Annotated in this window: 33 protein-coding genes and 1 tRNA gene; 30 read left to right on the top strand and 4 right to left on the bottom strand. The window is 64.8% G+C overall.

From position 1 onward, the window contains the following. From G486_RS0120840 to G486_RS0120730, 23 genes are all read left to right on the top strand, one after another. A partial coding sequence (locus tag G486_RS0120840) for a hypothetical protein (RefSeq protein WP_027017268.1) occupies nucleotides 1–231 on the top strand: 231 nt, incomplete at its 5' end. A gap of 68 nt (nucleotides 232–299) precedes the next feature. Next, nucleotides 300–827: an OmpA family protein gene (locus G486_RS0120835; protein WP_051303714.1), complete on the top strand. Its 528-nt coding sequence runs from the start codon at nucleotides 300–302 to the stop codon at nucleotides 825–827. Between the two features lie 56 nt (nucleotides 828–883). Then, nucleotides 884–3,775, top strand: a complete 2,892-nt coding sequence (locus G486_RS23015) for a UDP-N-acetylmuramoyl-tripeptide--D-alanyl-D-alanine ligase (protein WP_051303713.1) — start codon at nucleotides 884–886, stop codon at nucleotides 3,773–3,775. A 120-nt stretch (nucleotides 3,776–3,895) separates the two neighbouring features. Beyond that, nucleotides 3,896–5,725: a peptidase domain-containing ABC transporter gene (locus G486_RS23010; RefSeq protein WP_034388678.1), complete on the top strand. Its 1,830-nt coding sequence runs from the start codon at nucleotides 3,896–3,898 to the stop codon at nucleotides 5,723–5,725. Further along, nucleotides 5,722–7,062 (top strand): HlyD family type I secretion periplasmic adaptor subunit, encoded by a 1,341-nt coding sequence (locus G486_RS0120820; RefSeq protein WP_027017266.1) that lies wholly within the window; start codon nucleotides 5,722–5,724, stop codon nucleotides 7,060–7,062. Before G486_RS23010 ends, G486_RS0120820 begins: the two co-directional genes overlap by 4 nt. Next, nucleotides 7,062–8,579, top strand: a complete 1,518-nt coding sequence (locus G486_RS23005; protein ID WP_245587384.1) for a TolC family protein — start codon at nucleotides 7,062–7,064, stop codon at nucleotides 8,577–8,579. Before G486_RS0120820 ends, G486_RS23005 begins: the two co-directional genes overlap by 1 nt. 91 nt (nucleotides 8,580–8,670) lie before the next feature. Next, entirely contained in the window at nucleotides 8,671–8,862 is a 192-nt protein-coding gene (locus G486_RS0120810; RefSeq protein ID WP_027017265.1) for a Flp family type IVb pilin, read from the top strand. Between the two features lie 4 nt (nucleotides 8,863–8,866). Then, complete coding sequence (locus G486_RS0120805; protein WP_084455480.1) at nucleotides 8,867–9,460, top strand: A24 family peptidase; 594 nt, start codon at nucleotides 8,867–8,869, stop codon at nucleotides 9,458–9,460. Nucleotides 9,461–9,638: 178 nt separating this feature from the next. Further along, on the top strand, nucleotides 9,639–10,658 hold the full coding sequence (cpaB, locus tag G486_RS0120800) for a Flp pilus assembly protein CpaB (RefSeq protein WP_027017263.1): 1,020 nt from the start codon (nucleotides 9,639–9,641) through the stop codon (nucleotides 10,656–10,658). 132 nt (nucleotides 10,659–10,790) lie between these two features. Continuing rightward, a complete protein-coding gene (locus G486_RS0120795) occupies nucleotides 10,791–12,167 on the top strand; it encodes a type II and III secretion system protein family protein (RefSeq protein WP_027017262.1) in 1,377 nt (458 codons plus the stop codon). Between the two features lie 4 nt (nucleotides 12,168–12,171). Further along, entirely contained in the window at nucleotides 12,172–13,692 is a 1,521-nt protein-coding gene (locus G486_RS0120790; RefSeq protein WP_027017261.1) for a P-loop NTPase family protein, read from the top strand. 7 nt (nucleotides 13,693–13,699) lie between these two features. Further along, the gene (locus G486_RS0120785) at nucleotides 13,700–15,019 is read left to right on the top strand and encodes a CpaF family protein (RefSeq protein WP_034388675.1); all 1,320 of its coding nucleotides are present in this window, start codon (nucleotides 13,700–13,702) and stop codon (nucleotides 15,017–15,019) included. Beyond that, a complete protein-coding gene (locus G486_RS0120780) occupies nucleotides 15,016–15,963 on the top strand; it encodes a type II secretion system F family protein (protein ID WP_027017259.1) in 948 nt (315 codons plus the stop codon). Before G486_RS0120785 ends, G486_RS0120780 begins: the two co-directional genes overlap by 4 nt. A gap of 84 nt (nucleotides 15,964–16,047) precedes the next feature. Beyond that, entirely contained in the window at nucleotides 16,048–17,076 is a 1,029-nt protein-coding gene (locus G486_RS0120775; RefSeq protein WP_027017258.1) for a type II secretion system F family protein, read from the top strand. A 2-nt stretch (nucleotides 17,077–17,078) separates the two neighbouring features. After that, nucleotides 17,079–18,044 carry a tetratricopeptide repeat protein gene (locus tag G486_RS23000; protein ID WP_051303712.1) on the top strand — a complete coding sequence of 322 codons (966 nt, stop codon included), beginning with the start codon at nucleotides 17,079–17,081 and terminating at the stop codon, nucleotides 18,042–18,044. 10 nt (nucleotides 18,045–18,054) lie between these two features. Beyond that, entirely contained in the window at nucleotides 18,055–18,504 is a 450-nt protein-coding gene (locus G486_RS23220; RefSeq protein ID WP_051303711.1) for a DUF3613 domain-containing protein, read from the top strand. Between the two features lie 9 nt (nucleotides 18,505–18,513). Next, the gene (locus G486_RS0120760; protein WP_027017257.1) at nucleotides 18,514–19,038 is read left to right on the top strand and encodes a TadE/TadG family type IV pilus assembly protein; all 525 of its coding nucleotides are present in this window, start codon (nucleotides 18,514–18,516) and stop codon (nucleotides 19,036–19,038) included. Nucleotides 19,039–19,143: 105 nt separating this feature from the next. After that, entirely contained in the window at nucleotides 19,144–19,626 is a 483-nt protein-coding gene (locus G486_RS23215; RefSeq protein WP_027017256.1) for a TadE/TadG family type IV pilus assembly protein, read from the top strand. A 15-nt stretch (nucleotides 19,627–19,641) separates the two neighbouring features. Beyond that, nucleotides 19,642–21,951, top strand: coding sequence for a TadE/TadG family type IV pilus assembly protein (locus G486_RS0120750; protein ID WP_051303710.1), 2,310 nt, complete (start codon nucleotides 19,642–19,644; stop codon nucleotides 21,949–21,951). Nucleotides 21,952–21,993: 42 nt separating this feature from the next. Then, nucleotides 21,994–23,388 carry a sigma 54-interacting transcriptional regulator gene (locus tag G486_RS0120745; RefSeq protein ID WP_027017254.1) on the top strand — a complete coding sequence of 465 codons (1,395 nt, stop codon included), beginning with the start codon at nucleotides 21,994–21,996 and terminating at the stop codon, nucleotides 23,386–23,388. A 26-nt stretch (nucleotides 23,389–23,414) separates the two neighbouring features. Continuing rightward, nucleotides 23,415–24,683 carry a glycosyltransferase gene (locus G486_RS0120740; protein WP_034388671.1) on the top strand — a complete coding sequence of 423 codons (1,269 nt, stop codon included), beginning with the start codon at nucleotides 23,415–23,417 and terminating at the stop codon, nucleotides 24,681–24,683. A 94-nt stretch (nucleotides 24,684–24,777) separates the two neighbouring features. Next, nucleotides 24,778–25,530, top strand: coding sequence for a response regulator (locus G486_RS0120735; RefSeq protein WP_027017252.1), 753 nt, complete (start codon nucleotides 24,778–24,780; stop codon nucleotides 25,528–25,530). Then, nucleotides 25,527–26,909 (top strand): ATP-binding protein, encoded by a 1,383-nt coding sequence (locus tag G486_RS0120730; RefSeq protein ID WP_051303709.1) that lies wholly within the window; start codon nucleotides 25,527–25,529, stop codon nucleotides 26,907–26,909. The genes G486_RS0120735 and G486_RS0120730 overlap by 4 nt, the downstream gene beginning before the upstream one ends. A gap of 55 nt (nucleotides 26,910–26,964) precedes the next feature. Here G486_RS0120730 and G486_RS0120725 read toward each other — a convergent pair whose 3' ends face one another. Both G486_RS0120725 and G486_RS0120720 read right to left on the bottom strand, forming a co-directional pair. After that, nucleotides 26,965–27,645, bottom strand: coding sequence for a Fe2+-dependent dioxygenase (locus tag G486_RS0120725; protein WP_027017250.1), 681 nt, complete (start codon nucleotides 27,643–27,645; stop codon nucleotides 26,965–26,967). A gap of 101 nt (nucleotides 27,646–27,746) precedes the next feature. Beyond that, nucleotides 27,747–29,987 (bottom strand): TonB-dependent receptor, encoded by a 2,241-nt coding sequence (locus G486_RS0120720; protein WP_034388668.1) that lies wholly within the window; start codon nucleotides 29,985–29,987, stop codon nucleotides 27,747–27,749. Between the two features lie 231 nt (nucleotides 29,988–30,218). Here G486_RS0120720 and G486_RS0120715 point away from each other — a divergent pair, with 231 nt between their 5' ends. Beyond that, complete coding sequence (locus tag G486_RS0120715; RefSeq protein WP_027017248.1) at nucleotides 30,219–30,602, top strand: transcriptional repressor; 384 nt, start codon at nucleotides 30,219–30,221, stop codon at nucleotides 30,600–30,602. A 39-nt stretch (nucleotides 30,603–30,641) separates the two neighbouring features. On the opposite strand, the gene ychF is transcribed toward G486_RS0120715, so the two are convergent. Continuing rightward, the gene (gene ychF, locus G486_RS0120710) at nucleotides 30,642–31,736 is read right to left on the bottom strand and encodes a redox-regulated ATPase YchF (RefSeq protein WP_027017247.1); all 1,095 of its coding nucleotides are present in this window, start codon (nucleotides 31,734–31,736) and stop codon (nucleotides 30,642–30,644) included. Nucleotides 31,737–31,981: 245 nt separating this feature from the next. Next, a complete protein-coding gene (locus G486_RS0120705; RefSeq protein WP_027017246.1) occupies nucleotides 31,982–32,863 on the bottom strand; it encodes an MOSC domain-containing protein in 882 nt (293 codons plus the stop codon). Nucleotides 32,864–33,152: 289 nt separating this feature from the next. Here G486_RS0120705 and G486_RS0120695 point away from each other — a divergent pair, with 289 nt between their 5' ends. From G486_RS0120695 to G486_RS0120670, 6 genes are all read left to right on the top strand, one after another. Next, nucleotides 33,153–34,268: an FAD-dependent monooxygenase gene (locus G486_RS0120695; protein ID WP_027017245.1), complete on the top strand. Its 1,116-nt coding sequence runs from the start codon at nucleotides 33,153–33,155 to the stop codon at nucleotides 34,266–34,268. Between the two features lie 117 nt (nucleotides 34,269–34,385). Further along, nucleotides 34,386–35,102, top strand: coding sequence for a DsbC family protein (locus tag G486_RS0120690; protein WP_027017244.1), 717 nt, complete (start codon nucleotides 34,386–34,388; stop codon nucleotides 35,100–35,102). A 121-nt stretch (nucleotides 35,103–35,223) separates the two neighbouring features. Then, nucleotides 35,224–37,119 (top strand): M61 family metallopeptidase, encoded by a 1,896-nt coding sequence (locus tag G486_RS0120685; RefSeq protein WP_027017243.1) that lies wholly within the window; start codon nucleotides 35,224–35,226, stop codon nucleotides 37,117–37,119. A gap of 141 nt (nucleotides 37,120–37,260) precedes the next feature. Further along, nucleotides 37,261–38,040 (top strand): enoyl-CoA hydratase, encoded by a 780-nt coding sequence (locus G486_RS0120680; protein WP_027017242.1) that lies wholly within the window; start codon nucleotides 37,261–37,263, stop codon nucleotides 38,038–38,040. A 27-nt stretch (nucleotides 38,041–38,067) separates the two neighbouring features. Continuing rightward, nucleotides 38,068–38,144: transfer RNA gene (locus tag G486_RS0120675), tRNA-Met, on the top strand. Between the two features lie 500 nt (nucleotides 38,145–38,644). Beyond that, nucleotides 38,645–40,705 carry a ligand-gated channel protein gene (locus tag G486_RS0120670; RefSeq protein WP_051303708.1) on the top strand — a complete coding sequence of 687 codons (2,061 nt, stop codon included), beginning with the start codon at nucleotides 38,645–38,647 and terminating at the stop codon, nucleotides 40,703–40,705. Nucleotides 40,706–40,827 lie beyond the last annotated feature (122 nt).

The following is a 40,827-nucleotide window of genomic DNA, read 5'->3' as shown; positions in this document are numbered from 1 at the left end:
GTGCTGGGTGACAAGGGCCTGCTGGGCGGCCTGCTTGGAGGCAATGGCGGCCTGCTCGGTGGCCTGCTGGGCGGCAAGCCCACAGCCGCAGCTCTTGCGAGCGGCGACTTCGCCAGCGCAGACCTGCAACCCGTGGCCATGGCCATCAGCAGCCAGGAGCATGGTCTCGGCCATGAAATGGGCGCCAGCCTGTCCCTGGCCCAGCAACTGCAGCACAGCCAGTTGCTGTGATGCCCGGCGGCCAGGCCGCCTGTTATTGCCGGCACCACCGGAAAGTGGTGCCGGTTCTAGGAGACCCCATGTTCAACCTGTTCCCACTGTCCACGGCGCTTGTGGTCGTCACCTGCCTGACCACGGGGCTGGCGGCCTGCAGCACCGCCCCCGCCACCACGTCCAAGCGCGCAGAGCACAACTACGCCTTTGGCAAGCCGGCTGGCACCAGCTCGCAGATCACACCCGTGGTCGCCCAAAGCCCGGCCGAAGGAAGCGGCCCCGCGCACACGGCCCACATCGTCTATTTCGACTATGACTCCTATACCGTTCGTAGCGCGGATCGCGGCACGCTCGAAAGCCATGCCAAGTGGTTGCGCAACAACCCCCAGCAGACGCTGAGCCTGCAAGGCCATACCGACAGCCGTGGCGGCATTGAATACAACCTGGCCCTGGGCCAGAAGCGTGCCGAAGCCGTTCGCAAGAGCCTTCAGTTGCTCGGCGCTTCGCCGACCCGCGTCGAGGCCGTGAGCTACGGCAAGGAGCGGCTGGCCGACAACGCCAGCAGCGAGACTGCGCACCAGCGCAATCGCCGCGTCGAGTTCAAGTACCGCTGAGACCGGTCCCGTCCCCGCAGTCCCCGCTGCTTTCGCACTCTGATAAAGAAACCAACATGCTGTCGCAGCAACTGGCAAAAAGCCTGGAGTACCTGGAGAGGCACTTGCTGCTCCTGCCCTCCCCCTATCCGGGCTGCGTGATGTTTTTCACGGTCTCGGCAGCGGATCAGGAAGTCTCCGTGTTTCACGTACGCGCCAGCACTCTCGATGCGGCCTGGAACGAAGGCGCGACCCGGCTCAGGCAATGGGCCTGGGCACGCAAGCAAAATGCGGTGACGCTGCGCATAGACTGGGTGCACCAGATCTCGGATCTGAACGAGGATTACGAGCCCAGATCCGAAGGCGGCATCCTGCCCCTCGCCGTAGCCGACAGCAAGCTCGAACGGATAGACCTGCTGCCCTCATCCTGGCTGCCTGAGGGTCCGGGCCTTTCTCGCCGCCTCCATACCGGTGCCCAGGCACCCCGGGGAGATCAGGAGCCGACCCTGCTGCTGCATCTGCGCAGCATCTACATAGAGGAGTCAGGGCCTGTCACAGCCCTGGTCCAGACCCTGGACCCCGCCCCCAGCCCCAGGCCGCAGCGCATGCCTCCCATGCGCACCACGCTGTCCCTGCTGCTGCAGCAACAGCGCAGCAATGGCAGTTGGCAGGAGCAGCCCTCTTTGTCCACTCATCTGGGCATGACCTACGCGCTGGTTCATGCCCAGCGCCAGATACACGACGACCGCCTGCCCTATGCGATAGAGCGCGCCATGGCCTACCTGGAGCTGCTGCCCCTGCCTGCACCGGGTGCCCTGATCGACTGCGCAATGGCACTCGTGGTGCGTTCCCGTTACCTGGGCAGTTCGGCACTTGCCAGGGCTCCAGGCGCGCCGGGCTCTGCCAGACGTCTGCCGCAAATGGATTTGCTGGCCACGACCCTGATGGCCAACCTGCACTCGGCCCGGGAATGGGATCTGCTGTGGCTGCTGCTGGCCTTGCAGGCCTATGGCGAGATGCGTCCCGAAGAGCCGCCATCGGCCCTGCTGCAGGCCACACGCCTAGCCCTGAGCCAGCGGCCTCTGCGCCAGCAGGCCTTGACGCTGCTGCAGTCCTCGCAGCCGCTGTCCAGCCAGCCCTGGCTGGGCATGGTGCTGGCCGAATGCGTGCTGCTGCCAGCCGACAGCAAGGCGCCGGACACCGAAACCCTGAGCCAGTGTTCGGCCCTGTTGCACGAGCATCTGTACCGGCTCAACCAGCACACGCTGCTGCCCGAGCATGCGCTGCACCTGCCTCCGGCCAAGCGACTGCATGCGGCCATGCTGACCCCGGATGCAAGACGCCTGCTGACCACACCCAGCACCTCGGCCCAGTTGCTCACCACCTTGCTGGCCGGGCGCGAGCTGCTGGACCTGCTAGCCTCCTATGGCACCAGAGCCCAGGATCTTCTGGGACTGCATCGCAGGAGCGAGCCCTCGCCATTCCAGGCGCCGACCAAAAGCCAGGAAAATTCCGTCCAGCCCCTGGACCAGCCCCTGATCTGGGATGCGGCCACGCTGGCCTGCGTCATGCAGGGGCGCTGGCTCAATGCGCCTACCGATCCGCAGGCGCTCACCTGCGCAGGCCTGGATGTAAGCCGGCAAAGCCATCTGCCGGGAGCAGCCGTGCTCGTGCGCCAGAACGACCAGCCTCTGGGCGTGCCCGCAGCCCTGCTGCCGACCCTGAATCCAGCGGCGCTGATCAGCGCCAGCCCCGGTCCTCTGCTGACCCACGGCTACCCCGTGCTGCATGTCGCAGATCTGGAAGCCGGCCTGCGCCGCCTGGCCTGCGCCACGCGCAGCCGCATCAACCGGCCCGTGATCGCCGTCACCGGCTGCACGGGCAAGAGCTCCACGCTGAGCATGCTGCGCCACTGCCAGGATGAGGAGCCGAGCCCGCGCACGCAGGCCCTGCAAACCCAGAGCACGGCCCTGCAGATGATCAACTGGAGCCAGACCTCTGCCTGCGCCCATGTGGAGCTGGCCCTGAGCGATCTGCAGCAGGACCTGCCCATGGTCCTGCCCGATGTACTGGTCATCACCAACCTCGAAGCCGAGCACGCAAGCAGCCCCGAGCAAGGCGCCATGAGCGGCCTGCTGCTGCAGACCGTGAGACGCGCGCTGCGCGCGCTGCGCCCCGGAACCACGCTGATCATGCCCCAGCACCTGAGCCTGCGGCTCGTGGCATCCGGCATGGCCCGCAAAAACGGCCTGCGCCTGATCACCTTCGGGCCCCAGCCCGGGGCATCGCTGCGCGAGCTCATCGTCCATTACGACAGCCTGCAACTGCGCGCCCCGGATCTGGAACTCAAGCTGCGCCTGAGCGCCGACGGCCTGCACATGGCCCGCAACGCCCAGGCCACGCTGGCCACGCTGCAGGCCCTGGGCCGCTGCCTGAACATGGCCAGCACACGTCTGGCCCGATGGCTGCCCATGAGCGGCCTGGGCCAGCCCCAGCACCTGCCCGGTGGCATCTGCCTGCTGGACCACAGCCGGGCCAGGCATCTGCTTTCCATGCAGGCGGCGTTTGCGCAATTGATCAAGCACTCGCCCCTGGGATTGCAGAGCGTGATCGCCATCGCGGGCATAGATGACTTTGGCCACGCATCGGACGAAGCCGCCCAGCTCACCCTGCAGCCGCTGATACGTGCCAGCCGTGCCAAGAGCGTACTGCTCTACGGCCCTGCGCTGCGCGCCCTGGCCGTGTCCCTCGCGGATCTCGCCCAGGTCCAGTGGTTCAACGACCTCAACCAACTGATCCGCAGCCTGCTGCATGTAAGCAGCCCCGGCGACACCGTGCTGCTCGCGGGCCGCAGTTCCGCCAACTTCGCCATTGCGGCCGATGCCCTGCGCGAATACGCCTGTACCGCAAGCAAGGTCAACTACCACATACAAGAAAAAGATGGAAGCTCTTTTATCAAAACTAATTAAGTTAAGCAGTTGATTAATTAATTTTCTTGATGCAAATCACCAAAACTCAATCTGTGATGCATCATCGTAACAATTGTTTTCATTTGTCAGACGATGAAAAAACACCTCTAACAAGCATAAATGCTCGGATATCTGCACCCCTTTCCCACGACAGCTGCCGCCTCGGCATCCCCTCCCGGGGATACGCAGGACTCGCCCGCCTCGGCCATCGCCCATGCGTTTGCCAAGGCCAGACAGCAGCTGCACAAGGCAGCCTGGCTTTCACTGCCCATAGGCCTGCTGGGGTTGCTGCCGTCGATCTTTCTGCTCCAGGTCTACAACCGGGTCATCGCCCATGGCGGCACGGCCACGCTCACGGCCATGGTGGCCGGCGCCCTGTGCTTTCTGGGTCTTGAATGGTGGCTGCGCCGCCAGCGCGCGCGAGCCTTGCGCGAAGCCGGGGCCATGATCGATCGCGATGTCTCCCAGGCCTTGATGCACTCCATGCTGCGCCGCCCGCTGGCTGCACTCGAGCAGCGCCCTGCGAGCCAGTGGCTGCAGCTGTTCCGCGATGTGGGCACCATGCGCTCCGGGCTTTCGGGCGGACTGGCCTCGGCCATGCTCGACCTGCCCATGGCGGCGCTGGCCCTGATCGTGGTCGGCATCATTGCCTGGCCCGTACTGCCTGTGCTGCTGGTCGCCATGCTGATCCTCGGCCTGCTGGCCTGGTGGTGGTCGGACGAGGTGCGCAGCGGTCGCGTCGAGGAGATTGCACGCTCGCGCCTGCTCGATCGCGGCACGGCCGAGATCTGCAATGCACGCGTCACGCTCAAGGTGCTCGGCTATGACGCAGCCGCGCTCCAGACCTGGCAGGCAGGCTACGACCGCTGGCTAGCGGAGAGTTTTTCCCGCAACGGCGAGCTGGAGAACGCCAGGGAGTCCAGCACCGTGCTGCTGACCCTGTTTTCCATCGCCGTGATCACTGTGGGCGCCATCGCCATCAATGCCCAATGGATGAGCATTGGCGCACTCATGGCCGTGAACCTGCTTTCGGGCAAGGCCCTGGCGCCCGTGGCCCAGCTCGCGGGCGGCTGGCGTTCCATGGCCCAGGCCAACGAGGCCGCGCAGCGCCTGCAATCCGCACTGCAGGAGCCGCAGCAGATCGCAGCCCAGGAACTGGAGCTGCCGCGCCCCAAGGGCCGGCTGGTGCTCGACCAGGTCAGCTACCAGTACCCGGGCGGACACCTCGCGCTGGAGCAGGTGAGCCTGGACATAGGCCCGGGCGGCCTGCATGTGATCGTGGGCCGCAACGGCGCCGGCAAGTCCACGCTGGCCAAGCTGATTGCCGGCCTGTACCAGCCCGACCAGGGCCGCATCTTCATAGACGAATACGACATGGCCCAGTTCTCGCGCGAGGACCTGGGCCGGTGGATAGGCTGTCTGGCCCAGCAGGTGTACTGGTTCAGCGGCCCCATCATCGAGGCGCTGCGCATGGCTGCTGCCGATGCGGACGACAGGCAGATCCTCACTGCCTGCCAGCTCACTGGAGCGCATGACTTCATCAGCCGCCTGCCCCATGGCTACCAGACCCCGCTGGGCGAAGCCGGCGCAGGTCTGTCGGCCGGTGAGCTGCGCAAGCTGGCCCTGGCCCAGTTGTTCCTGCGCAATCCTTCGGTGCTGGTGCTGGACGAGCCCAGCAGCGATCTGGACTTCGAGAGCGAAACCGCCCTGCTGCAGACCTTGCTGCGCATCGCTGCCCAGCACACGGTGATCATCGTCACCCACTCCCCGCGCGTGGCCTCGCTGGCCCGCCGCATCTATCACGTGCGTGGCGACGGCAGCGTGGAGCAGGGCACGCCGGCCGAGCTCATGCCTTCGCTGTTCGGCATTCCTGCGGCCCAGACCGCCAGCCAGGCCTCGGCGTCCCAGACAAATGCCGCCCAGGCTCCGGCCGAGGAGCTCACGCCATGACACGCGACACCGGCCGCGACCTGCCCCTGGCACTCAAGCAAGCCCAGGGCCGCACCGCCGCACCGCGGCCCCTGCCTGCTGGCAGGCGCCGCCCGGGCCGGCGCGAGCTGATCATGGGGGCGGCCGCCGTGCTGGTGCTCATCGGCCTGTTCTATCCCGTGGAAAACGTGGTCGTCGCCAGCGGCCAGGTGATTCCCTCGGACCGCGTGCAAACCGTACAGCATCTTGAGGGCGGCATCGTCACGGCCGTACATGTGCGCGAAGGCCAGGCCGTGGCCCAGGGCCAGCCGCTGCTGGAGATCGATCTGGGCGGCGCCAGCCTCAACCTTGAGCAGTTGAGCGCACGCCATGCCACGGCACGTGGCGTGAAGACACGCCTCACGGCCGAGAGCCTGGGCAAGCCCTTGCAGGCCGGCGATTTCGCAGCCGAGCTCGAAGCGCATATCGTCCAGGCCGAGCTCGGCGCCTTTGCCTCGCGCGCACTGGAGCACCGGGGCAGCATGGCCTCGGCCCAGGCCCAGCTCGCCCAGGCCCATGGGGAGGTCGCGCAAATCCAGGCACGCATTCAGGGTCTGGAGACCAATTTCAGGCTGCACCAGGAGGAGGCGGCGATTGCAGGCCAGCTCGTGGCCGAGCAGCTCATAGGCCAGCTCGAAGTCATAGACAAGCAGCGCGCACTCGAACAGGTGCGGGCCGAGCTGGCCACCGCGCGCCAGACCCTGGTCAGCAACCAGGCCAAGATCGCCCAGGCCCAGGCCAGACTCGTCGAGACCCAGGGCAGCTTTCAGCGCCGCGCCTCGGAAGAGCTGGCCCAGGTCGAGCGCGAGCTGCTGAGTCTGAGTGAAGACCTCGCGCGTGCCCGCAGCCAGCGCACGCGCACGGCCGTTCTGGCGCCTACGGACGGCGTGGTCAAGGGTTTGCGCAGCGCTGGCGCGGGCTGGGTCATCAAGCCTGGCGAGCCGATTTTGGAAGTCGTGCCCGACAAGGATGAGATCCTCGTCGAAGCCCGCCTCAACCCTGCGGATCGCGGCTATGTGCGCGTAGGCCAGGCCACCAAGGCCAAGATCACGGCCTATGACTTTCTGCGCTACGGCTTCGTGCCCGGCGAGGTCACCCTGGTTGCCCCCGACGCCGACCGCGACCCCAACCAGCCCCAGGCAGGCTCGTATTTCCGCATCCAGGCCAACCTCAGACAGCCCTGGGTAGGCCGCACGGACAACCGCATCACCACGGGCATGCAGGCCGAGCTCGACCTGCTGCTCGGCCATGAGCCTTTCATCTGGTATTTGCTGCGCCCCATGCTGCGCATCCAGAGCGAGGCTTTCCGGGAGCCATGATGCAAGCCGTCCACCGCCTTCGCCGCCCATGCTGCACAGGCCTGCTGTGCGCGCTCTGGCTCGGCTGTGCCGTTCAGGCCCAGGCCGCACCGGCACGGCTCAAGCTGGAGCAGCGCTTTGCACCGGCCTCGCTCGCAGGCCAGCAGGGCGAGCAGCGCCTGAGCGCCGCGCTGCTGAGCATGCTCATCGAACACCCCGACGTGCTCAAGGCCCAGGCCGCACTGGAGTCCGCAGGCCACGACCTGAGTTCGGCGCGCGGTGCACGCTGGCCCAGCTTCAAGATCGGCACCTCGGGCGGCAATGCCCAGTTGCGCCAGACCCGGGAGTCCTACTCCACCGTCAATGCCGAAGTGCGCATGAACCTGCTCGATGGCGGGGCCATAGGCGCCGGCATACGCTCGGCCGAATCGCTGCAGGCGGCCCAGACCAGCGTGCTCTACGGCGCGCGCCAGAACGTGCTGCTGGAAGCGCTGACCGCCTTGCTCGAATGGCACCGCTTTGACAGCAAGGCGCGCATCGCGGCCGAGTCGGCGCGCATCATCGGCCAGTTGGCCCGCATCGAGGAGCGCCGCGCCGAGCTCGGCGCCGTGGGCCGCAACGACCTGCGCCAGGCGGCCTCGCGCCGTGCAGGAGCGCTGGGCCAGCAGCATGCACTCGAAGCCCAGCGCATGGATGCACTCGCACGCTTTACGCGCTACTTCAACTTCAGGCCCGAAAATGGCTGGCTGCCCGCCTTGCAAGTGCCTGCGCAATGGATGCCGGCCAGCGAAAACGCAGCCCTGCAGGCCTCCGAAGCCCACAGCCCCGAGCTCAGGGAGATGGAGCAGCAGATCGCCAAGGCCGAGGCCGAGGTCGAGCGCAGCAAGGCCCAGCGCTTTCCGACGCTGGCCGCCGTGGTCGCGCACACCCGCGACCCCAAGGGCGTGCTCTATGCTGACGGCACGCGCTATGGCGTGGAGCTCAACTGGAACTTCGGCAACGGCTTCGAGCTGCGCGACCGCATTCTCAAGGCCATCAACGAGCTGCAGGCCCAGCAGGCCCAACAGGAAGCCGTGCGCCGCCAGGTGCGCGAAACCGCCTCCGCCGCCTGGGGCCGAACCCAGGCCGGGCACGAACGCGAAACCCAGCTTGCCGATGCCGTGCGCGAAGCCCGTGCCACCTTTGAAGGACGCAGGCGCCTGCTCGAAGTCGGCCGAGGCAGCCTGGCCCAGGTGCTCGACGCCCAGCTCGACATGCAGCGCCTGATGCTCGACGAAGCCGATGCCATCTACGACCAGCGCATCAACGAGCTGCGCCTGGTGCGCACCACGGGCCAGTTGCTGCCGCCCACCCTGCCCGAGCACTGGCTGGACAAGCTGTTCGCGGCCCCGCCGCCCAGCCCCGCCGCCCCGGCCAGCCGACACGCCCAGCGCCAGCAGCCAGCCCCCAGGCCGCAGCTACGCCTGGCTTCCAGCTTGAATACGCGGCGGTTGCCGCCCTATGACAGACCCCCGATCAGCGCCAGCGCAAGCTGGTGAAGCCAACGTTTTCGTCACAGTGACCGGTGTTCGCCCATCGCCAGCCACTGCTTTTATCCATGGGCCTTGTTTAGTAGATGGAGACCAAGCCATGAACCAAATCATCAAGAACTTCTGGAAGGACGAAGAAGGCGCAACCGCCATCGAGTACGGCCTGATTGCCGGGCTGATTGCCGTGGCACTCATCGGAGTCATGACCACACTTGGTACTGATCTGGGCGATCTTTTCAAGCGAGTCAGCACAGGCCTCAAGGCTGCCGTAACGTCCGCGGACAAGAAGTAAATTCATGGGCGCCACCCCATCCATCCTGCTTCTGCTATGGCTGACTGCCATAGCCGTCATGGACCTGCGCATGCGCAAGGTGCGCAACTGGATGGTGCTGCTGGGCCTGGCAACAGGTCTGGTGGCGCTGTTCAGCGGCGTACAGCCGTTCTGGGTCGAACCCTGGGATGGCGTGATCGGCATGCTGGCCGCGTTTGCGGCCCTGCTGCCGTTCTATGCGCTGCGCTGGATGGGAGCCGGGGATGTGAAGTTTGCCGCCGTCATGGGGCTGTGGTTCGGGTTCTCGCCCTCGCTGCTGCTCATCTGGCTGGGCGGCAGCCTGCTCGCAGGCCTGCATGGCCTGCTGGTGCTCGCATGGCGAGCGTTCAGCCCAAGTCCGTATGCGAGCTGGCTGCAGGCCAGGCTGCCGCTGCGTCTGGGCTCCGCCCTCTCGGGCCTCGCGGCCCCGGCGCCAGGTCATGGTGCGCCACAGCCGGCCCTGCCGGCTGCCGGCGCGCCCCGGCGGGTCATACAGCGCAGCATTCCCTACGCAGGCTATATGGCCCTGACCGCCATCTGGCTGGTGCTAGAAAACGGCCCACCGCTGAGCAGCTCATGAATATTCAGCCCATATGCATGCACCCAGCCTTCTCTGCCAGGCAGCCACGGCCACTGGATGCTTTGCTGTCGCAGCTTGCTGCAGGCACGACAGCAAAGCCGCTGATTGCCGCACGCGCATGCCATGCGCGGGAATTTCTCCAAACACCTATAGACACCCTTGAGCAGGAACACAAGCCATGAACCTCACCAAGATTCTTGCCGGGCTGCTGGTCGTGCTGGCCATTGGCCTGGCCTTTGTTGCCTGGATGCTGGGCCGCGAGCCCCAGCGTCCCGTGGCACCGATTGCAGCCGCCAGTGGCGAGGCGGCGGCCAAAGCCGAGCCGGCCCAGATGCATGACGTGGTCCTGATCGCCAGGCCCGTGGCGGCCGGCCAGCGTCTGACGGCCGAGGACCTCAAGCTCGGCCAGATGCCCACGCCCATCGTGAACAGCTTTGCCAAGACCGAAGCCGTGCTGGGCCGCACGACCCTGATTGCGCTGCCCGCCGAAGCACCGCTGTTCGAGCAGCATCTGCTGCACGGCCTGGCCCTGCAGATCGAGCCCGGCCAGCGCGCGCTGTCGATTGCGATCAAGGAGCAGATGGCCGCCGGCCACCATGTGCGCCCCGGCGACTTCGTGGATGTCTTTGTGACCCTGGAAGACAAAAGCGGCCAGACCGCAGCCGATACCCATGCGCGCCTGCTGCTGGCCCGCAGCCGCGTTCTGGCCTATGGCCAGGCCAGCGTGGAGAACCCACCGCCCACCGCAGCCCAGGCCGCCCAGGAGGAAGAAAGCAGCCAGCGCCGGGGCAGCAGCCGCGAGCGCGAATACCAGGCCTCACGCCCTGAAAACGCCAACACCGCCGTGCTGGCCGTGCCTCTGGAAGACGTGCAGCGCCTGGCCCTGGCCGAGAAATACGGCCAGCTCACCCTGGCCTTGCGCCACCCCGACGACACAGCCCTGCCCAACCCCGAGCTGTTCGCCGCCCTGCCTTCAGCGCTGCGCCCGCTGCCAGGACGCCTGCCCAAGGGAGAGCAGATGCAGGCTGCGGACAAGGCCTTTGCCGGTCTGCGCTTCAAGGACCTGGCAGCAACCGGTACTGGCGCCGCACCGCGCCAGACGGGCAGCGCCGTACGCACCCAGGCGAGCCCCAGGCCCGAGCGCCAGCAAAGCGTGGAGCTCCATCAGGGCGCAGCCGTGCAAAGAGTCAGCTACTAAAGCGCCCAGGATCTGCACAAAAAATGAATAAAACCACCGCAAACCCCCATGGAAAAAGCGCTAGCAGCTATCTTTCAAATAGCAAGTCTTCGAATACCGGGGCCCGTCCCCAGCTCTGGTGAGGGAGCGACCATGACAACCGCAATGATTTCGCCACACCACTTCGCAGCCTGTGCGGCCCTGCTGGCCCTGGCCTTGCCGACTGCTGCTTTTTCCTCCGAAGAGCAGCAGACTTCGGACCAGGACACCGAGCTCACCAGCCTGGAAGCCGAAGACCCGGCGCTGCAGTTGTCCGTGGGACGTCAGCATCTGCTGCAGCCCGCAACGACGCTGAGCCGGATTGCCGTGGGCGACCCGAACGTGCTCGACGTCAAGATCCTGCGCTCGGCCAGCGGCGGCACGGCGGCCGAGCTGCTGCTCACGCCCAAGGCCCCGGGCCGGACCACGCTGACCCTGTGGCCACCCAAGGGTCTGCCCGAGACCCGGGAGGTCCAGGTCAGCGGCCAGCGCCTGGTCCTCGCCAAGCGTCTGTCCTCGGTGATCGCACACGACCAGGCGCTGAGCGAGCTGCGCCAGGGCGCGCCCGAGAACACGCCTGTCGTCGACCGCTCGGAGATCAGCACCCGCAGCAATACCGTGCAGGTCGAAGTGCAGGTGGTGGAGTTCAAGAAATCGGCTCTCAAGCGCGCAGGCATCAACCTGCTCAGCAATGGCGCCAACAGCCACGGCTTCAGCTTCGGCATGTATACGCCGGGCTCGGGCGGCAGCGGTGGCTCGTCGGGGGGCTCGGGTGACGGCGGGGGCTCGGCCATCTCCAGCGCCATGAACCTGGTGATGGGCTTTGGCAAGGCCTTTGGCGGCAGCGGCCTCAGCGCCCAGCTCAACCTCATGGAGGGCAACGGCCTGGCGCGCGTGCTGGCCAAGCCCACCCTGGTGGCGCACACGGGCCAGAACGCAAGCTTTCTGGCCGGTGGAGAAATCCCCATTCCCGTGCCCAGCCGTGACGGCAACGTGGCCATCCGCTACAAGGAGTTCGGCGTCAAGCTGCAGCTCACACCCACGATCCTCTCGAACGAGCGCATTGCCCTCAAGGTCGCGCCTGAGGCCAGCGATCTGGACTTCACGGGCGGCGTGACGATCAGCGGCGTGTCCGTGCCTGCCGTGCGCATGCGCCGTGCCGACACCATGGTCGAACTCGCCGACGGCGAGAGCTTTGTCATCGGTGGCCTGGTGAGCCGCAACACCACCTCCAGCGTCAACAAGGTGCCTCTGCTCGGCGACCTGCCCGTGCTGGGCAGCTTCTTCAAGAACCTCAACTACTCACAGGAGGACAGCGAGCTGGTCATCATCGTCACCCCGCATCTGGTCAAGCCCCTGCCCCCGCACTCGGATCTGCAGGCCCTGCTGCCAGGCGAGCGCGCCGAACAGCGCAACGCAGGCCGCGTCTGGGCACCGTTTGTTGCAGGTCCTGTGGACCGCTCCATGGCCTTGCCAGGCTTCTCGCGCTAAGGCCATGAGCACCCTGCCCTTTCCCTCGCAGCGGCCCGTGGAGCCCGGGGCCTGCGCTGCGCCGCCACCGGCATCATCTCCAGCAGAGTCGCCAACCACCCTGGAAGCCTTGCTCTCGCTGGACCGGGCCCCCGCAGCGGCTGCCCAGGCCGAGCCCGGGCGGCTGCATGCCCCCGGGCTTTCGCCCGCCGACTCTGCATCCGCTCAGAAGCCCCCTCTCGCTGCGCAGCGTGTGCGGCCCTTGGCCATGCCCGCTGACACCGCAGCCGCCGAAGAGGCCAGCATTGCACCCCATACCCAGCTGCTGCTGATCCACTCGGGCGGCCCGGACGGGGCCATGGTCCAGGCCTGGATGCAAAGCATGCTCATGGGCGCCAAGCTGCACCTGGCCCACTTTGACGATCTGGCCATACGCCATCAGTTGCAACACCAGCCCCAGCTCGTGTTCATCCACTTCACACCGGCCACCATGGAGGCCGCCACGGCCCTGGCCGGCGAGCTGCAGGCCCTGCACCCCAGGATGCCGCGCGTGGCCGTGGGCCACACCAAGACGCCGGACTGCATGCTTGCCGCCCTGCGCGCAGGCGTGCAGGATTTTCTCGATGTGGATGCGCCCACCCATGCAGTCCTGCAGACCGTGCAGGCCCTTTTGAGCCGCTCCCCCGTGCATGCCGCGCCCAGGCCTGGTTGCGCCCTCACGGCCCTCGTCTCGGCTCGCGCCGGCATGGGCACCAGTCTTCTGGCTTCTCACCTGGCCCTGCATGTGCAGCACATGCTGCAGCAGTCTGCCACCGGGAATGAACCGGCTGCCGATGCGCTTCAAAGTCTGCTCATCGACCTGGGCAGCCCGAGCAGCGATTGCGGCCTGTACCTCAATACCGCGGGCGAGTTCGACTTCGTCGAGGCCGTCAGCCATCTGCGCCGCTTCGACCGGCGCCTGGCCCACAGCGCCCTGGCACGCCACGCCAGCGGCCTGCATCTGCTGGGCCTGCCGCGCCAGCCCGAGGCCTGCGAGCACCTGGCCTCGTCCGATGTGGACGGCCTGCTGCTCAATCTGCGTCAGTACTTCCAGCATGTGTTTGCCGACCTCGGTGCCGTGGCCGTGCCCCGGCTGGCCAGCCGCCTGGCCCTCAAGGCCAGCGAGATCTGGGTGGTCTGCGACCAAAGCGTGGCCAGCGTGGTCTCGACCACGGAGCTGCTGCTGAGGCTCGACGCACAGCAGGTGGACCGCAAGCGCATGGGCCTGATCGTCAATCGCCATGACAGGCAGCTCGAACTCGATGCCCAGCAGATAGCGCAGCAGTTGCAACTGCCCCTGCTGGGCGTGATTCCCGAGCGCCGCCGCGAGCTGGTCCAGGCCGTGAATCAGGGCCGGCTGCTGACCGAGCAACCCCAGGTCGACCCCTACATGCAGGCCGTGCAAAGACTTGCCGCGCCCCTGCTCTCCAGACATCACCCCCGGACTGCGGCTGCCCCTGCAACTGGTGTCCTGAGCCGATTCCTGCAACACATCAGAAGAAGCTGAACCCATCATGACGACCACGGCTTATCCCGCGCCCACGGAAATTTCGGCCAGCGAATTCGAGCACAGCCCCCTGTTCGCCGACCTGAAGAACCGTACGCACGAGCACCTGCTCAGCCGCATAGAAGAGCTGGGGGCCGAGTTCGGCCGCTGGTCGCAAGCGGCCATAGCCCAGTTCGTGCTGCTCGAGCTCGACAGCTTCATACGCCTGCACTCCGTACCCGTGAACGAGCAGGAAGCCCTGCTCGTGGCCCGGGCCCTCACACGCGAGCTCACGGGCCTGGGCCCGCTGCAGGAGCTGCTCGAAGACGCGCGCGTGGAAGACATTTTGATCAACGGCTACGACAACATCTTTGTCTCACGCGGCGGCATGCTGAAGCGCGAGAGCCTGCACTTCAAGGACAACGAACATGTGCTGCGCATCGTGCGGCGCATTCTTGCGCCGCTGGGCCGGCGTCTGGACGAGTCCAGCCCCATGGTCGATGCACGCCTGCCCGACGGCGGACGCATCAACGTCGTCATCGAGCCCCTGTCCATAGACGGCCCCTCGGTCTCCATACGCAAGTTCCGCAAGGATCCGCTGACCCCGGCCGAGCTGGTGCAGTTGGGCACCTTCAACCAGGATATCTGCCGCATTCTGGAGATGGCCGTGCAGTCGCGCTGCAACATCCTGGTCAGCGGCGGCACCAGCTCGGGCAAGACCTCGCTGCTCAACGCCCTGGCCAGCTTCATCCCGGGCAGCGAACGCATCGTGAGCATAGAAGACACGGCCGAGCTGTCCCTCAACCACAACCATGTGGTGAGGCTGGAAAGCCGCCCCGGCAGCTTTGACGGCACGGGCCTGATCAGCATTCGCGACCTGCTGCGCAACAGCCTGCGCATGCGCCCCGACCGCATCATCGTGGGCGAGGTGCGCAGCGGCGAGGTGCTGGATTTGCTGCAGGCCATGAACACCGGCCACGACGGCTCCATGGGCACGATCCATGCAAGCTCTCCGCGCGAATGCCTTTACCGCGCCGAGATGCTGGCCGGCTTTGCGGGCTTTCAGGGCAGCGAAATCAGCCTGCGCCGCCAGATCGCGAATGCCGTGGACTTCATCGTGCAGATAGGCCGACTGTCCAACGGACGCCGGCGTCTGCTGTCGCTGACCGAGGTCACGGGCATGACGGACAACATGATCTCCATGCAGGAGCTCTACCGCTACGAGCCCCAGGTCGGGCCCGATGGCCAGGAGCATGACCAGTGGGTCTCGCTGGGCATTTCCCCGCATTCGCCCAAGCTGCTCAACTGGTGGCGCCTGCAGCAGGCTGCACAAGGAGGCCGTGGATGACGAGCCTGTCCCCAGCAACCCTGGTCCTGGCGGCCCTGGCCTGCCTGTTTCTGGCCCTGGCCCTGGGTCTTTTGCTGCGCGCGCAGCATCGGCAGCAGCAGCAATCCACACGGCAGCACCTGCAGCGTCGCCTGGACCTGCAGCTCGATCAGTTGCACAAGGCCGAGGCCGGAGCCTCCCCATCCATGGGCCGGACACAGGCATCGGCCTTGTCCACCTGGATAGAGCAGCATCTGAGCCTGGGAGCCTGGGGAATCACGCCGCAGGCCCTGCTGCTTTTGCTGGGCTGCGGCCTGCTGCTGCTTTTGCTGGCCTCGGTCAAGGGCGGCCTGGTCCTCGGCCTCATGGCCCTGGCGCTCTACGCACTGCTGTGCAGCTTTGCCATCTGGCGCCGGCTGTCCAAGCGCCGCGAAAAGCTGCTGCACCAGCTGCCCGGCTTTCTGGACAACATGGTGCGCCTGATCTCCATCGGCAACTCGCCGCATGCGGCATTTCAGCTGGCCGCAGGCAATGTGCCCGCACCGCTGGGCCAGGCGCTGGAGCAGGCCGTCGCTGCGCTCAGCGCCTCGCCGGACCTGGGCCAGGCCATGGGCCAGCTGGAGCGCTCCTGGCGCCTGGCCGAGTTCGGTCTGCTGGCCGCCGTATTCCGCATGAGCGTGCGCTACGGCGGGCGCGCCGACCTGGTGCTAGAGCGTGTCTCCACCTATATCCGCGACCGCCAGTCGGCCGAGCGCGAACTGCACGCCATGTCCGCAGAAATCAGGCTTTCGGCCTGGGTTCTGGCCCTGCTTCCCATCGTCGTGGGCGCGCTCATCATGGTGCTCAACCAGGGCTATTTCATGCGCATGTGGAACGACGCCAGCGGCCAGAGAATGATTCTGATCGCGGCCGGACTCGAAGCCTTTGGCTCGCTGCTGCTCTATCGCCTGGCGCGCCTCAAATAGTTCAGGAGAGCACATGTTCCTGTCTACCCCCCTCTCCTGGTCTGTGCTCCTGCACCTGACAGCCGTACCCATCGGGAGCCATGCATGAGCGCCCAGCTGCTTTGGATCATCAGCCTGACTCTGGGTGCCCTGGGCCTGGCCCTGGGTGCTGCCAGCCTGATCTGGCGCCTGCTGCGTTCGGCCCGGGCCCAGGCCCAGGTCGGCAAGCTCCTGCAGGACCGTGAAGCGCATGCACCGGTCTCCTCGCCAGCATCGCCAGCGCCCCTCATGGCCGAAGGCAGCCCCTTCACAATGCCCGGCAGCACGCAGCAGTTGCTCAACCCGCAGGCAACCCCAGGCTCGGGCAGTTCCCAGGACCTGGCTGCCAGCCTGCAGCCCCCGGCCTGGCTGGAGTCCGGCCTGGCCAAGGCCTTGCTTGCCGATGAGGACCGCAAGCTGCTGGACCAGGCCGGCATCAGCCTGCGCAACGGCTCCATGGTCTATGTGGCCAGCCGGCTGGCCCTGGGCATAGCCCTGCCGCTGCTGGCCCTGGTGTTGTTGAAGCCTGCCGGCATCAGTCTTCTCATCTACGCCTTTTTCGGCTTTGGCCTGGGCCTGATGCTGCCCAAGTGGATCGTGGGCTCCAAGGCCAGGCGCCGACGCGAGCAGGTGGTCGAGGAGCTGCCCCTGTTCGTGGACCTGCTGCGCCTGCTCCAGGGCGTAGGCCTGAGCGTGGACCAGAGCCTGCAAATCCTGGCCACGGAATTCGGCAGCGTGCTGCGCGTGCTCAGCGGCGAGCTCACGCTGGCCAACCAGCTCTATGCCAACGGCCGCAGCCGCGAACAGTCCTTCCAGCGCCTGGCCCACCTGAGCGCCGACGAAGACATGAGCGCCGTGGTCAACCTGCTGGTACAGGTGGACCGCCATGGCGGAGCCGTGCAGGAGCCGCTGCGCGAATTCAGCGTGCGCCTGCGCGAAAAGCGCCAGGCCGGCTTCAAGGAAAAGATCGGTGCCATCACCGTGAAGATGACCGGCGTCATGGTGCTCACCCTGCTGCCAGCCCTGCTGGTGATCACGGCCGGCCCAGGCTTCATGGCCGTCATACGCTCGCTATCGAGCATGGGAGGACGCTGAACATGGCTGCCCCGACATTCCGCCACCAGCCCCGAAGATATGCAGTGGCTGCTCTTCTTGCCGCCTTGGCCCTGCTCGGCGGCTGTGCCAGCCAGCCCGGGCAGGGCTACGGCCAGGCAGCACAGCAAAGCACGGCCGCCCAGGCCCAGCAGCAAATGCAGGCCGCAGAACAGGCGAACCAGGTGGATACCGTTCAGACCTATCTGGACCTGATCGTGCAGATGCAACAGGCCGGCCAGTGGTATGCGTCGCTGGCCCATACCGAGGCCTTTGAGCAGCAGCACGGCGCCAACGTCCGGATACGCCTGCTGCGTGCCGATGCGCTGCGCAACACTGGCCAGGTTCCGGCAGCCCAACAGGCTTACACGGCCTTGCTGGACGGTAGCGACAGCACACTGCTTGCACGCGCCAGGCGCGGCCTGGGCCTGCTGCATGCGAGTCAGGGCCAGTATGCGCAAGCGGTCAGCCAGTTCGAACAGGCACGCCGGCTCAACCCCATAGATGCCAGCGTGCTCAGCGATCTCGCCTATGCCCACATGCTGGACGGACAACTGGCGCCCGCCCGCTTGCCCATCCAGCAGGCTGCCCAGCTCGCACCCGCGAATGCGCGCGTGCAGCTCAACCTGGCCTTGTTCTGGCTGGCCAGCGGCGAGCAGGCCCAGGCGGCCGAGCTGCTGCAAAAGCTGTCCCAGCCGCAGGCGAAGAATGCCCCCGCGCTGATAGATGAAGACTCTTTGCAAACCCTGCAGGCCCAGCTGGCCCAGGTGCGGCAGGCCGTGCACATGCGCGCGGCAGCCCCGCAGGCCGCAGCCGCGCCAGCGATGCGCTCCATCACCATCACCCGCCAGGCCATTGCGGCCCAGCCGGTTGCAGCGCCGGCAGTTGCGCCGGCAGCCCTGCCCCCTGCCATGCCCCAACCACCCACGGCCAGCACGGCCGAGAGCCATGCCAACAACCACCCGTTCTAAGCAGCCCGCCATGCAATCCACCACCACCCTCAGCCGTCCTCAAGAGCTGGCTTGCAGCCTTGTCCGTCACGCACTGCCCATGCTGCTCGTGTTCGGCCTGGCCCAGGCCCAGGCCCAGCAGGACGCACCCGACCGAAGTGTGGCCCAGGTCGAAATCCAGCTGGCACCCGATGCCGGCACCAGGCTCGGGCCGCAGGCAGATCCGGTGCAGGCAGCAGCGCCACGGCCTGCTGTTCCCGCGAGCACCAGAGCGCTGCAGCCTCTCAACAGAACGGCCGCCGAGGTCGGCCATGCCACCGAGCAGTTGCTGGCCATGCAGCGCGCCTCTGAAGGCCAGCGCCCGCGTCCCATAGACGGCGAGCATGCGAGCCGCAGCCTGCAGCGCTACCTCAAGAGTTTCGAGACCGAAATCCCCGAGCACTACGAGACAGGGATAGACACGGGCGCGAGCTCACGCTGAGACACCGTCATGCCCATACAGCCCCGTCATTCCCCGCCCAGCCCTCAAGGCCGCCAGCGCGGTGTCTACGCACTGGAGTGGGCGATCATCTTTCCGGTATTTTTTGCGCTGCTCTACGCCATCATCAGCTTCGGCCTGGCGTTTCTCGTCAGGGAGTCAGCCCAATGGGCGGCCGAAGATGGTGTGCGTGCCACGCTGCAATACCAGGCCAATTGGCAGTTGAGGGAGGTCAACGCCAAGCAGGTGGTGAAGGACAGTCTCGGCTGGCTGCCCGACGGTCTGCGGCCCGACGATTCGCGCATCAGCCTCAAGCTGTGCCGGCTAGGCGATGACGCGCTGTGCAGCCCCTCTCTGGAGTGCAGCAGCCATCCCGACAAGCTGTGCATGGCACATCTGCAGGTCTTCATCCCCTATGACAAGCAGCCCCTGGCCCCCATGCCCTGGATTCCGGGCTTTGCACAGCTCGATGCCCCGGAGATGGCTGCCAGGGCCAGCATCCTCATCGAACAAGACGTCAGCCAAAGTGCCCTCTAAGAACGTGTTTATGACCGCCTCGGCCAAGCGGCAGCAGCGCAAGAGCCGCCCACCCAAGCCTCCGCAACCGGAGTGTCCCAGCTGGGTGCGCGCTGGAGAAGTGATATGAATCCTCATCAAAAAAAACCTCTGGCACGCAAACGCCAGGCAGGCGTGGCGGCAGTGGAGTTTGCCCTGATCGCGGTAGTCATGCTGAGCCTGTTTGCCGGCCTGAGCATCTACTGGGATGTTCTCCAAACCCAGCAGGTTCTGAGCAGAGCCACGGGGGACGGTGCACGCCAGGCACACCGCCTGCTGACGTCCGGCGGCATGAACACCTCCGAGATCGAGTCCGTCGTGGGGCGCACCGTGTGCGACAGCCTCGACTCCTATCTGCCGCTGCAGTCATGTGCGCAGGACGTGAAGGTGTCTTTGACCGAGGAAGCAGGCCGGCCCCGCGAAAGAAAACTCACCGTCGAATACCAGCGTCCGCCCATGCTGGGCCGCAAAAACCCGGATGAGACACACCCAAGCAACCCAAAGCCTTTATCTCAAGAGCCGGACACCTTGCAGGCGGTCAGCATCATCACGCTTCCCTTGAGGCAGTAAAAAGGAAGTCCACGCATGACGCACTTCTCCAACGTCCACAAGATCTTCGCCGCCCGCAGGCGCCGGGCCAGCCAGCGCGGCAGCATTCTGGTGCAGTTTGCGCTCGCAGCCTCGGTCCTGGCCTTGATGCTGGGTACGGCCGACCTGGGCTTCATGTTCTATGCCAAGCGCGATCTGCAACGCATCGCCGACCTCGCAGCCATCGAGGCCGTGAATGGCCTGGGGCCGAATGCAAGAGCGCCCGGCAGCCTGGGCTTATGCCAGAGCGCAGGCCAGGAGAGCCTCGCCCGCAACCTCCCGCTGTTCGTGGACAGCTATTCCAGATCCTCGGTGCTCTGCGGCATCTGGGATTCGAAGGCTTTGGCCCACAAGGCGCCTCAATACTTCGAGACACTCAGCCAGTCTGGTCAAGACAGCTCGCCGAATGCAGCCCATGTGGAACTGGAAGCCCAGTCGCTGGTGCTGATTCCCGGTCTGTGGAGCCATACCATCAGCGCCGAGGCGATTGCCAAGCGCAGCGAGCCCATGGCGGCCTTTCAGGTCGGCTCCCAGTTGCTGAACCTCAATGCCAATGCGCCTCTGGGCAAGATCCTCAAGCTGGTCGGCGTGGATGTGGACAAGCTGTCCGTGCTCGACTGGGAGGGCCTGGCGAATGCCAAGATCACGCCTTCCGGCCTGCTCAAGGCCCTGGGCGTAAACCTGGGCCTGGACGGACTTTCAGCCCTTTCCCCTCAGGAGATCGCCAAACTCAGCAATCTGACCTTGCTGCACCTGCTTGACGCCTCGCTCAAGCTCGTCGGAGACAAGACCCTGGAAGCCGACATCAAGGCCATCATCGATCTGCTGGATGTCAAGATCGACGGCTTCAAGCTGCTCGACATGAAGGTTCCGCTGCTGGGCGGCGATGACAACAAGGGATTGCTGACCTTTTTGTCGCTGGGCTCGAACAGCTCGCCCAACTTCGCAGCCCTGGATGTACAGCTAGGCCTGGCCGACATTCTGCAGACCGCGATTCTCGTGGGCGCCAACGGTCATGCGCTGCAGGTCAAGGAGCTCAATGTGCTGAACCTGGTCAAGACCAGCCTCACCGTGGTCGAGCCCCCCACGATTGCCGTGGGCCCGATTGGCACCAAGGCCAATAGCGCACAGATACGGCTGAATATTGATATTGATTCCAACCGCATGCCCTTGCTTGGCGACCTGCTCAACAAACTGCTGAAGATACGTATCAACCTGCCCATCAAGATTGACAGCGTGAGCGCCGACGCCAAGCTCGAGGCCGTTTACTGCCCCGATCCCGACCGGGACAACAAGCCGTCGATTGATCTTGGAGTGAACTCGCGTGTCGCGAAAATTGTGATCGGCCATCCCGACCGGAGCGCAACCGACCCCGAGAACACCTTGATAAAAACGCCTCTGGCCGTCAACGTCAGAGGCCCCATCACGGCCTCTGTTCTTGAAGCTCGCAAAGAGTCCATCAATCTCATCAAGGATGAGCTCAAGTGGAGCAAGAAAAACTCCTTGCTTCTTGGGAACACGGTAGAGGCCCTGACCAATACTGTATTCAATCTGCTGGGGGGAATTTTCACCCCTCCAATGCTCGGCTCGGGGTGGAGTGGCATGAGCTCCTCGGGCATGAGCCCTGAGCAGGCCAAGGCAGCTCAGATAGAAATGCTTGCTGAAGCCTACCTAGAAGAAACCAAAGTCAACGGTTTCTACAACGTAGATGCCGCACTCGATCTGCTGCTCAACGGTAAAGGCGACCCCAGCAAGGAAGGGTATATGCCCAAGCTGGTCAACAACGACTTTCGCTTCAACAAGGCAATTCCAACGCTGGACTGTGTCTGGACTCTTGGCCTGTACGCATGCCCAACCAGCAATTGGTCTGAAGGCAGCTTCTCGGAGGCCTTCACGGCCTATACCAGCAAGCCCATGGGGCTGCTGAACATCGTGGGTATTCCTCTCATCGATACCAAGAATGGCTACTACAGCTGCGCCGGCCTGCTCTCATCCTTGCTGAGCTGGAACACCTGTGTTCTGAACAACCTCAACAGCCTGCTCAAAAACCACAGCAACCATGCCAACCTGACTGATGGAAATGCACTGGTCAACTCCTTGAAGGACAAATCCTCAGACAGCATGACCTGCAGCGGCGCCCTGTGCATCATGCTCAAGCCCATTCTTCAGCCCCTCAAATGGCTGCTCAATGGCTTGGGTGAGGCCATTCTTTCCCCATTGCTCACCAAGGTCCTTGGCTTGAATTTGGGGCAGAACGAAGTCAAGGCCCTGGAGATCAACTGCGAAGCCGCCCAGATCGTGTATTGAGGGCGCGAACAGGTGCACGGATAACAAAACAAGGAAGCCACAGTGAATCTGGACGAGTTGGTCATCTATGTCTGGGAAGGCCAGGCAGATATCGCCGAGCGGGTCGAGCGCTGCGTGCTCAATCTGGGAGTGGATGTGATCCGCGCCGACGGACTGGGCTTGAGCGGAAATGTGGGCGAGCTGGGTAATGCGATTGCCGTGGTCAGCGTCTCCATGCTCGAAGGCGCGCGCTTTACCCGCCAGAGCGTGGAAGGCAAGTTCGGCATGCCCGTGCTGTGGGTCAGCGCCAATCCGCGCGAAGCCAGCCCGGGCAGCTATGCCACCGAGTACTCACATGTGCTGCCATTCGACTTCACCGGAGCCGAGTTGCGCGCCATGCTGGTGCGCATTCTGCGGCGCATGCAAAGCAATCGGCGCCAGGTGCAGCGCTCGGACGAAATGGTTGCCGAGTCCGAGTGCATGAAACGGCTGCTGCACGATGTGGACACCTTTGCCGACTGCGAGCACAGCGTGCTGCTCTTTGGCGAGACCGGCGTCGGCAAGGAGCGCATCGCCGAGCGGCTGCACGAGCGCAACAACCGCTATGGCTCGGGCCCGTTTGTCGTGGTCAACTGCGGCGCCATCCCCGACGGCCTGTTCGAGTCCCTGTTCTTCGGTCATTCCAAGGGAGCCTTCACGGGAGCGGTCGCCGTGCACAAGGGCTTCTTCGAGCAGGCCAATGGAGGCACGCTGTTTCTCGACGAGATTGCCGATCTGCCGCTGTTCCAGCAGGTCAAGCTGCTGCGCGTGCTGGAGGAGCGCTGCATCACGCGCCTGGGCTCGGCCTCGTCCGTGCGCCTGGATTTCCGGCTGGTGGCTGCGACCAACAAGCCGCTGCGCGAGCTGGTGCGCGAAGGCAGCTTCCGCGCCGACCTGTTCTTCCGGCTGGCCGTGATCGAGCTGCAGATTCCCAGCCTGGAAGAGCGCGGCGAGGCCGACAAGCTGGCCATCTTCCACAGCATATTGCGCAAGGTCATGGGCCCTGCGTTGATACAGGAAATCGGCGAGCCGCCGTTCTTCATTGCCGATGCCGTGGCGCAAATGTATTTCCCCGGCAATGTGCGCGAGCTGCGCAACCTGGCCGAGCGCATTGGTGTGGCTGCCCGCCAGACCCGGGATTGGGCGGCCGATGGTGCGACACAGCGCATTCTCACGAGCGCACAAAGCCTGTCGTCCCTGACCCTGCCAGCCGAGCCCGAGAGCAGCCCTGTCCTGCTTGCCGACCGCAGCAACTGGGACATGGACGAGCGCAACCGCATCATCGCGGCGCTCAGCGCCAATGACTGGAAGCGCCAGAACACGGCCCTGCACCTGGGCATCAGCCGCAAGGTGCTGTGGGAGAAGATGCGCAAATACCAGATCAGCGATGGCGAGCCGCAAGTGTCCCTGCCGACTTGATTTTTTTGACTACCGGGACTTCCAGCATGCAGGACAAGCCTGTCATCGTCTTCATCAGCACCGTCTATCCCAGCCAGCACAGCCTGCTGTGCAGCCATCTGCGCGCCAACGGCCTGGCCGACAGCTGGTTCATGACCATGCCCGGCCATGTGAAGCTCCATGGCCCGCAGTGCGACCATTTGCTGGAGTTCCAGCCCGATGGCGCCATCTCCGGGCCGCAAAGCTATTACTACTCCAGCAAGGTCGAACGCTCGGCACGCATAGGACGCGGCCTGCTCAAGGCCTTGCAGGCCTTCGAGAAGCGCCAGGGCCGGCGCGTCGACCTGGTCGTGGCCCATTCGCTCTGGGGCGCACCCAACTGGCTGTATGACGAGATCGATGCCGCCATCATCAGCTACATAGAGTTCCCTAGCTTTCTGGCCCATGGCTGGGACCCGGCCTTCCCGCCCGATCCCAGCCAGCGCCAGGCCGACCGCAACATGGAGATGCTGCACTTCCACCAGGCGCTGCGCAGCGATCTGAGCATCGTGCCCAGCGCCTATGCGCGCAGTCTGTTCCCGCCCGTGCTGCAGGAGAGGATTGCCGTGCAGTTCGAAGGCTTCGACATCCGGCCCCAGCCGCTCAAGACCGGCACCGGCCTGCCCGAGGACCCGCGCTTCACGATTGGCTTTTCGGCGCGCGACCTGTCCACCGCCAAGGGCTTCGAGACTTTTCTGCGTCTGGTGGATCGCATGGTCGAGCAAGGCGATGGGGCGCAGACCCGCTTCGTGGCCATAGGCGATGCCGCACCGAACGTGAGCTACGGCTATGAAAAGCAATGGCTGGAGAGGCGCTATCCGGGCCAGGATCTGAACCTGCGCGATCACTTTCTCAGGCTCTATCCACGCGCACAGGTCGTCGAGTTCCCGGGCCGCCTGCCCTATGCCGAGTTCTCCCGCTTGCTGGCCAGCGTGGACCTGTTTCTCTACCCGCTGCGCCATGGCGTGGCCAACTGGGGCCTGATGGAGATCCTGGCGCGCGGCGGCTGCGTTCTGGGATCGAACTGGGGCTTTGTGCCCGAGCTGGTGCAACACGACATCAATGGCATGCTGCTGCCCGATCACGACCAGGCCTGGCTGGACGCGATTCGCGCACTGCGCGCCGACCCCGGACGGCGTGCCCGCTACGCTGAAGCGGCCATCAGAACAGGCCAGCGTTTTCACATCAGCCAGGTCGCGCCCCGCTATATGGACTTGTTCAGGCTGGCCATGGCCAGGCGCCGCTGCACCGCTCCTGCCAGACTTGCGCTTTCTTGAAACACCAACCGCCGCCGTGATCACGGCCATGGCGAAGAGCAGAGCGTTCAGGGGGAGATAAAATACAAATAAAAATCAATATCATTCGATATTCATGAACTCCCAAAGCCATATCCTGATCGTTGACGATCATGCAGACATTCGGGAGCCTCTATCCACGTTCCTGCGGCGCTACGAGTTTGAGGTTCAGGCCGTTGCCGATGGCGTGGCCATGCGGCAATGCCTGCAGAGGTCGCGCTTCGACCTCATCGTGCTCGATGTCATGCTCCCCGGTGAAGACGGCTTCTCCCTGTGCCGCTATGTTTCCGAGCATGTGGGGACGCCCGTCATCCTGCTGACGGCCATGGCCGATGAAACGGATCGCATTGCGGGGCTGGAGATCGGCGCAGACGACTACCTGGTCAAGCCTTTCAATCCACGCGAGCTGGTGGCCCGGATACGCAGCGTGCTGCGCCGCAAGATGCGGACCGAGGAGAATGCGGCCCCGCAACTGGTTGCCCCATCGCCCGCGCAGGAGCGTGAATACCGGTTCACCTTCAGCGGATGGGCGCTGGACACTCGCACCCGGGAGCTGTGCAACCCCAGTGCCCACAGCATCTCCTTGAGCACTGCCGAGTTTCATTTGCTGCGCGTGCTGGTGGAGAATGCCGGTCGCGTGCTCAGCCGCGGTCAGCTGCTCGACCATACGCAGCGCGCCGATGTGGTGAGCTTCGACCGCAGTATCGACAGTCAGATCAGCCGTCTGCGCAAAAAGCTGGAGCCCGACCCTCGCCGCCCTCACCTGCTCAAGACCGTGCGCGGTGACGGTTACATGCTGGCCGCCAGGGTTGGCGTAGAGCCCGCATGAAGTGGCTGCCGCGCAGTATTTCGGGACAGTTGCTTGCGCTGTGGATCGTGGCGATCTTGCTGGCCCACCTGATCGCTGTACTGGCCCTGTCCTGGTGGCGCTCCGACAACATCGCCATCCACCCCTTGTCAGCACGCACGATAGAGACCCGCATCCTGGCGGCCTACAAGGCTGCCGGCCATGAGGCACAGGCAAGCCGGCTGCTGGAGGACATCAGCCTGCCGGATTCCGAGTTCCGTTTGCTTGCGGCACCTGGCGCCCGCAACCCGGACAGCCGCTGGAGCAGCCAGGAAGCAGCTTTGGCCCAGGCCATACGCAGCCGCCTGGAGCTGTCCTCCGACACCCCCTTGCACGTGCAATTGCTCAACGCCCTGCCCAGCGGCGCAGGCCTCAAGGATGGGCGCAACTGGATAGAAAAAGCGTTCAAGAGCCAGCATGCGCTGGCCATGGACGTCGAGGTTCTGTTGCCCGACCAGCGCTGGCTCTACAGCAGGCACTGGCCTACGCTCGTGCCCGCGCACTGGAGCCGTGTGCTGAGCTTTTCCCTGCTGGTCGGCACGATTCCTGCAGCCATCATCGCGCTGCTGTTCGGCAGGCAACTCATGCGCCCCCTGGGTGAACTCGCCGAGGCCTCCCGGCGTCTGAGCCGGGGAGAGCGCGTGATCCTGCCCCAGCCCGGCCGCCTCAGCGGGGTGCGCGACATCATCCAGGCCTTCAACGACATGCAGGAAAGCCTGGTCCGCTTTGTCAACGGACGCACCCAGATGCTGGCCGCCATGAGCCACGATCTGCGCACCCCGCTCACGTCTTTGCGCATCCGCGCCGAGCTGATCGACAACGAGGACCTGCGCAACGCCATGATCACCACGCTGGATGAAATGGGGGCCATGGTCGAGGAGACCTTGCGCTTTGCCCGCGACGAGGCCCAGCAGGAGGCTACCCAGGAGGTCGCCATCGAATCGCTGATCCAGCAAGTCCTCGATGCGCAGTCGGCCAGCGGGAACTCCGTGCGCCGCACCCAGCAGCTTGACCCCGGCCTGCATTACCGCTGCAGACCGGTGACGCTCAAGCGCGCGCTGCACAACATCATCGACAACGCCGCACACTATGGCGAAGTGCGTGTCGGGGCCCAGGTGGATAGCCAACGCCAGGTATTGCGCATCGAGGTGGATGACGATGGCCCGGGGATTCCCCCAGCACAGCTGGAACAGGTGTTCGAGCCCTTCATCCGCCTGGACAAGGCGCGCAGCGCCCACACCGGCGGTGTCGGCCTCGGGCTCTCGATTGCGCGCTCCTCCATACGTGCCCATGGCGGAGAGATCAGCTTGCACAACCGTGACAAAGGCGGCCTGGGCGTGGTCATCGAGATGCCGCTGTAGACGCTGCTCACGGCAGACATTGCGGGAATGGCCTGGGTTGGAGCCGGCGTGGGAATCAGGCCTGCGCCCACATGCGCAGCAGATTGTGATAGGTGCCTGACAGCGCCGCGATGCCCGAGTGGGCCGGGTGCTCCTGCGTGAGCTGCTGTATGGACCGATCCAGCTCGAACAACAGGCGCCGCTGCTCGGCAGACTTGATCAGGCTCTGCGTCCAGAAGAAGGCGCCATAGCGGCAGCCCTGTGTCACGGGATGGACGTGGTGCAGGCTGCTGCCGGGATACACGATGGCATCGCCCGCGGGCAGCTTCACGACCTGTTGCCCGTAGGTGTCCTCCACCACCAGCTCACCACCCTCGTATTCATCCGGGTCGCTGAAAAAGACCGTGGTGGAGATGTCGGAACGCAGCTTGATGGCCGTGCCCGGAATCGAGAAGAAGGCATTGTCCACATGCTTGCCATAGGCTCCACCGCCTTCGTATCGGTTGAAGCGCGGCGGCAGAACCTTCAGGGGCAAGGCGGCCGACATGAACAGCGGGTTGCGTCCCAGGCGGTCGAGTATCAGCTCGCCGATCTGCTGCCCGGTCTTGCTGTCCAGCGGCAGTTGCAGATTGCTTTTGACCTGGGCCGCAACAGGGCCGGCGGTGGTGCGGCCATCCTGCCACGGGGCGTGGTGCAGCGCCTGGCGACAGTGGCGCACCTCCTCGGGAGTCAGCAAGGCGGGAATGCGAAGCAGCATGGGCAGTCACAGTTTGGGGATGAAAAAGCCCCGCCGGCATGGGCTGCAGGCGAGGCGGTACATGCCATCTGCGCTTGTCCGCAGATGGTCTTGCAAGCTTCTCAATACGTGAACTTGAGCGTGGCCACCGCCGACCGGCCAGCCGCAATGCTGGCGTAGTGCGGCGAACGAATGCCGCTGTAGTAGACCTTGTCGCCCAGGTTGTAGACATTGAGCTGCAGCGACAGGTTCTTGTCGATCTGGTAGGCAGCCATGGCATCGAAGCGCGTATAGCCGCTCGCGCCCTTGGTGACGATGCCGCCATCGATGGTGGAGCGGACATAGCCCTGGTTCACGCTGCTTTGCGCGTACACCCCCAGCCCCAGGGTCAGCCGGGCCATGGGCTTGTAGCTGGTCCACAGGCTGAAACTGTGCTTGGGGGTATTTGCAAACGGCAGACCGTTGGCAATATTGCCGCCGCCCATGTCCTTTTGCTCGCTGTCCATATAGGTATAGCCGCCAAAAACACTGAGGCTGGGCAGCAGGCTACCGCCAAAGCCCAGTTCCACGCCGTTGACAAGCTTGTTGCCGCCCATATGGACGACGCCGTTTTCCGTGATGCGGACATTGCGCACATCGTTGCGGAACAGTGCTGCGGACAGCGCCAGGCGCTTGTCCAGCAGCTCCCATTTGGTGCCCAGTTCGATGGCGCGCGTTTTTTCAGGCTTGAGATCGGCCAGGACATCCGTATTGATCGTCAGATCTTCGTTGCCATTGCCCAGAGAGGAGCCGCCGGGGCGTGAAGAAGTCCCGATGCTGGCGTAGATGCTCCCGTTTTCCGCAGGCTTGTACACTAGGCCCAACTGGTAGTTGACCAGGGTGTCGCTGCGGTCGATGTCATACGCTGGTGCGGGATTGCGCCCCGTGGACGCAGGGCCTGCCGTATTGATCTTGTAGTGATCGACGCGCAAGCCCGCATTGAGCAGCCACTGCGCGTTGAACTGGAGGGTGTCAAAGGCGTACAGCGCTGTGGTGTCGATCCTGTTGTGCGTGGCCTGCGCCGGCAGTGACCAGGCGAAGTCCCAGGCGTCGGAGCTGTTGGGGTTGTTCAGCGATGTACACCAGGGCGGCGAAACACTGGTGCAGACGCCGCCGCTTTGGATGGCTGTGGAGCGAACATCGGACTTTTCGCGCGAGAGTTCCAGGCCGACCGCAAAGCTATGAGCAACCGAGCCGGTTTGCGCCTTGCCCGTGAACTCGGTGACGTTCTGCAGCGTGGTCACGTCGGCCAGGCGCGCGTTGCCACGGCGCCAGACATAGCCCTGGATGGCATTTCCCTTGCTGTCGTCGGGCTGGGTCCACACATAGTCCTGGCGGGTCTTGCTGTAGCGCAGGCTGTTGCGAATCTTGTTGCTGCCGCTGAGCCTGTGCTCCACCGAGGCCGTGAACAGATCGCTTTTCTCCTTTTCGTAGTCACGGGATGTCAGGCCGTACCAGTTTTCGCGGTCATTGCCATAGGTGGGACCGACCCGGCTGCCACCTGGCAGGCCGGCCATGGCGCCACTGGTGTAGAGATAGGGCACGCCACCGTCCGGGATGTTGTCGGTTTGCAGATGCTGCCACGACAGCGTCACCTCGGTCGGGGTGCCCATGCCGAAAGTGAGTGTGGGAGCAATGCCCCAGCGCTTGTTTTCCGGGCCGTTGCGGCCGGGAACGTCAGCATCATGCGCCATGGCATTCAGGCGAAAGCCCGTGGTCTCGTTGATCTTGCGGTTCAAGTCCAGGGTGGCGCGCTTGTAGCTGTCGCTGCCCAGGCCCACATCACCGGAGACGAAGTCCTCGTTCTTGGCCTTCTTGGTGACGAGATTGATGGAGCCACCGGCACCGCCACGGCCGGCATAGGCCGAGTCCGCGCCCTTGATGACTTCCACGGCTTCGATATTGAAGATCTCGCGGGTGCCCGCAGAGATGTCGCGCATGCCATCGACAAAGGTGCTGGACTGGGAATCCATGCCGCGGATGAAGGGCTGGTCACCCGAAGGGTTGCCGCCCTCCCCGTTGCCGAAGGTGATGCCAGGGGTGGAGCGCAGCGCATCCTGCAAGCTCGCTGCCCCCGTCTGCTTCAGCACCTCTTCGCTGATGACCTGCACCGTCTTGGGGGTGTCGATCAGCGGTGCCGTGAACTTGGCCGACGGTGCCTGCTCGGTCTTGAAGGATCCGGCTGCCGTCTCCTTCACGGTCACTGCATCCAGGGTGGCCTCCTGGGCCATCGATGCCGCGCTTGCCAGGCACAGGCAGGCTGCCAGAGCGATTTGGGAAATCTCCGCCGGAGGGTGAAGGCGCAGGTTGTGGTTGTGACGCATGCAATGTTCCTTGGTTTGAAAACTCAACAAAAAATCACTCCGGCGGAGTGATTCAGATCGGAAGCCGTGGCTTGATGTTGAGAATCATTACCAATGAATGTGGTGGCGCTATGCCGCTATGTGGCGAAATATGGCAAGGTGAGTCTGAGCCCACCCAAGTCCGCGCCAGAGCGCAACATGCCGACATAAAGCGACAAAGCGGTGCAATATTCGCTCGCCAGCATGATGAGAATGAACATCATTCCCAAAGATCCCGTCGTCTCGGCGTATGCGGTGGCCAACGCCTCCACCCTGTTCCGGCGCAGGCACAAGTTCCGGATACGGCTGACCCTGCCCAGGCTCCAGGTGCTGCAGGCCATGGAAAGCCTTGGCCAGAAGGATGTGAGGTGTAGCGATATCTGCCTGCAGCTGGAAAACGCCGGAATGCCTCTTGCAGAAGCTGCGGTCTATAGAGCGGCCAGAGAAATGGCAAGAGCCGGACTGCTGACGCGCGCTCCTGCCGCTGACGGGCTGGTGGCCTACAGCCTCAATCTGCCAGATGCAGGTGCCGAGCCGAGAGCGGCTGACCCCCGCCTCTCGCTGGCCCGGCCGGAGCCTGCGCCGCAGATGAATTGACGCCTTCGCCGCGCGCGGTGCGAAAGGCGTCGAGTGCGCTCAGACGTTGAACAGGAAGTTCATCACATCGCCATCCTTGACGATGTATTCCTTGCCTTCGGCGCGCATCTTGCCTGCGTCCTTGGCGCCTTGCTCGCCCTTGAACTGGATGAAATCGTCGAAGGCAATCGTCTGTGCGCGGATGAAGCCGCGTTCGAAGTCGCCGTGGATCACGCCTGCGGCCTGGGGAGCGGTGGCGCCCACGGCCACGGTCCAGGCGCGCACTTCCTTGACGCCTGCAGTGAAGTAGGTCTGCAGGCCCAGCAGCTTGAAGCCCGCGCGGATCAGGCGGTTCAGCCCCGGCTCTTCCAGGCCCAGCTCCTGCAGGAACATGTCGCGGTCGGCATCGTCCATTTCGGACATTTCGGCTTCGATCTTGGCGCAGATGGCCACCACCGGCGCCCCCTGGGCCTCGGCATAGGTCTTGAGGCTGTCGAGCAGGGGGTTGTTCTCGAAGCCGTCCTCGGCCACGTTGCCCACGAACATGGCGGGCTTGGCCGTGATCAGGCAGAACTGCTTGAGCAGGGGCGCATCTTCCTTGGAGACCGGCACGACGCGCGCGGGCTTGCCCTCGTTGAGCACGGCCTGGATGGGGGTCAGCAGGGACACCAGCTTGGCGGCTTCCTTGTCGTTGCCCGACTTGGCGGCCTTGCTGTAGCGGTTCAAGGCCTTTTCCACCGTGGCCAGGTCGGCCAGGCACAGCTCGGTCTGTATGACCTCGATGTCGGCAATCGGATCGACCTTGTTGGCCACGTGGATCACGTTGGGGTCTTCAAAGCAGCGCACCACGTTGACGATGGCATCGGTCTCGCGGATATGGGCCAGGAACTGGTTGCCCAGGCCTTCGCCCTTGGAGGCGCCGGCCACCAGGCCCGCGATGTCCACAAACTCCACGATCGCCGGCACGATGCGCTCGGGGCTGATGATCTGGGCCAGCTGGTCCAGGCGCGGATCGGGCACCTCCACCACGCCGGTATTCGGCTCTATGGTGCAAAACGGATAGTTCTCGGCCGCGATGCCGGCCTTGGTCAGCGCGTTGAAGAGGGTGGACTTGCCGACGTTGGGCAGGCCCACGATGCCGCATTTGAGGCTCATGGAAGTTCCTTGAAGACATGGGGCGGCAGCGCCCGGCGCGCCGCCTGTTCATGCAGTTTTTATATGGAGGGGACAGACGCACAGGTCTGGCAGGCGTTTCAGGCCGGGGCCGGATGCGTCATGAAATCGGCCCCGATTGTAATGACCCGCGAATCACGGGCAGAACGCGGCGGATTGCATGACGCCCGAGGCTCATGGCAGCGCCCGCCACTCGTGCCCGTCCAGTCCTGGCCCGGCTTCTGCGCCTATCCAAAACTCCAGTCCGCCCCCAGACGCTGGCCCAGCGCGATTTCCAGGCCCTGCTCGGCAGCGCCTGCATCCAGTCCCAAGACCAGCGCATTCATGCCAAAGGTGATGGCCCCGCCCACGCGCTCATCCTGCCGGTAGGCCGCCATGGCCTGGCTCACGGCCGTGCCCGCAAGAGCCGTGGCCGGGTCGATATCGGGGATGGGGCAACGCGTGCAGGGCTTGACCAGGCGCAGGCTCAGGCCTGCCAGCTCCGCGAACTCGAAGGCATCGACGCGGTCCTCGTCATGGGCCTGCAGCTCGCCGAGCACGATGTTGGGACGAAAGCGCAGGGCCGTCACGGCCTCATGACCCTGGGCCTGGAGGCGCTGGTTGAGCTCGTCCACCGAGGCCTGGCTCAGCACCAGCAGCGGATAGCCGTCGGCGAACTGCACGGGCGCATGCTCCTCGCCGCACCAGCGCCGGCTGGCCTGGCGCGGTCTGGCCGGATCGAAGCGCACCAGCGCGCAGTCCGTGCCCAGAGCCTGGCTCAGCCAGCGGGCAGGCTCGGGGCCCATGTCCCAGGCATCGACCCAGTCGCTCCAGACGCGCACGCGGCGCTCCGGGCCCCGGGCCTGCAAGGCCACGCGCAGCGGCGCTTGCCCGGCAAAGTGCAAAACCAGGTGTTCGGCCTCCAGCTCGGGGCGTATCAAGGCCATGCGCGCATGGCTGCGCTGGGTCAGGAACTCGCCCTGGGCATCGACCAGCATGAAGCTGCGATCCCAGGCCAGGCCGCTCGCGCACAGCTTTGCGCGCTCGAGTGCGATGCCCGCGCAGGACTTGACGGGATACACCCACAGCTGGGTGATGCTGGCTTGCACTTCTTTGTCTATTGCATTCATGGATCAAAAACCTCGGACGCCACTCCATTAAAAAGAGAGCTGCCAGCGCTTGCCTCATATGGGTTTCAAATCAAAAAGCATCTGAAAGTGAATACCAACAAGCGCTAGCAGCTCATGTTTTTGTGATCTCCGCGCAATCGAAGCAGGCTGGGCCAGCCGATTGTCTTACTGCGGCCATGGGCTTGCCGGCGCCCGCGCCTATGGCCCTGCAGCCGACTGTGCCAGCAAAAGCTGCAGGCTTTGCGCGGCAGCGGCCGGCAGGCCCGGCCAGACTTCTACAATGCCGGCCATGGCGCAAACCTTTGATGTATGTATTCGCGGGGCCGGCATTGCAGGCCGCGCCCTGGCCTTGTTGCTGGCGCGCGAGCGCCTGAGCGTGGCGCTGGTGGCCGGCCCCAAGCCCCAGGCTGCCGATGTGCGCGCCTACGCGCTCAACGCCAGCTCACGCACCCTGCTGCAGCAATTGCGCTGCTGGCCCGACGAAGAGCACGCCACGGCCGTGACGCAAATGCAGGTCTTTGGCGACCTCGATGGCTCCGTGCAGTTCGATGCTGCCAGCCAGGGCGTGGATGCGCTGGCCTGGATCGTCGATGTGCCCGCGCTCGAACAGCGCCTTGCAGAAGCCGTGCGCTACCAGCCCATGGTCGAGGTCGTGTCCGAGCCCGTGGACGCGCCGCTGACCGCCGTCTGCGAAGGCCGCTCCAGCCGCACGCGCAGCGAGTTCGGCGTGGACTTTGCGATCACCCCCTACCCCCAGCATGCGCTTGCCACGCGGCTGCGCTGTGAATTGCCCCACGGCCAGAGCGCACGCCAGTGGTTCAGCAACGAAGGCATTCTGGCCTTTCTGCCGCTGGATGGCGCCCAGGGTCAGGAGGTCGGCGTGGTCTGGTCCACGGCCCCCGAGCAGGCCCAGGCCTGGCAGGCTGCCGACGCGCAGGATTTTGCCGAGCACCTGCAGGCCATCAGCCAGAACGCGCTGGGCTCGCTGAGCCTGAGCGCGGCGCGCATGTGCTGGCCCCTGCAGCAGGCCGCAGCCGACCACTGGTGCGGCCGCATGCCCGGCGACGCCGCACGCAGCTGGGTGCTGGTGGCCGATGCGGCCCACAACATCCACCCGCTCGCCGGTCAGGGCCTGAACCTGGGGCTGGGCGACGTGCAGGCTCTGGCGCGCATTCTGCAAGAGCGTGCCTACTGGCGCAGCACGGCCGACCTGCGCCTGCTGCGCCGCTACGAGCGCGAGCGCAAGGCCGCCCTGGCACCGATGGGCCTGGCCATGGATGGTCTGCAGCAGCTGTTCGCGCGCCCCGAAGTGCCCGTGCAGATGCTGCGCAATCTCGGCATGAAGGGCTTTGAGCGCCTGGGCCCGGTCAAGCACTGGGTTGCGCGCCAGGCCATGAGCCACTGAAGTGAACCCTTTGCGCGCTTGCGACTCCTACCCATTTCGCGCCGCCTCCCTGGCGGCTTTCTCCCTCACATCAACCTCTGTCAGCGCGGCCACAGCCCATCTGATAACTCTTTTGCCATGAAATTCTTTGCCAGCCTGCTGACCGTTGCCTGCCTGGGCCTTGGGGCCAGCGCCCATGCCCAGGACACCAGCGCCTTGCGCAAGACCCTGATCGAGCGCATTCCCCAGTTGGAGAAGATCGACGAGATCCGGCCCACCCCCATGTTCGGCCTGTTCGAGGTGCGCGTGGGCACGGACCTGTTCTACACCGATGCCAAGGGCAATTACCTGATCCAGGGCGAGCTCATAGACACCAAGGCCAAGCGCAACCTGACCGAAGACCGCATGACCCAGCTCACGGCCGTGGACTTCAAGCACCTGCCGCTCAAGGATGCGATCACCATCGTCCACGGCAAGGGCGAACGCAAGATGGCCGTGTTCGAAGACCCCAACTGCGGATACTGCAAGCGCTTCGAGCGCGACATGCAGAACGTGGACAACGTCACGGTCTACCTGTTCCTCTACCCCATCCTGAGCCCCGACTCGGCCGAGAAGTCGCGCAATATCTGGTGCGCCAAGGAGCCCGCCACGGCCTGGGCCGACATGATGCTGCGCGACAAGAACCCGGCCGCAGTGCAGTGCGACACCTCGGCCCTGCAGCGCAACCTGGCCTATGGCCGCAAGTACAAGATCACGGGCACGCCGACCATCATCTTCTCCAACAACGCACGCATTCCCGGAGCCATCAGCGCCCAGGAAGTCGAGAAGAACCTGGTCGCTGCCGAACAGCGCTAAGAACATCTCCGCGATCCAGGAGCGGGTTTGCGCTCTTCGATCGCCGGGCCCGCCCCGGCCCGCCATCCCATTCAAGGTGGGAGCCTCAACTCCTGCCGGCACCCGTTTTGCAGGAGTTTGAATGCCCGCCACCGCCCAGCGCCCCGGATCCTCTGCCGCAGCCGGTCTGCACTATCGCGTGCAGGCCCATGACCTGCACGCACACCTGTTCAGCGTGCAGCTGCGGATTGCCCGCCCTGCCGCGCGCCAGCGGCTTTCGCTGCCGGTCTGGATTCCGGGCAGCTATCTGGTGCGCGAATTCTCCAAGAACCTCCAGGCGCTGAGCGCCGAGCAGGACGGGCGCAGCACCGCCCTCAGGCAGCTAGCCAAGAATCTCTGGGAGATCGACTGCAGCGCCGACCTGCCCGTGGTCGTCAGCTATCAGTTCTGCGCCTACGACAACTCCGTGCGCACGGCCTGGCTCGACAGCCGGCGCGGTTTTTTCAACGGCACCAGCCTGTGCCTGCGCGTGCACGGCCAGGAGCAGGCCGCACATACGCTGGAGCTCGCCCCCAGCCCGGCCACCAGCACCTGGCAAGTGGCCACGGGGCTGGAGGCCGTGACAGCCGACGCCCAGGGCTGGGGCATCTACCGCGCAGCCGACTACGACGAGCTCGTGGACTGCCCCGTGGAGCTCGGGCGCTTTTGGCGCGGCGAGTTCACGGCCGCCGGCATACCCCACAGCTTCGTGGTGGCCGGCGCCACACCCGGCTTCGACGGCGCGCGCCTGCTGGCCGACACGCAAAAAATCTGCGAGACCCTGATTGCGTTCTGGCACGGCGAGGGCGAGGCCGCCACGCACCCGCCCATGCAACGCTATGTCTTCATGCTCAATGCCGTGGATGACGGTTATGGGGGCCTGGAGCACCGCAACTCCACGGCCCTGATCTGCGGCCGCCGCGACCTGCCGCGCCAGGGCCTGGCCAAGGCCGCCGATGGCTACACCACCCTGCTGGGCCTGATCAGCCACGAATATTTTCACACCTGGAACGTCAAGCGCCTGCGCCCCCGGGAGTTTTCGCGCTACGACTACGAGAGCGAGAACTACACCGAACTGCTGTGGTTCTTCGAAGGCTTCACCAGCTACTACGACGACCTGCTGCTGCGCCGCGCAGGCCTGCTGGACAGCGCCCAGTATCTGAAGCTGATCACGCGCACCATCAACCAGGTGCTGCAGACGCCGGGCCGGCACGAACAATCCGTGGCCCAGGCCAGCTTCGACGCCTGGGTCAAGTACTACCGCCAGGACGAGAACACGCCCAACCAGACCGTGAGCTACTACACCAAGGGCGCCCTGGTCGCGCTGTGCCTGGACCTCACGCTGCGCCGCGAAGGCCGGACCACGCTGGACGAGGTGATGCGCGCGCTCTGGCTGCGCTGCGAGGCCGGTCCCATGGGCGAGGACGATGTGCTGACCGTGCTGCAGGAGCTTGGCGGGCGCAGCTTCGAAGCCGAGATCGCCCAATGGGTGCATGGCAAGAGCGAGCTGCCCCTGGCCGAGCTGCTCGCCGCCCATGGCATCAAGGCCAGGGCCGAGCCCGCGCAACTGGCCCAGCGCCTGGGCCTGCGCGTGCAGGAGAGTCACAGCATCCACATCAAGACCGTGCTGCGCGGCAGCCTGGCCGAGCAGGCCGGCTTCATGGCCGGCGACGAATGGCTGGCGCTGGAAGTGGCAGCCGGATCGCAGGAAGCCGAGCCCAGGCGCTGGCGCCTCAACCGCCTGGACGACCTGAGCCTTTATGCAGGCCCGGCCCCGCAGGTACAGGCCTGGGTCGCCCGCGACCGCGAACTGCTCGCGCTCCAGCTCGACTGGGCCCTGGTGCAGGCAGCCGCAAGCGGCGAGAAAAGCGACAGCGACGATGCAAAAACTGCCAGCTCGCCAGCCTCTGCCGCGCAGGCGCCCAGCAACCTGGGCCTGGAGATCACGGACGCCGAAGCCGCCCAGCGCTGGCTGGGCGGGCAGGCCCAACCGGCCTGAACCCCGCCAGCGCCCCTGAGCCACCGCCCGCCGGCTGCTGGGCCCGGAGCCGCTTGCAGGTTATTCTTGCAGCCTTCAAGTGGCCGCCAGTGTCCTGGCAATGGTCACTTTTTTGCCATAACAAACCTGCAGGAGACTCTCTTGGCCTACGAAATGATTGAAGTCCGCGTGGAGGCGGACAAGGTCGGCATCATCACGCTCAACCGCCCCAAGCAACTCAATGCCCTGAACGACCAGCTCATGGACGAGCTCGGCCAGGCCCTCAAGGCCTTTGATGCCGACGAGCGCATCGGCTGCATGATCATCACCGGCAGCGAAAAAGCCTTTGCGGCCGGCGCCGACATCGCAGCCATGGCCAAGTACAGCTTTGCCGACGCCTACAAGGGCGACTACATCACGCGCAACTGGGAGACCATACGCAGCATCCGCAAGCCCGTGATCGCTGCCGTCAGCGGCTATGCACTGGGCGGCGGCTGCGAGCTGGCCATGATGTGCGACTTCATCATCGCAGCCGACAACGCCAGATTCGGCCAGCCCGAAATCAAGCTGGGCGTGATCCCCGGCGCAGGCGGCACCCAGCGTCTGCCGCGCGCCGTGGGCAAGTCCAAGGCCATGGACATGGCCCTGACCGCCCGCATGATGGACGCGGCGGAGGCCGAACGTGCAGGCCTGGTCAGCCGCGTCGTGGCGCATGACAAGCTCATGGAAGAAACCCTGGGCGCCGCACTCATCATCTGCGGCTTCTCGCAGATTGCGGTCATGGCAGCCAAGGAATCCGTGAACCGCGCCTTTGAAGGCACGCTGGCCGACGGCATCATGTTCGAGCGCCGCCTGTTCCACTCGCTGTTCGCGACCCAGGACCAGAAGGAAGGCATGGATGCCTTTTTGAACAAGCGTGCCGCGCAATTCTCGAACACCTGAAAATTCGGTATATAATCTCGTTCTGTCGGTCGTATAGCTCAGTTGGTTAGAGCGCAGCATTCATAATGCTGATGTCGAAGGTTCAAGTCCCTCTACGACCACCAAACATTCATCCCGCAGAGTGCAAGCTCTGCGGGATTTTTTGTTTTCAGCCCTGGCGCTGATACCGAATGTTGTAGCTAGCAGACACAATCTGCAGCCCGTCAGAGCCCGTGCATGCTCGACACCTGAAAAGCTGAAACACGCGCCCAGACTGGATTTCAGGCGATTCACGCATCGCCGGGCAAGCGCCGGCAAGCCCGATTCATGCTCTGAATGACATGCAAGGTATTACATATTTTTTAAAATATTTATTAGAATAAAAATGATTCTTAATATCAACACTCTTCCTTGCAAGAGGCCATATTCACATGGCTTCTGCAGCAATCGCTGATATGTCAATGGCCTGACAAGCGCCTCGCTTGTTCATACAGGACATGCCAACAGCCACCCCCAGAGGGTGAGTCAGTGACAGCCAACCTGCTCGGAATTGTTCACGAATTTTCTCTGGGAGCTTTCCATGCCTTCTAACCTCACCGCGACTGGAGCCTCGCACGCTCCGGCCATGTCCCTCATTGCTTTCGCACACCAGCCCGGCCTGGGCCGCCTGCGTCCTGCCCCCCTGGTCGCAGCCCTGAGCGCCGCCCTGGCCATGGGCGCCGCCCATGCCCAGACCGAGGCCAAGGAAACCACCATGGGCGCCGTCGTCGTGACGGCCTCGGGCTTTGAGCAGGCGGTCGAGGATGCACCCGCATCGGTCACGGTGATCCCACGTGCCGAGCTCGAAAAGCGCGCCTACCGCGATGTCACGGATGCGCTGCGCGACGTGCCCGGCGTGCTGGTCACCGGTGGCGGCAGCAGCTCCGACATCAGCGTGCGCGGCATGTCCTCCAACTACACCATGCTGCTCATCGACGGCAAGCGTCAGAACACGCGTGAAACCCGTCCCAACAGCGACGGCGCGGGTATCGAGCAAGGCTGGCTGCCTCCGCTGTCGGCCATCGAGCGCATCGAAGTCATACGCGGCCCCATGTCCTCGCTGTACGGCTCGGACGCCATGGGCGGCGTGATCAACATCATCACCCGCAAGGTCGCCAAGGCCTGGGGTGGCGAGGTGCGTGCAGAAACCACCCAGCAGGGCTCTTCGGACTCCGGCGACATCTACCAGGGCAACTTCTATCTGACCGGTCCGATCAAGGAGGACATGCTGGGCCTGCAGGTCTACGGCCAGAAATCGCGCCGCAACGAAGACCGCTTCCTCAACGGCTTCAACAAGCAGGACACCACCTCGGGCACCATCAAGCTGGCCCTGACGCCCACCAAGGACCATGACCTGGTGCTGGAAGCCACGCGCACGCTGCAAGACCGTACATCCACGCCCGGCAAGAGCATGGCGCGGGAATCCTGCAGCCGTGGTGTGTGCACGCCCAACACCATCTCCAGCAGCGGCTACGACCAGAATCTGTTTGCCCTGACGCATACCGGCCGCTGGGGCTTTGGCACCTCCACCACCTATCTGCAGCATGACAAGACCGACAACCCCGGTCGCGACATGAGCCTGAAGAACACCGAGTTCAACAGCCAGCTCGTCATGCCGCTGGGCACCAGCCATCTGACCTCCCTGGGTTTCTCGTACAAGAACGAAAAGCTCGACGACATGGGCAACCAGATGAAGGTGGCCAACCCCATCAGCACGCTGGAGCGCTATCAGTGGGCGCTGTTTGCCGAGAACGAGTGGAAGGTCACCAGCGCGTTTGCGCTCACGGCCGGCCTGCGCATGAACCGCGACGAGAACTACGGTACGCACTGGACCCCGCGTCTGTACGGCGTGTGGCATGCCAACGAACAACTGAGCCTGAAGGGCGGCGTCTCCACCGGCTTCAAGGCTCCGGGCCTGCGTGCAGCCGTGGCCGAATGGGGCCAGGTCACGGGCGGCGGCGGCGATCCGGCCATCATCCGCGGCAACCCCAACCTCAAGCCCGAGAAGAGCACCAGCCAGGAAATCGGCGTCCAGTGGGATAACCGCAGCAACTTCAGCAGCAGCCTGACGCTGTTCAACACCGACTTCAAGGACAAGATCACCGAAATCCGCACCTGCTCGGACTCGGGTGCTTCGCCTGTGGGCTCCGCGATCGTGGACCGCAACTGCACAGTGCTGGGCACGGCCTACAAGTTCATCAGCGACCGCATGAACGTGGACAAGGCCAATATGCGCGGCATCGAGGCCACGGCCACCTGGGACCTCAATCCCGATCTACGCTTGGCTGCCAACTACACCTTCACCCGCACCGAGCAAAAGAGCGGCGACCTCAAGGGCAAGCCACTGAACAAGACGCCCAAGCACATGTTCAACACCACGCTGGACTGGAAGACCAGCCAGCAGCTCAATGTCTGGAGCCGCCTGAACTTCCGCAGCAAGACTTCCGAGTACCTGAGCCGTACCAGCATGTCCCAGGGCACGCCGGCCTTCACCTTTGTGGACCTGGGCCTGAACTACGCGATCCGCAAGGACGTGAAGCTGGGCGCCGGCATCTACAACGTGTTCGACAAGAAGGTCGACTACACCGGCTATGGCGCCGTGTATGACGGCCGCCGCTATGTGCTCAACGTGACGGCCAGCTTCTAAGAGCGTGTTCAAGATCTCCTCGCGGCGCGCCAGTGTCTTTGCGGGATGGGATACGAGGCGCGACACCGCAGCAATAGCCGTGCTATTGCGAGGATTCGCAACGCTGTAGACCGCCCGCAAAG

Origin of the sequence: Comamonas composti DSM 21721, assembly GCF_000429845.1 — a bacterium.
GTDB lineage: Bacteria > Pseudomonadota > Gammaproteobacteria > Burkholderiales > Burkholderiaceae_C > Comamonas > Comamonas composti.
This window is presented reverse-complemented; position numbering and strand designations above follow the sequence as displayed.

What these genes read in the sequence shown, in the direction of transcription:
- G486_RS0120835 (WP_051303714.1), top strand. Translation starts at nt 300, where the DNA reads ATGTTCAACCTGTTCCCACTGTCCACGGCGCTTGTGGTCGTCACCTGC.
- G486_RS23015 (WP_051303713.1), top strand. Translation starts at nt 884, where the DNA reads ATGCTGTCGCAGCAACTGGCAAAAAGCCTGGAGTACCTGGAGAGGCAC.
- G486_RS23010 (WP_034388678.1), top strand. Translation starts at nt 3,896, where the DNA reads ATGCTCGGATATCTGCACCCCTTTCCCACGACAGCTGCCGCCTCGGCA.
- G486_RS0120820 (WP_027017266.1), top strand. Translation starts at nt 5,722, where the DNA reads ATGACACGCGACACCGGCCGCGACCTGCCCCTGGCACTCAAGCAAGCC.
- G486_RS23005 (WP_245587384.1), top strand. Translation starts at nt 7,062, where the DNA reads ATGCAAGCCGTCCACCGCCTTCGCCGCCCATGCTGCACAGGCCTGCTG.
- G486_RS0120810 (WP_027017265.1), top strand. Translation starts at nt 8,671, where the DNA reads ATGAACCAAATCATCAAGAACTTCTGGAAGGACGAAGAAGGCGCAACC.
- G486_RS0120805 (WP_084455480.1), top strand. Translation starts at nt 8,867, where the DNA reads ATGGGCGCCACCCCATCCATCCTGCTTCTGCTATGGCTGACTGCCATA.
- cpaB (WP_027017263.1), top strand. Translation starts at nt 9,639, where the DNA reads ATGAACCTCACCAAGATTCTTGCCGGGCTGCTGGTCGTGCTGGCCATT.
- G486_RS0120795 (WP_027017262.1), top strand. Translation starts at nt 10,791, where the DNA reads ATGACAACCGCAATGATTTCGCCACACCACTTCGCAGCCTGTGCGGCC.
- G486_RS0120790 (WP_027017261.1), top strand. Translation starts at nt 12,172, where the DNA reads ATGAGCACCCTGCCCTTTCCCTCGCAGCGGCCCGTGGAGCCCGGGGCC.
- G486_RS0120785 (WP_034388675.1), top strand. Translation starts at nt 13,700, where the DNA reads ATGACGACCACGGCTTATCCCGCGCCCACGGAAATTTCGGCCAGCGAA.
- G486_RS0120780 (WP_027017259.1), top strand. Translation starts at nt 15,016, where the DNA reads ATGACGAGCCTGTCCCCAGCAACCCTGGTCCTGGCGGCCCTGGCCTGC.
- G486_RS0120775 (WP_027017258.1), top strand. Translation starts at nt 16,048, where the DNA reads ATGAGCGCCCAGCTGCTTTGGATCATCAGCCTGACTCTGGGTGCCCTG.
- G486_RS23000 (WP_051303712.1), top strand. Translation starts at nt 17,079, where the DNA reads ATGGCTGCCCCGACATTCCGCCACCAGCCCCGAAGATATGCAGTGGCT.
- G486_RS23220 (WP_051303711.1), top strand. Translation starts at nt 18,055, where the DNA reads ATGCAATCCACCACCACCCTCAGCCGTCCTCAAGAGCTGGCTTGCAGC.
- G486_RS0120760 (WP_027017257.1), top strand. Translation starts at nt 18,514, where the DNA reads ATGCCCATACAGCCCCGTCATTCCCCGCCCAGCCCTCAAGGCCGCCAG.
- G486_RS23215 (WP_027017256.1), top strand. Translation starts at nt 19,144, where the DNA reads ATGAATCCTCATCAAAAAAAACCTCTGGCACGCAAACGCCAGGCAGGC.
- G486_RS0120750 (WP_051303710.1), top strand. Translation starts at nt 19,642, where the DNA reads ATGACGCACTTCTCCAACGTCCACAAGATCTTCGCCGCCCGCAGGCGC.
- G486_RS0120740 (WP_034388671.1), top strand. Translation starts at nt 23,415, where the DNA reads ATGCAGGACAAGCCTGTCATCGTCTTCATCAGCACCGTCTATCCCAGC.
- G486_RS0120735 (WP_027017252.1), top strand. Translation starts at nt 24,778, where the DNA reads ATGAACTCCCAAAGCCATATCCTGATCGTTGACGATCATGCAGACATT.
- G486_RS0120730 (WP_051303709.1), top strand. Translation starts at nt 25,527, where the DNA reads ATGAAGTGGCTGCCGCGCAGTATTTCGGGACAGTTGCTTGCGCTGTGG.
- G486_RS0120725 (WP_027017250.1), bottom strand. Translation starts at nt 27,645, where the DNA reads ATGCTGCTTCGCATTCCCGCCTTGCTGACTCCCGAGGAGGTGCGCCAC.
- G486_RS0120720 (WP_034388668.1), bottom strand. Translation starts at nt 29,987, where the DNA reads ATGCGTCACAACCACAACCTGCGCCTTCACCCTCCGGCGGAGATTTCC.
- G486_RS0120715 (WP_027017248.1), top strand. Translation starts at nt 30,219, where the DNA reads ATGAACATCATTCCCAAAGATCCCGTCGTCTCGGCGTATGCGGTGGCC.
- ychF (WP_027017247.1), bottom strand. Translation starts at nt 31,736, where the DNA reads ATGAGCCTCAAATGCGGCATCGTGGGCCTGCCCAACGTCGGCAAGTCC.
- G486_RS0120705 (WP_027017246.1), bottom strand. Translation starts at nt 32,863, where the DNA reads ATGAATGCAATAGACAAAGAAGTGCAAGCCAGCATCACCCAGCTGTGG.
- G486_RS0120695 (WP_027017245.1), top strand. Translation starts at nt 33,153, where the DNA reads ATGGCGCAAACCTTTGATGTATGTATTCGCGGGGCCGGCATTGCAGGC.
- G486_RS0120690 (WP_027017244.1), top strand. Translation starts at nt 34,386, where the DNA reads ATGAAATTCTTTGCCAGCCTGCTGACCGTTGCCTGCCTGGGCCTTGGG.
- G486_RS0120685 (WP_027017243.1), top strand. Translation starts at nt 35,224, where the DNA reads ATGCCCGCCACCGCCCAGCGCCCCGGATCCTCTGCCGCAGCCGGTCTG.
- G486_RS0120670 (WP_051303708.1), top strand. Translation starts at nt 38,645, where the DNA reads ATGTCCCTCATTGCTTTCGCACACCAGCCCGGCCTGGGCCGCCTGCGT.